This window comes from Corallococcus macrosporus, assembly GCF_017302985.1.
GTDB classification, from domain to species: Bacteria; Myxococcota; Myxococcia; order Myxococcales; family Myxococcaceae; genus Corallococcus; species Corallococcus macrosporus_A.
In genome coordinates, this window is record NZ_JAFIMU010000007.1 from 1,252,792 (window position 1) to 1,310,462 (window position 57,671).

Consider the following 57,671-nt stretch of genomic DNA (forward strand, 5'->3'; position numbering starts at 1 on the left):
GGCTCGGTGCTGGATGAGCGGCAGATCTTCCGCATCGACCACTACCTGGGCAAGGAGACGGTGCAGAACATCCTGGTGTTCCGCTTCGCCAACGCCATCTTCGAGCCGCTGTGGAACCGCCAGCACATCGACCACGTGGAGATCACCGCGGCGGAGGCCATTGGCGTGGAGGGCCGCGGCGGCTTCTACGACGAGACGGGCGTCATCCGGGACATGGTGCAGAACCACCTGCTCCAGGTGCTGGCCCTGTGCGCCATGGAGCCGCCGGTGTCCTTCGCGGCGGAGGACATCCGCGACGAGAAGAACAAGGTCTTCCGCGCGCTGCGCCCCATTGAAGGCGGCGACGTGCCCCAGCACGTGGTGGTGGGCCAGTACGAGGGCTACCAGGACGAGAAGGGCGTGAAGAAGGGCTCGCGCACGCCCACCTACGTGGCCATGAAGATGAACATCGACTCGTGGCGCTGGCAGGGCGTGCCCTTCTACCTGCGCGCGGGCAAGAACCTGAAGAAGCGCCTGACGGAGGTGTCCATCCACTTCAAGTCGGTGCCCATCGGCCTGTTCAGCGGCGGCGGCGCCACCTGCCAGCGGCTGCAGCCCAACGTGCTCACGCTGCGCATCCAGCCGCACGAGGGCATCGCGCTGTCCTTCGAGTCCAAGATTCCCGGCGAGGACGTCAACATCGGCGGCGTCACCATGGACATGGACTACGCGGAGAGCTTCAAGAAGCCCGTGCCGGAGGCCTACGAGCGGCTGCTCCTGGACTGCATGCGCGGCAACGCCACCCTCTTCGCGCGCCAGGACAGCGTGGAGCAGGCCTGGGGCTACATCACGCCCATCCTGAAGGCGCTGGAGACGGAGGCCGGCGGCACCGTGCACACCTACGCCAAGGGCAGCAAGGGCCCCGACGCCGCGGACGCGGTGCCCTCGAAGAACGGCCGGCGGTGGTCCACGCTATGAGCCAGCCCCTCATCGTCCCTTCCGAGCGGCTGACCCGTGAGGCCGCGGACTGGATGGCGCGCGAGCTCACGAAGGCGCTCGCCACGAAGGCCCGCGTGAGCCTGGCGCTGTCGGGTGGCAACACGCCCAAGCCCGCGTACCGGATGCTCGCGGACCACAAGCTCCCCTGGGAGCGCGTGGACGTGTACTTCGTGGACGAGCGCTTCGTGCCTCCCGACCACAAGGACAGCAACTACCTGCTGGTGAAGGAGTCGCTGCTGACGCCGCTGAAGCTGCCGGACGCGCAGGTGTTCCGCATGCAGGGCGAGCGCACGGACCGCGACGCCGCCGCGCGCGACTACGAGAAGGTCCTGCCCGCGAAGCTGGACGTGGTGCTCATCGGCGTGGGCGAGGACGGCCACACCGCGAGCCTCATGCCCGGCCACCCGGCCCTCCAGGAGCGCACGCGGCGGGTGCTGGCGGTGGAGCAGAGCGCCAAGCCGCCGCCGTGGCGGATGACGCTGACGTTCCCCGTGCTCCAGGGCGCGGGGGCGGTGCTGGGGCTGGTGGCGGGCGAGGGCAAGCGGGACGCCATGCGGCGGGTGCTCGCGGGCGATATGTCCCTGCCCGCGGCGCACGTGACGAACACGCAGTGGATGCTGGACCCCTCCGCCCACGGGTGAGGCGGATCCTCTGGAGGGAACGATGAGCACACAGACGAAGCCGGCGCAGTTCGGCGTGGCGGGCATGGGCGTCATGGGCGCCAGCCTGGCCCTCAACATCGCGGACCACGGCTTCCGCGTCGCCGTATGGGACCGCCACCCGGAGGCCATCCAGAAGGTCCAGCAGGAGAACCCGAAGCAGGGCCTGATGGGTTTCCCGGAGCTGGAGCAGTTCGTCGCCGGCCTGGAGCGCCCGCGCCGCATCCTCCTGATGATCACCGCGGGCGCCCCCGTGGACGAGATGATGGCGCGGCTGTTCCCGCTCCTGTCGCCCGGGGACGTCATCATGGACGCGGGCAACTCCTGGTACCTGGACACGCGCCGCCGCGAGGCGCTGTGCAAGGAGAAGGGCTTCCACTTCCTGGGCATCGGCGTGTCCGGCGGCGAGGAGGGCGCGCGCCACGGTCCGTCCATCATGCCGGGCGGCCCCAAGGACGCGTACGCGCTGGTGCAGCCGGTGCTGGAGGCCATCGCCGCGCGCAGCGAAGAGGGCCTGTGCGTCACCCACGTGGGCCCGGAGGGCGCGGGCCACTTCGTGAAGATGGTGCACAACGGCATCGAGTACGCGGACATGCAGCTGCTCGCGGAGACGTACGACGTGCTCCACCGCGGCCTGGGCCTGGACACCGCGACGCTCGCCGACCTGTTCTCCAAGTGGAACGAGGGCATCGCTGAATCGTTCCTGCTGGAGACCACCATCAAGGTGCTGCGCAAGCGCGACCCGGAGACGGGCAAGCCGCTGGTGGACATGGTGCTGGACAAGGCCGGCCAGAAGGGCACGGGCAAGTGGACGGTGCAGGTGGCGCTGGACCTGGGCGTGCCGGTGCCCTCCATCGCGGCGGCGCTGGACGCGCGCAACCTGTCCTCGCGCAAGGATGAGCGCGTGGCCGCGAGCAAGAAGCTCCACGGCCCCGACATCTCCCTGTCCTCAGAGGAGAAGAAGGAGCTGGCCCAGTGGGCGCACGACGCGCTCTACGCGGCGCGCGTGGTGACGTACGCGCAGGGCATGCGGCTCATCCAGGCGGCGTCGGACGAGTACAAGTGGGGCGTGTCGCTGGCGGAGATGGCGCGCATCTGGCGGGGCGGCTGCATCATCCGCGCGAAGCTGCTCACCCCGCTGCGCGAGTCCTTCCAGCAGCAGCCCACGCTGCCCAACCTCATGGTGTCCGAGGCCTTCGCGCCGGTGCTGAACAAGCTGGCCCCCGCGTGGCGCAAGCTGGTGGGCGCCGCGACGGCGGCGGGCATCCCCGTGCCGGTGTTCAGCAGCAGCCTGGCGTACATGGACAGCTACCGCAGCCCGGAGCTGCCGCAGAACCTCACCCAGGCCCAGCGCGACGCGTTCGGCGCGCACACGTACCAGCGCCGGGACAAGCCCGACGCCGGCTTCGTGCACTCGGACTGGCTGAAGTAGTCCCCTGCCCCCACTGCGCGCCGCCTACTTCTTCTGGGTGGCGCGCAGCTCGGCGCGGCGGATCTTCCCGCTCACCGTCTTGGGCAGCTCCGTGACGAATTCAATCTCGCGCGGGTACTTGTAGGGCGCCGTGGTCTTCTTCACGAAGTCCTGCAGCTCCTGCGCGAGCTGCGGTGACGGCGAGTGGCCCGGCGTGAGCAGCACGTACGCCTTGATGCGCTGGCCCAGCTTGTCGTCCGGCACGCCGATGACGGCGGACTCCGCCACGGCCGGGTGTTCAATCAGCGCGGACTCCACCTCGAAGGGGCCCACGCGGTAGCCGGACGTCTTGATGACGTCGTCGGAGCGCCCCACGAACCACAGGTAGCCGTCCGCGTCGCGCACCGCGCGGTCGCCGGTGACGTACCAGTCCCCCCGGCTGCTGGCGGCGTTGGCCGCGTCGTCGTTGAGGTAGCCCGCGAACAGGCCCACCGGCCGCTCCGGCTTCACGCGCACGGCGATGTCACCCTCCTGCCCGTCGGCGACCTCCTTGCCGTGCTCGTCGATGACGCCCACGTGGAAGCCCGGGGACGGCTTGCCCATGGAGCCCACGCGCGGCTCCATCCCGGGGAAGATGCCCACGATGACCACCGTCTCCGTCTGGCCATAGCCCTCGCGGATGTGCAGCCCGGTGGCCTCCTTCCACGTCTGGATGACCTCCGGGTTGAGCGGCTCGCCCGCGCTCAGGGAGTGGCGCATCGCGGACAGGTCGACCGCCTTCAAATCCTGGAGCACCAGCGCGCGCCACGCGGTGGGCGGCGCGCAGAACGTGGTGACCTTCTCCCGCTCCAGCACCTTCAGAAAGGCCACCGGGTCGAACCGGCCGCGGAAGTCGTGGACGACGTTGCACGCGCCCACGCTCCACGGGCCGAAGAGCTTGCCCCACGCGCACTTCGCCCAGCCGGTGTCGCTGAGCGTGAGGTGCCGGTCCTCCGGCGTCAGGTCCAGCCAGTAGCGGCCGGTGATGAGGTGCCCCTGGCCGTAGCTGGACTGGGTGTGCAGCACCATCTTCGGCATGCCGGTGGTGCCGGACGTGAAGTAGATGAGCAGCGGATCATCCGCCTTCGTGGGCGGGAACGCAGTGGCCTGACCTTCCGCCAGGGCCTCCGACGTGTAGCGCGTCCACGGAGAAGGCGCGTCGCCGGTGGACACCCACGTCGTCACGCCGGGGGCCTGGCCTGGCACGCCCTCGAAGCGGTCCAGGCAACTGCCGTCGGTGAGGACCGCCTTCGCGCCGGACACCTCCAGCCGGTAGCGGATGTCCTTCGCGGTGAGCATGGGCGTGCCGGGCATGAAGACGATGCCCGCGCGGATGCAGCCCAGCACCAGGAACCACCACTCCGGCACGCGCGGCATCAGGATGAAGACCCGATCGCCGTGCTTCAGCCCCAGCCCGGTGAGGAAGCGCGCCGCGTGCAGCGAGCGCTCCTTCAGCTCCTGGAAGCTGAAGCGCTGCGAGCGTCCGGACTCGTCGGACCACTGGAGCGCGGGGGCCTGGGGCCGCTCGGCCGCGTGCCGGTCGATGACGTCCGTGGCGAAGTTGAAGTGCGCCGGCCGCTCCCACCGGAAGTCCCGGCGGGTGGTCGCGTAGTCGGCGGAAGCGCGGGACGGGGACTCGGGCATGGGCGGCTCCTGGGGTGTTGCGACAACCCCAGCAGCCTGTCACGTCATCCCGAGCGGTGAGGCAGGGCCCCCGCGCGGAGCGCCCGATGGTGGACGCTCGTGACGCGCGGGGAAGCCCGGGGACTTCAGTGGGCGGCTTCTTCGCGCAGGCCCTTCGCCAGGTCGCGCGCTTCGTCGCTCCAGCCGGCTTCCTTCAGCCCGGCCACCTGCTCGAACGCGTCCGCGGCGAGTTCCTTCTGGCCCAGGGCGCGCAGCGCGAGCCCGCGGTTCCACAGCGCCCGCGGGTTCTCTTTCAAGTCCGCGCGCTCCAGCAGCTTCAGCGCGTCCTGGTAGCGGCCTTCCTGCAGCGCCACCACCGACAGGTCGATGTTCCGCTCCGGGGACGCGGGCTCGCGGGCCAGCACCGCCTGTGCCTGCTGCCACTGGCCGTGCAGCACATAGGCCGCGACGATGCCGCGGAAGTCCTGGCGCTCCTCCATCTGCGCCAGCGGACGCAGGGGCAGCGTGACCGTCGCCGCCTCCGCGCCGTCCGCGCCACCGCGCATGGGGCTGTAGGGACGGTGCTTGTCCGCGCGCGGATCCGACAGGCGCGCCTCCAGCTCGCGGGTGGTCTGGTTGTCCAGGAAGACGACCGCCGGCACTTCCGCGGCGGGCATCATGCGCGGCACGAAGATGGCGCAGAGGCTGGCGGCCATGGCCAGCGGCGCCACGACGCGCGCGTTGCGGCGCACCCACGCGCCCAGCGCCACCACGTTGCCCTCCGGCTTCGCGGCCGGCTGCTCCACCACGCCCGTCCCCAGGGCGCGCGCGGCCAGCAGCTCCAGCTGCAGCAGGTCCCGCAGGCCGCCCTCGCAGGCGGCGCAGCGTGGCAGGTGGTTCCGGAACCCTTCGGCGTCGGACTCGGACAGCTCGCCGTCCATGAAGAGGTGCAGCCGGGTGCAATGCGCGTTCATGACTGGACTCCCCGCTCCCGGGCCACCGCGACGCTCGGAAGCAGCAGTTCCCTCAGGTCCCGGCGCGCCAGCGTCAGCCAGCTGCCCACGGTCCCCACGGGAACGTTGAAATGTTCAGCGATCGCCTGGTAGCGGCGACCCTCGGCGTGAAGCTTGTACGCGTCCCGCAGGTGCGGCTTGAGCTGCTCGATGGCCGCCTGGAACGCGTCGTTGCCCACCAGCTCCCAGTTCTCCCGGTCCCCGTCCCCCGTCACCGGCAGGTCCTGCACCAGCGCCAGGTGCGGCAGCCCCCGGCTCTCCGTGCGCTGCCGGCGGCAGTGGTCCAGGAACCGGTTGGTCATCGTCGTGCACAGCCACGCCGCGCACGCCGCTTCCGTCCGGTCCTTCAGGTGCCCGTACTCCGGCAACGCCCGCTCGAAGGCCTCCTGGACCAGGTCTTCCGGGTCCAGGACGCCGCGAGCGCACAACCGCCGCGCCACCGCCAGCAAGCTGGGCCGGTGTCGCTGGATGAACGCCTCGAAGTGGCGTCGTTCCCGGTTGAAGAGGTTGGCCATGACACAAGGCCCCGAAGTGACTGGTGGGCTTTCCTGACTAAAGACGCCGAGCGGTTCGTTTCTTGAGAGAAAAATGCCCGGAAGGGCAGACAGGCCTGCCGGGCCCGGCCGCTCAGCGAGCGGCTTGCGCCCCCTCCAGGAGGGGCGGCACCGACGGCGGCGGCAGCGGCCGGCGGCGGCGCGGCGCCCGGTTCTCGCAGTTGACGTAGGAGCCCTTCACGTGTGGGGCGCTGTGGTCAGGCTCGAAGGTGCCAGAGCGGGGAGAGGACAGGTCTCCGGGGGTCATGGATGGCTTCTCCTGGTACGACGGAAGTCCAGCGTAAGCATGGGATGGGTGGAAAAAGACGGACGGGGCTGTCCATACCACGCCCCGGCGCACCGGCAGGAGGGGCCCCCCTGGGCCAATCCTTCAAGGATTTCAAGGAGTTCTGAATGAACGAGGACAAGTCCCCGCTGCGTCCGGAGTGGCGCCAGTGGCTGGCGGAGAACCTGGCCCTGGGGGTGGGTGTGGAGGAGGTGGAGCAGGTGCTGGTGGGAGCGGGCGTGTCCCTGGAGGTCGCGCGAGCGGAGATCGCCGCGGCGGGGCAGCACCCGTACTTCCAGGCGTGCCGGCAGGTGGCCCGGCACTTCGGGTGGCTGGAGTCCCTGATGGAGACCTACAGCGCGCTCCGGGCCCAGGACGGGGGCCGCGAGCTGGAGGTGCGCGAGGGGCTCACCCCGGAGGAGTTCTTCCGCCGCTACTACTTCGGGCACCGGCCGGTGGTGCTCAAAGGGGCGATGAAGGACTGGCCCGCGCTCACGAAGTGGTCCGTGCCGTACTTCCGAGAGCACTTCGGGCGGGTGGAGGTGGAGGTGATGACGGGGCGCGACGCCAACCCGGAGCACGCGGCCCAGCAGGACCGGCACCGCTCGCGGATGCCCTTCGCGGACTTCCTGGCGATGGTGGAGTCCGGCCGCCAGACGAACGACTACTACATGGTTCCGCGCAACGACAATTGGAGCCGCGAGGGGCTGTCCGCGCTGCGGGAGGACCTGCGCGCCCCCAAGGGCATCATCGACCCGTCGCTGCTGGCGGATCAGATGACGCTGCTCCTGGGCCCGGCGGGCACCGTCACCCCGCTGCACCACGACAACATGAACATCCTGCTGGGCCAGGTGATGGGCAGGAAGCACGTGAAGCTGGTGCCGTCCTACGAGCGCCACCGGGTGTACCCGCACCGGGGCACCTTCAGCCACGTGGACGCGGGCGCGCCGGACCTGGTGGCGCACCCGCTGTTCGCGGAGGCCACGGTGCTGGAGACGGTGCTGGAGCCCGGGGACATGGTGTTCCTGCCCGTGGGCTGGTGGCACTGGGTGAAGGCGCTGGACGTGAGCGCCAGCGTCACCTTCCACCACTTCGTCGTCCCTGGTGGCAACACGCACCTGGATGCCCCCCCGTAACACGCGCCTCAGTCCGCCTTTTCCACCAGAAGCACCGAGCGTGTCCACCCGGCCCGGCCGTCGCGCGCGAGCCACGCCTGACGCTCGTCGCGCAGCGCGACGGCGGCGGGCGAGCCCGCGTGGATGCGCCGGCGCACGCCGTCGAAGAAGCGGCCCGCCGCGTCCGGGATGTCCACCGTGGAGGCCAGCACCGCGCGGGCCCCTGAATCGATGAAGGCCGCCGGCAGGCTGAAGGGCTCCGTGCTCTGCAGCGCCGTGGTGCGGCCCGCGCTGCACGCGGCCAGGAACACGGTGGGCTCGCCCTTGAGCTTCTGCTCGCGCACCACGTCCGCGGTGAGCGCGTAGCGGCCGTTCACCTCCGGGGACAGCACCACCAGCGACGCGCCGGAGATGCTGGGGTCGGTGATGCCGTGCGCGTGGATTTCAATCTCCGTGGCGTCCGTCATGCTCTCCAGCACGCGCGAGGGCGTGGCGTCCGAGCCGGACAGCACGTTGGGCGGCGCGCTCCCCGGCTCCGCGTCCGGCGTCCACGCGGGCAGCCGGGGCAGTTGCAGGAGCGACGGGGCCTCCACGCCGGCCACCACCAGCCGGCGCGACGCCTGGGCGCTGCCGGCCGGGCGCGGACCCTGGGCGCGGCCCAGGCGGAAGCTCCACGCGATGTCGGACGGCAGCAGGTCCGTGCGGCCGAAGACGGGCGCCCACGCGAGCACGTCCACGTGGTCGCAGCTGGCGAGCGTCTTGCGCAGGGTCTCCGGCACCAGCCGGGACGAGTCCGCGCGGGCGAAGGGCTCCTTGCGCGTGTCGTCGTAGTGCCCCTTCACCTCGCCCTGGGGGCCCAGCGCCACCAGCACGGTGCGCTCGGCGTGGACGCTGGCGGCCAGCGCGCAGCGCGTGGGCACGGGCGTCCCCAGCTGCGAGGCCATCAGCTCCACCACCTTGGGGAACTCACCGGCGCGGCCCGCGTCCACCGCGAGCGACGAATAGCTGAGCGCCCAGGACTCGCGCCCCAGCGCGTCGCCGCGCGGCAGGGCGTCCGCGGCCTTGATGGCGTTGCGCAGGTGGCCCTCGCCCTTCGCACGGTCGCGGTCCAGGAGGAAGCGGCCCTCCAGATAGTCCGCGTAGACGCGGTCGCCGCCCTGCACCACCGGGCCCGACAGCGTGTTGGAGGTGACGCGGGAGAGCCACTCCGCGTCGTTGGGGCCGGAGCTGGAGCGCGTCAGCTCCGCGAGCGTGGCGCCGAACACCGGCTCCATGGGGTTGTCCGCGCAGGCCGCGGCGATGTCCAGCTCACGCCGCGCGTCCTGGGGCCGCAGGTCCAGGTAGTGCAGGTGCGCCAGCTGCACGTGGGGCCAGGCGCAGCTGCGCGTGGGGCCGCGCGCCATCCACTCCTCCAGATAGGCGCGGGCGCTGCCCAGGTCGTTGCGCGAGCGCGCCACCTGGCTCAGCACTTCCAGCACGCTGAACTCCAGCTCCCACTCGCGCAGCTGCCGGGCGCCGGCCCAGAGCACGCGCGCATGCTGCTCGGACTCCGTCACGCGCTGCATGTCGTAATAGAAGATGGCCAGCCGCTTCTCCAGCTCCAGGCAGCGCACGGACAGCGCGCCCTCGCGGCAGCGCTGGAGCGCGCCGAAGAGCCGCTGCTCGGCCTTCCACCACGCGCCGTCGGAAATCTCCTTGAGGGCCTGGTCGCGGTCCGCGACGTAGGTGAACCAGGGGTCCTCCGTCCGCTTGATGCGCTCCAGCGTGTCCTTGAGGTGGTTGAGGGTCCCCTTGCGCGTGCGCATGAGGGCACCCAGGTAGATGTCCTCGTCGCCGGACACCCGCGCCCGGTCCAGCAGCGCCTCCGGGACGGCCTGGCCCGCGCGCAGCGTCTCCGCGTAATGCCGCGCCAGCTCCGCCCGGCGGGCGAAGTCGCGCTTCGCCACGCGCTGCACGTAGTCCGTGAGCACGCTGCCGCCCTGCACCCGGTCCAGCTCCTTCGCCAGGGGCAGCAGCGCCAGCACGCGCTCCTTCGACGGCGCGGCGCGCACGGCCTCATAGAAGACGCCGCGCACCGTGCCCGGGAGCTGCCGGGCCGCGTCCAGGGGTAGCGGCGCCTTCGGGTCCTCCACCAGGGCCAGCGTCGCCTCGCGCGCGGCCTTCCACTGCCGCTGGCGCTCCAGCGTGGCCTCCCGCAGGGCCAGCGCCTGGGCGTGGGCCTCGCGTCCCCAGCCCTGCTCGTTGCGCTTCGCCACCTGCTCGAACAGCTCCGACGCGCGCAGCGTCAGCCCCATCTCGCGGAACACCAATGCGCGGTTCCACAGGGCCTGTGACAGGCCGGGCTTCGCGGCCAGCGCGCCGTCCAGCAGCCGCAGCGCGCGCTCATGGTCACCCCGGGCGAGCGCCACCGCCGCCAGGTCGCTGTCGCGCTCCGGTGAGGCCGGCAGGCGCTCCAGGAAGGACGCCGCCTGGCTCCACTCACCCTCCAGGGCATACGCCGCCGCGATGCCGCCCCAGTCCTCCCTGGCCTCCATGCGGGCGAGCGGGCCCAGGGGCATCGGCTCGGCGGGCACCGGGCAGCCGCCCGCGGGGGCTCGTGAGCGGTAGCGGTCCGCTTCCGGGTGCGTGAGGCGGGCCTCGATGCGGGCCGCGGCCCGGCGATCCGCCCAGAAGGTGTCAGGAGCGGACGGCTGCTGCGCCCGGGGCTTCAGGGCCGCGACTCCCGCCGCCATGAGGGGGATGGCGACCGCCAGCGCCCAGAGACTCTTCTTCGCCGGCTTCAGCATGCGATCCCCTCGGGCGTCTCCCCCCTGCCGCCCTTCCGGGACGTTCTACACCAACCTCCGACGAACGCCGACCTGGCCTCGCGTCCTGCCTCCAGGCGTCCCATGACGCGGTGGGCAGCAAGCCGGTGGGAAAACAGGCGCATCGGATGTTTTGGGTGACACACGCCCCAATAGACGGCCTGCTCCGCCGATCTTGAAAAAAGGCCCCACTTCCCACGTTCGTCGCAAGAGGGGGACGGGACGCCGGGCCGTCAGGCTGTTGGGGGGATGACGCTCGGGGGCTCGGCTGCACGGCTGCTTCCAGCGGATGGTTTGAGCGCCCGCATCCACCTGGAATCACGCGCTTCGGCATGCCTGGGGAAGTGACGGGCGGCAGGGCCCTGCCTCCCTCTTGCCCCGGCAGGCGTCCCGCCAGGCGCGCGTGTGGCAGGGGGTTGGCAGGCGGGACGGGGCGGGAAGGCTTTTTCCGCGCCGCGTGTCCTCGTGGCCCAACCCGGACCGAAAGGACCCCTGTTTGAAGCGACTCCTTCAGCTCGTTGCCGCGGCCTCCCTGATGCCCGCCCTGTCTTTCGCTGGCGTCATCTGGAAGGGCGACTTCGAGACCGGCAACACGTCGCAGTGGACGCGACAGCAGGCCGTTGCCAACAGCCGCTTGCAGGTCGTGACCGATGTGGTGCGTGACGGCAAGTACGCGCTCAAGGCCACCGTGAAGCAGGGCGACAACCCCATCAACGCCAGCGGTAACCGCAACGAGCTGCTCTACCTGACCCACGAGACGCAGGGGAAGGAGTACTACTACAAGTGGAGCACGCTCTTCCCCACGAACTACCCCGTCCATGATTCGTGGCAGGTCATCACCCAGTGGCACCAGGAGGGCTGCTGTGGCTCTCCGCCGCTGGAGTTCTTCGTGCGCGGGGACAAGATCAACCTGCGCGTGGGCGGCAACACCACGCCCGTGCTGTGGCAGACGTCCATCGACAAGGGCAACTGGCACGACTTCGTGCTGCACGTGAAGTGGTCCTCGGACAAGAAGGCCGGCTTCGTGGAGCTGTGGCACAACGGCCAGCACGTGCTGCCGAAGACCTACGGCGCCAACCAGTTCGGCAAGGACCTGAACTACCTGAAGATGGGGCTGTACCGCGACGCCGCCATCAAGCCCGAAGGGACCATCTTCCACGACGGCTTCACCATGGGGACGACGCTCGAGGACGTGATGCCGCCCGCGCCCGCGCCGGTGGAGGAGCCCGTGCCCGCGCCCACGCCCGTGCCGGACGACACGAACATCCCGAACGACACGACGCCGGACACCACCACCACGCCCCCGGTGGCGGAGACCCCGACGACGGGCACGCCGAACGCGCCCACCACGCAGCTGCCCACCGTGGGCGGCCAGACGCCCACCGCCCCCGGCACCACGCCCGTGTCCAACAACCCCAACGGCCTGCCGGACTCGTCCGACGCCGTGGCGGGGGGCTGCAGCGCGTCCGGAACGTCCGGCACCCTGCCCTTCGCCGCCGCCCTGCTGATGCTGGGCGCCGCCGCGCTGCGCCGCCGCCGGGCCCCCGCCCGCGCGCTGGCCCGCCGCGCGAAGCGCTGACTTCCGCCCGTCTCCGAAGCAAGTCCCCCAGGCCCGGTGCGTCCTCGTGACGCACCGGGCCTTCTTGTTTCCGGGGACTTTGTTCGACCACGCAAATATGTCAGAGATTTTAAGTAATTCTTGAATTGTTTGACTGTCGCGGCTCAGTCGGGTTTCGCTCCGGGCTCCCCCGCAGCACGAAAGGCAGGACCCGATGAAGCGGACCCTCGGTCTGTTCTCCACCGCGACGGCGCTGTTCGCCGGCGCCACGTTGAGCGTCGTTCCCTCGCTGGCGCTGGCGGCACCTTCCCCCGCGGAAGCGGCGCGCGCGCACGACGTGTCTCCGGACCTCCTCTCCGCGATGCAGCGGGACCTGGGGCTGACGGCGGACGGGGCGAAGCGGCGGCTGGCGTCGGAGGCCGCGGCGGTGCGCGTGGAGGGGACGCTGCGCGCGGAGCTGGGCGAGCGCTTTGGCGGCGCGTGGATGAACGCGGACGGCAGCGCGCTGGTGGTGGGCGTGACGACGGACGCGGACGCGGACGTGGTCCGCCGCGCGGGGGCGGTGCCCCAGAAGGTGAAGTACACGCAGGCGGAGCTGGAGGCGGTGAAGGCCCAACTGGACCGCGACAGCCGGCTGGCGGGCCGCACCGTGCACGCCTGGTACGTGGACGTGATGACCAACAGCGTCGTCGTGCTGGCGCAGGACTCCGCGCTGACGGGCGGCACGGACTTCGTCGCGAAGGCGGGCGTGAAGCACGCGGCGGTGCGCACGGTGCCGTCGCGCGAGGAGTTCAAGCCGGTGTACGACCTGCGCGGCGGTGACGCGTACTACCCGGGCGGCTCGCGCTGCTCCATCGGCTTCCCGGTGGCGGGCGGCTTCGTGACGGCGGGCCACTGTGGCGGTCCGGGCACGGCCACCAGCGGCTTCAACGGCGTGGCGCAGGGCACGGTGGTGGCGGCCAACTGGCCCGGCAACGACTACGCCTGGGTGCGCACCAACGGCTCCTGGGGTTCGCAGCCGTGGGTGAACAACTACGCGGGCGGCAACGTGCTGGTGTACGGGTCGCAGGAGGCGGGCATCAACGCGTCCGTCTGTCGCTCGGGCTCCACCACCGGCTGGCGCTGCGGCGTCATCACGCAGAAGAACGTCACGGTGAACTACTCGGCGGGCCCGGTGTACGGCCTGACGGCGTCCAGCGCGTGCGCGGAGGGTGGTGACTCCGGCGGCTCGTGGCTGTCCGGCAACCAGGCGCAGGGCGTGACGTCCGGCGCGGGCGGCAACTGCACCTCCGGCGGCAACACCGTCTTCCAGCCGCTCAACCCCATCCTGGGCGCCTACGGCCTGTCGCTCACCACCACCGGCAGCGGCGGCTCCGGCGGACCCATCATCGGCCTGGCGAACAAGTGCATCGACGTGCCGAACTCCAACACGGCCGACGGCACGCGCCTGCAGCTGTGGGACTGCAACGGCACCAACGCGCAGAAGTGGACCTTCATGTCGGACGGCACCGTGCGCGCCTTCGGCAAGTGCATGGACGTGGCCTGGGGCTCCAGCGCCAACGGCACGGCCATCCAGCTCGTGAGCTGCAACGGCAACCCGGCGCAGCAGTTCATCCTCTCCGGCGCCGGTGACCTGGTGAACCCCCAGGCCAACAAGTGCGTGGACGTGACGAGCGGCAACTCCGCCAGCGGCACCCCGCTGCAGCTCTGGGAGTGCAACGGCACCGCCGCGCAGAAGTGGCGCCGGTAGTCGTCCCCGGGAGCGGCTGAAACGAAGAAGCGCGGGCCCCCAGGGTGGCAGGGGGCCCGCGCTTTGTCTTTCACGACGGCCCGCGCGTCAGTGCGCGCCTTCCACCTTCACCTTGGGGTCCGCCTTCTGGAGCATCGCCACCAGGACGAGGGCGCAGACGAACAGCGCGGCGAGGATGAGGAAGTTCGCGTTGAAGGCCCGCACCAGCGCCTGCGCGCTGATGCGCTGGCTGAGGAGGCCGTAGGCCGCGCCCGTGGGGTTGAGCACGCCCCTGGCGGCCATGGCGCCCGTCATGGAGGCGACCTGCTCCTGGGCCACCTGCCCGTAGACGTCCACGTGCGAGGTGATGGCGGTGACGTTGGCCTGGGTGGAGCGGCTGAGCGCGCTGCTCATCCACGCGGTGCCGATGGAGCCGCCCAGCTCGCGGGTGAGGTTGAAGAGGCCTGCGGCGTTGCCTCGCTGCTCCGGACGCAGGTTGCTGAGCGCCATCACCGACAGCGGCACGAAGATGAAGCCCAGCGAGCAGGCACGGATGAACACCGGCGTGATGAGGGTGATTTCATCCACGCGCGTGGTCAGGTGGCCGTTGGTCCACAGGGACAGGCTCACGCCCAGGACGCCGAAGGCGATGAGGTACCGGCCGTCCACCTTGCCGCCGAACCTGCCGATGAGCGGCATCAACAACACCTGGATGGCGCTGCCCTTGAGGAAGATGAGCCCGATGTCCAACGCCTCGTAGCGCATCACCGAGCCGCAGAAGAGGCTGAAGAGGAACGAGCCGGAGAACAGCGCCGTACCCACGAGGAAGTTCACCCCCGTGGCCGCGGAGTACGAGCGGTTGGTGAACACGCGCAGGTCCACCACGGGACTGGGGGTCTCCAGCTCGTGGACGACGAAGGTGATGAGCGCGATGCCCGCGATGACCGCCAGCAGGGTAATCAGCCGGCTGTCGAACCAGTCCTCGCGGTTGCCCTCCTCCAGCACGTACTGGAGGCACGCCATGCCCACGGCGAGCAGCGCGATGCCGTTGCGGTCCACCTTCTCCATGGACGCTTCGAAGTGGGGCTGTTCGATGGAGCGCCACGCCATGTACGCGGCGAAGAGGCCCACCGGCACGTTGATGAGGAAGATCCAGTGCCAGCTGGCCGCTTCGATGAGCAGACCGCCCACGGTGGGCCCCAAGAGCGGGCCCGTCACGGCGCCCAGGCCGAAGAGGGCGCCCGCCATGCCGTGCTCCTCGCGCGGGTAGCGGGCGAAGAGGATGGCCTGGGACGTGGGGATGATGGCGCCACCGCCCATGCCCTGGAGGATGCGGAAGGCCACCAGCGAGGGCAGGTTCCACGACAGGCCGCACAGCACGCTGGCCACCGTGAAGAGGAGGATGGAGAACGTGAAGTACTTCCGGTAGCCGAAGCGGCGCTGCAACCAGCCCGTCATCGGGATGACCACCACGTTGGCCATCATGTAGCCGGTGGACACCCAGGCGATCTGATCCAACGGCGTGCCGAAGCTCGCGCGGATGTCGCTCAGGGCCACGTTGACGATGGAGATGTCCAGCACGGACATCAGCGCCGCGGCCATGGCCGCGATGGTGATGCCCGCCTTGGAGCCGGTGATGACGTCTCTGCGTGCGTCCACGGTGGGCTACTCCGCCTTCCGGGTGTCCGCCGCCGCGGTCTTCTGCGGCTGCGGCTGCGCTTCCGCCTCCGTGTCCACGGTGACGTAGGCGCTCATGCCGGGCTTGATGGGCAGCGCCTTCAGGTCACCGTCGAAGCGGATCAGCACCGGGATGCGCTGCACGACCTTCACGAAGTTGCCGGACGCGTTGTCCGGAGGCAGCAGCGCGAAGCGCGCGCCGCTGGCGCCCGCGAGGCTGTCCACGTGGCCCTTGAACGCGTGGCCGCCGAAGGCGTCCACCTTCACGTCCACCGGCTGGCCCGCGCGCATCTCACCGACCTGGTCCTCCTTGAAGTTGGCGACGACCCAGATGTCGTTCTGCGGAACCACGGCCATCAGCGGGCGCTCCGGGCCCACCATCTGCCCCACCTCCACGGTGCGGCGGCTGACCACGCCGTCCACCGGGGCGCGCACCTGCGAGTAGGACACGCTGAGCTCCGCGAGCGTCAGCGCGGCGCGCGTCTGCTTCAGGCGCGCCTCCGCCAGCTTCAGCGCGGCCTGCGCGGCCTGCACCTGCACGGGGGCCGTCTCCGCGGCGGAGAGCTTGCCCTGCGCGGCCTCCAGGCCACCGGAGGAGCTCTGGATGCCGGCCTCCGTGGAGGTCAGCCGCGCGCGGGACTGCTCCAGCGAGGCCCTGGCGGTGTCATACGCGGCCTGGCGGGCGTCGAGGTCCGCCTGGGCCACGGCGCCCTGCTCGCGCAGCTGCTTGATGCGGCCCAGGTCCGTCTCCGCCAGCTTGAAGCGGGCCTCGGCCGCGGTCACGTCCGCGCGGGCCTGGTCCAGCGCGGCCTTGGAGGAGCTGATGCCGCTGGAGGCCTGGGTGACGCCGGCGCGGGCCTGGCGCAGGTTGGCGCCCGCGTTGGCCTCCGTGAGGGTGAGCTGGGCCTGGGCGTTGGACAGCTGGGCCTCGGCGCTCATCACGTCGGCGCGGGCGACCTCCAGGCGGGCGTCCAGGTCCGCGTGGTCCAGCTCCACCACCACGTCGCCGGCCTTCACCACCTGGTTGTCGTGCACCAGCACGCGGGCCACCTGCCCGGCCACGCGCGGCGACACGTTGGCGATGCGGCCTTCGACCTGGGCGTCGTCGGTGGACTCGTGGCCGTGGGTGAGCAGGAAGCGCGCGCCTCCGCCCAGCACCGCCACGCCCACGAGGATGGGCAGCACCTGCCTGGCGCGGGAGCGCTTCGCGGGCTTCGTGGCGGCGGGGGCTTCGGTGGCGGGGGCGGCTTCCAGGTTCGAGGCGGTACGGGTCGTCATTGTTGTTGCTCGGGACGGCTGTTGAAGATGGGGTGTGGGAGGTCTGCTCAGGGGTCCCGCAGGGCGGGAATGCCGGAGGACACCTTGGCGAGCAGGGCGCGAAGGGTGTCCCGCTCATCCAGGCTCAAGGGAGCCATGAGCGCGGCGATGCGGCGGTAGTGGTCGGGCATCATGTTCAGGATGAACTCGCGCCCCTTCGAGGTGAGGTGCACGGAGTACATGCGCCGGTCCTCGGGGTGATCCGTGCGGGAGATGAAGCCGTCCTTCTCCAGCGTGTCCAGCAGCCCCGTGATGGTCGCGCGGCTGCACCGCGACAGCTCCGCGAGGTCCGCGGGACGCAGCGTCTCCCCCGCGTCCTCCGCCGCGAAGAGCTGCACCAGCACGACGAAGCGTCCGTGCGACACGCCGTGCCGCGCGAAGTGCGCCTCGTAGGCCTCGGTCAGCTCATTGGAGAGACGCAGCATCGTCAGGCAGGTCTCGATGGCGCTCGGGTCGAGCGCGGGAAACCGTTGGGCCATCTGCTTCAGCCGCTCGTACCGGGGCACGAGCTTCATCGGCGTGGCGTTTTTTGGACGGGGAGGAGCCAAGACGCGACGTCTAATAAGGCCCCTAACGATTTTGCGCAAGGTGATTTCGTCGCCTGACTAAATCCTTGATTTCACGACCGGGAGATGGACCGTCTGGCTACTCGGCCGCCCTCGACTCCGCGTCCGTGGGAACGCGCTCCAGGAGGAGAACGACGCGCAGCTTGGGATGACGTTGCTGCATGGCGCGCACGGCGCGCAGGTCGAAGGACTGCACGTCGGCCCGCTCGGCGAGCCCTGCCTCCAGGATGTCCCGGGCGACCGCGTCGCCGTGCGCCGGGCCGACGGCTGTCGTCGCGGAAGTCTGTTTGAGCTCCACGTTGAAACGGACGCGCCGGGCGTTTCGCGCGCGGAGTGGGTCACGGGCTTCGTGCGCGGCATCCGCCTGATCCGCCGCGAAGGCGAACACCTGGCGCAGCGTGGGGACGGTGTAGGGATGCCGGAGTCCGGTGCGGGCGGCGAACGCGACGGCCTCGGGTGAGTCCACGGGGTGGTTCGTCTGGTACCGACGGTCCGGGAGGAGTTGGTCGCAGACGAAGTCGGCCTGGAGCCTCGCGACGGTGAGGGTCGCGATGGGAATGGCGGCCCTGAGCGGGCGTCCATCCGCGTGGCGGCACTTCACCGGGGACAGGTCCGGGTCGTGGGAGAGCACGGGGACGCCATCGGCGGTGAGGACGGTGTCCAGTTCCAGCGTGGTCATCCGGGAGTCGAGCGCGGCCTCGAAGGCAGGCAGCGTGTTCTCCGGCCGCAGGTTCCGCGCGCCCCGGTGGCCCTGCGCATCGAAGCGCTTCGGGTCGATGAGCCCGTCCGCGTCCAGCAGGTCCCCGGGGCTGCCGTCCCTGTTGGCGTCGAAGTCCCGCACCACTTGCGCGAGGAGGTCCGGCCGGTCGCTGATGATGCCGTCCACGCCGCGCTGGAGCAGGGCCTTCATCGTGTGCGGGTCGTTCACGGTCCAGACGATGACGGGGTGGCCCGCTTCGCGGAGGCGGTCCAGGTCGATGCCGCCTCCGGGCCGGAGCAGCCGTACGTCCGGAGCGCAGACGGGCGCCTTGTCCCGAGCGTGCGCACGCAAGGTGTCCATGAGGCGCACCGTGGGGTCGTCCGCTGGCATGCCGGAGGCGCGGCCGCTCCGCGTGCATGCGCAGGCAAGACACGCCACGAGCAGCCCGAGAGGCAACCACCGGGTGAACGATGTCGTGCGCATGGGCTGCCTTCCCTCCTGGGGTCGGTTAGGAAGCTGAAGCGATGGACGTGAAGGATGCCACCGTGCAGGCAGCGCTGCGTCAGGCGTGCGACGACGCGGGCCTGCCCCAGTCCCTGCGCGGCTGCGTGTATCCGCTGCTGCGGGATCCGGAGGGTGACTGGCCCCCGTGCTGCGGCGGAGGCTGCATGCCGTGCACGTCCACGCTGGCGGACGTGGCGCTGCGCACGCTGGAGCTGCTGGGCACACCGCGACGCTCGCCCCTGCCGCCGGGCTAGCTCAGCGGTTCGAGTGGTCCACCAGCACGTCCGTGCGCGGGAGCGACCAGTGCATCTGGACCATCCGCCACTCGGTGTCCCGGCGCTGGAAGGCGCAGGCCACGCGGATGCCTTCGAAGGTGACGGGCCCGCTGGCACCGACGAGCGAGACGTCCATCGCGGGCACCGTGAGGCACGCCATCGTGGAGGGCGCCGCGCCGCCGTGCCAGAGCTGCTCCGAGCGCAGCGTCACGCGGATGTCGCGCAGGCTCTGGAACTGGGTGCGGAAGGAGTGCGCCACCTGCTCCCAGCCGATGAAATGGAGGTTGGAGTGCGTGCCCACGACCACGATGTCGTCGTCGTGCCAGAAGAGCTTGGACAGCGCCTCCAGGCTCCCGCGCTCATAGGCATCCACGAACGCGGTGAAGCGCCCTGAGAGTTCCGTCTTCCATTCATCCCGCGTCGAGTTCATCGCGTCCCGCGTCCCTTCCCGCTGTCAGGTGCTCCCGGATGATCCGCGCCACCTCCGCCACGGAGGGCTCCTCCATCACGGTGAAGTGGTTGCCCTTCACGTCGTGGGCCTGGAACGGAGCGGTCGTCAGCGCCTTCCACCACGCCGTCGCATGCGAATCCAGCACCGCGTCCCGCTCCGAGGCCCGCAGGTACACGAGCGGCACCGCGTGACGCCCCGGCGTATACGCCGCGATGGCCTCGTTGGTCGCGAGCACCACGTCGCGCAGCCGCGCGTCGAGTTCCATCGCCGTCCGCAGCCCCTCCGCCGCGCGCGGGGAGATTTCCCGGAACGCATCGATGAGCCGGAGCACATCCCCCACGCTCCGGACGCCCAGCCTGCGCGAGTCATCCACCGTCACCGTGTCGATCTGGATGACGCCCGCCACGGAGTGGCCGCGCTCCAGCAGGATGGCCGCCATCTCGTACGCGATGACGCCTCCCGAGGAATGACCGCCCAGCCAGAAGGGGCCGTGGGGCTGGAACGTCAGCAGCTCGTCCACGTACGTGCGCGCCATCGCCGGCACGTCGCGGTAGAGCACCTCACCGGGCTCCAGCCCCGACGCGCGGAACGCGTGCACGGGCGTGTCCGCGCCCAGCCGCTTCGCCAGCGGCAGGTACGTGTAGACGGTGCCTCCAATGGGCTGCACCAGGAACAGCGCCGTCCGGCCGCGCTGTCCCGCCTGGAGCTCCATTCGCAGCGGCGCTTCCTTGAGGAGGGGCCTCCCCGTCCGCTCTAGCTCCTCCTGCACCGCCTGCACCCAGGCGCCCAGCGTCGGGTGCTCCAGCACCGCGTGCAGCGACAGGGTGACTGCTAGCCTCGACTTGAGCTCGCGGTTGAGCTGCACGACCAGGAGGGACGTGCCGCCCAGCTCGAAGAAGTGGCTGTCCGGCGTCAGCGTGTCCACGCCGAGCAGCTCCTTCCACAGGGCCTCCATGGAGGCACGCACCTCCTCGCGGCTCAGGGTCCGAGGCTCGGCCGAGACGGGAGGCCGTGGGGGCCGTGGCGCCTTCTCCGCCAGCGAGTACCGCTTGCGCTCGAAGGGATACGTCGGCAGCACGACGCGCCTGCGCGGTTCGCTTCCGCGCACCGTGCTCCAGTCCACGGGGGAGCCCACGGACCAGAGCTGTCCCACGGCCTGGAGCAGCGCCTGCTCATCGCTCTCCTTCGGGTGACGCCGTCCCGCGTGCGCGCCGAGCGTGTGCAGCACCAGCCGCTCCCGCCCCACCCGGGGGTTCAGCGCCGTCAGCGTGGAGAGCATCCGTCCCGGCCCCACCTCCACGAAGATCCGCTCCCGGTCCTCCAGCAGCAGCTCCAGCCCGGCGGAGAAACGGACCGTGTGTCGCAGGTGGCGGGCCCAATACGTGGGGTCGCGCGCGTCGTCCGCGGTCAGCCAGGTGCCCGTGACGTTGGAGACCAGCGGAATCGCCGGGGACTTCGGGCGCATCGTCCGGGCCAGGTCCGTGAGCGGCTGCATCGCCGGCTCCACGAGCGCGGAGTGGAACCCCTTCGTGCGCGGAAGCCACTTCGTCCGCACGCCCCGCCCCTGCAAGCGCGCCGCGAAGTCCTCCAGCGCCTCCAGTGTGCCGGCCACCACGCACTGGCCGGGCCCGTTGACCGCGGCCAGGGACAGCCCTTGTGGCAGCTCCTGCGTCAGCACGGCCTCCGACAGGGGCACGGCCAACATGCCGGAGGGTGGCAGCGCGTCGCAGAGCCGGCCGCGCAGCGCGACCAGCGAAGCGGCCTGCTCCAGCGAGAGGACGCCAGAGAGACAGGCGGCGGCGTATTCGCCCAGGCTGTGGCCCAGGAGGCTCGTCGGATGAAGCCCCCAGGCGCCCAGCAGCTTCGCCAGCGCGTACTCCGTCGTGAAGATGGCGGCCATGCCCAGCGAGGGCGCACGGAGCGCCTCCTCCGCGCGCGCCCCGCCGTCGTCCGTGAGCAGCACGGCGCGAAGGTCGCGCTCCACCTCCGGGCCGAAGTGCGCGGCGCATTCATCGAAGGCTTCGCGATACGCCGGAGCGCGCCGGTACCATGCCGCGCCCATGCCCACCTCCTGCGTGCCCGTCCCCGGGAACAGGAAGCACACCTCTGGAAGCGGAGAGGAGGCGAGCTGCGAGGAGCTGTCCCGCCGGAGCTTCGCGATGGCCTCCTCGCGTGACTCGCAGGCGATGGCGCGCCGGTACGCGAACGCCGTCCGGCCCTCCTGCAACGTGTACGCGACGTCCGCCAGTGACTGTCCGGGATGCCGCTCCAGATGATCCGCGAGCCGCCGCGAGGCCGCGCCCAGCGCCTCCCCGCTCCGCGCCGAGAGCGTCAGCACCTCCATCGACGGGCCCGCGGTGATGACCTTCGCGGGCGGGGCCTCCTCCACGACGACGTGCGCGTTCGTCCCGCCAATGCCAAACGCGCTGACCCCCGCGAGGCGCGGGAAGCCTTCGGGCACGGCCCACGGCCGCCCTTCCCGGCTCACGACGAAGGGCGAACGCTCCAGGCCTGACTCCGGATGCGCGCGCTCGAAGTGCACGGTTCCCGGAAGGAAGCGGTGCTCCAGGGCCAACGTCGTCTTGATCAACCCCGCCACACCCGCCGCCGAGTCCAGGTGCCCCACGTTGCTCTTGAGCGCGCCCAGCACCACCTCGGGCTCCGACGCCGCACGGTCGCCAAAGGCGAGCCGCAGCGCCTGGACCTCCAGCGGATCCCCCAGCGGCGTCGCCGTGCCGTGGGCCTCCACGTAGGTGATGTGACGCGGGGCCACGTCCGCGTCGGCATGGGCCCGCGTGATGACGTCGCGCTGGCCCTCCACGCCCGGAGCGGTGAAGCCGACCTTGGCGTTGCCGTCGTTGTTGATGGCCGAGCCTCGGATGACCGCTTGGATGGAGTCGCCGTCCCGCAGCGCGTCCTCCAGCCGCTTGAGCACCACGATGCCGACGCCGCTGGAGGGCACCGTGCCCTGCCCCTTCGCGTCGAAGGGACGGCAGTGGCCATCCGGAGACGTGATGCCGCCCTGTTCGTGCAGGTAACCGGAGGGACCGGACGCGAAGAGGGAGACGCCTCCCGCCAGGGCCACGTCGGACTCGCCCGAGCGCAGGCTCTGACAGGCCAGGTGCACGGCCACCAGCGACGTGGAGCAGGCGGTCTGCACCGTGAGCGCGGGCCCGCGAAGCCCCAGTTGATACGCCGTCGCCGTGGCGAGGAACTGCCACGGATTGCCCAGGATGGACCGGTATGCGTCCGACGCCACGGACAGCGAGCGGAAGCGCGGCAGCACCTGATCCAACCAGTAGCGCGGCACGCCCGAGCCCGCGAACAACCCCGCCTTGCCGGGCAGGCGCTTCGGGTCATAACCCGCCGTCTCGAGCGCCTCCCAGGCGCACTCCAGGAACACGCGGAGCTGCGGATCCATCAGCCGCGCGTCCAGGGGGCTGTAGCCGAAGAACGCGGCGTCGAAGGACTCCACGTCCTCCAGCAATCCCGAGGCACGGACATAGGCGGGGTCGTCCAGGAGCTGGGGATCCTCGCCGGCAGCGAGCAGCGCCTCCCGGCTGAAGCGGGAGAGCCCCTCGCGTCCCTCCACCAGCAGCGTCCACAGCGCATCGACGCTGGGCGCCCCCGGGAACCGCCCCGCGCTGCCGATGACGGCGATGTGCTCCGAACGCGCGGGACGCCGCTCGGGCTCTGGCGTCATTACCGGAGCCGGCTGCTCGCGCGAGTCCGCGTCCAGGTGCCGCGCGAGCGCTTCGAGGGTCGGGAACTGGAACAGCGTGGCCATGCTCACGCGGATGCCCAGCTCCGAGTCCAGCGCGGACTGGACCCGCGCGAGCAGCAGCGAGTTCCCGCCCGCGTCGAAGAAGCCCTCCTGCCGGCCCACGCGCTCCACGCCGAGAATCCGGCACCAGATGCGCTCCAGCGCCTGCTCGCGCTCCGAGGAGGGAGTGGCATCGGGAGCCGCCGGGGCCCTGACGGAGGGCAGCGGCAGCGCGTCGCGGTCCAGCTTCCCCGTGGGCCCCAGTGGGAAGGCATCCAGCAGCACCAGCTCGCGGGGAACCATGTGCGGGGGAAGCGTCTCACCCAGCGAGTCCCTGAACGCGAGCGTCCGCAGCCGTGACGCCGCGTCGGCATCCCGGGGGATGACGTAGCCCACGAGGTGCCGCTCTCCCGCGAGCAGCCGGGGTTCGACCACGGCGTCCCGGACGTCGGGCTGCTTGCGCAGCGCGGCCTCGATTTCGCCCAGCTCGATGCGGAAGCCGCGCAGCTTGAGCTGGCGATCCGACCGCCCGTGGAAGTCGATGCGGCCGTCCGGCCGGTGGCTGGCGACGTCACCGCTCTTGTAGAGGCGGGCGCCCGGCTCCGCGCTGAAGGGATGCGGGATGAACCGCTCCGCGTCCAACTCGGGCCGGTTCAGGTAGCCGTGCGCCAGCCCCTTGCCTCCGATGTAGAGCGCGCCGCGCACGCCCACGGGGACGGGCTCCAGGGCGTCGTCCAGCAGGTAGACCTCGTAGCCCGGGAGCGGCGTCCCGATGGCGTACGGCCCCTGACCCGCGATGCACTCCGTGCTCGTCGTGAAGACCGTGGCCTCGGTGGGCCCATAGACCTGGATGAACCGGCGGCCTGGAGCCCACGTGTCCACGAGCCGTGAGGGAAGCTCCTCACCGCCAATCGCGAGCGTCTTCAAGTCGGGAAGCGCCCGCCACGCCATGGAGCCCAGCGCCGACGGGGTGAACATCGCGGTGTGGATGCGCTGTCGCGCCAGGAAGTCCGCCAGCTCCTCACCGGCGGCCACGTCCTCCTGGGCCATCAGAAACAGCGTGGCGCCGGAGGAGAGCGTCGGGAAGATCTCCCCAACGGAGAAGTCGAAGCCGAACCGCGAGCACTGCGCCACACGTTGCCCGGGTGCGAAGCCGAAGCCGGAGACCACCGTCTCGGACAGGTGCACCGCGCTCCGGTGACCGATGCGCACGCCCTTCGGCTGTCCCGTCGAGCCGGAGGTGTAGATGACGTACGCGAGGTCATCCGCGGTGACGTGGACCCGTGGATTCTCCTCCGACCCACCACGCACCTGCTCCAGCGAGATCACCGGCACGCCCGCGCTGTCCATGAGCGCGCGTGTCGCCTCCTGCGCGAGGATGCACTTCAGCCCCGCGTCCCGCGCCGTGAACTCCAGCCGCGCCCGGGGATACGCGGGGTCCAGCGGCACGTAGGCCGCGCCCGTCTTCAGCGTCGCCAGCATGGCGGTGATCAACTCGAACGACCGCTGGAGGCACACCCCCACGAAGTCTCCAGGCCCGATGCCCTGTGACAGGAGGTGCTGCGCCAGCCGGTTCGCATCCGCGTTCAGCGCCCGGTAGCTCAGGGCCCTTCCCTGGAAGACGAGCGCCGGCGCATCCGGCGTGCGTTCCGCCTGCGCTTCGAACGGGTGATGCAGGCAGTCCGCGTTCGGCACGTCCTCCACGGCGCCCTGCGCCCATTCGAGCAGCCGCGTCTGCTCCGCTTCGGAGAGCAGCGGCAGCGCCGCCACCGGCCGCTCCGGGTCGCGCACGGCCTCGCGCAGCAGCGTCACGAAGTGGTCGCCGAGCTGGTGGATCATCCACGGCTCGAAGACGTCCAGCGCGTACTCCCACCGCACGGACATGCCGTCGGGCCGCTCATCCAGTTCGACGGAGAGGTCCAGCTTCGACGTCCCCGTGTCGATGTCGTGGGGCTCCACCCTCCAATCCGACCCGGGCACCGCGATGAGCGGCTCCAGCGTGCACGACACCTGGAACAGGGGATTGGCTCCGGGAACGCGCGGCGGGTTCACCGCCTCCACGATGCGCAGCAGCGGCGCGTCCTGATGTTCGAGCGCCTCCAGGCAGACGTGGCGCACCCGAGCCAGCAGACCCCGGACGCTCAGCCCTTCGGAGAACCGGAGCCGCAGTGGCAGCAGGTTCACGAAGTGCCCCGAGATGGCCTGCGACTCCTCGCGGCTCCGTCCGGAGAAGGCACCTCCGACGACGAAGTCCTCCGCTCCGGAGTAGCGGTGCAGCAGCGCCCCCAGTGCCGCCAGCATCGTCATGAAGAGCGTGGCGTCCTCACCGCGCCCCAGCACCTTCACCGACTCCAACAGGTCCCTGGGGATCCGCACGACGTGCTTCGCCCCCCGGAAGGTCGGGACCGGAGGCCGCGCATGCTGCGTGGGCAGCTCCAGGTGCGGCACTCCCGCGAGCGCCTGCGTCCACCAGGCGAGGTGCGGGGCGATGGCCTCCCGGTACTGAGCCCCCTGCTGCCAGACAGCGACGTCGCCGTACTGGAGCCGCGGGGGCGGCAACGACGGTGCCTCCGACAGGTAGAACCGGTGCAACTCCTGGAGGTACGCCGCCATCGAGAAGCCATCCACGATGAGGTGATGCATCACCAGGAACAGACGGCTCTCCGTCGCGCCCAGGTGGATCCACGTCGCGCGCAGCAGCGGTCCGTGCTCCAGGTCGAAGGGCGCCCGCGCGTCCTGGGTGGCCAACCGCGACGCCTTCGCGCTCCGCAGGTTCTCGGGAACAGCGCGCAGGTCCACGCGTCGCAGGTGGAACGGCACTTCTGTTTCCACCCGCTGGAAGGGGCCTTCCGGCGTGGAGCCAAAGGTCGTTCGCAGCACCTCATGCCGGGCGATGAGTGAATGAAACGCGCGCTCCAGCGCGTCGGGCTGGAGGTCACCGGGCAGGTACAGCGTGAAGGGTTCGTTGTAGACGGCGCTTCGGGGCGCCACCTGCTCCAGGAGCCACAGCTGTCGCTGGGCATCCGACAGCGGCAGGGGTTGCGCCCGTTCCACCGGGACGATGGACGGCAGGGCGAGGCGCCGACCGTCGTTCCGTGCCGGCTCCACCAGCCGCGCCAGCTCCGCGATGTTCGGGCTGTCGAAGAGCGTCCGCACGGGCAGGCGGACCGACACCGCCTGCTCCAGCCGCTCGATGAGGCGGATCGCGAGCAGCGAGTCCCCACCCGACTCCATGAAGCGGTCCTGCCTTCCCGCCTGCTGCGTGCCCAGGACCTCCGACCAGACGCGCGCGATCTCCTGTTCCAGCGGCGTGCTCGGCGCCTCGCCCTCCCCGCTCCCGAAGCGCGGCGCCGGGAGCTGCTGTCGCTCCACCTTGCCACTGGAGTTGAGCGGCAATCTGTCCAGCACCATGACCGCATGCGGGAGCATGAAGCCCGGCAGCTTCGAGCCCAGATACGCGCGCAGCTCCGCGTCCTCCAGCGTCGCGCCTTCCCGCCGTGAGACATACGCGACCAGCCGCTTGTCACCGGGAGACGCCTCGTGCACCCGGACCACGGCGTCACCGACCCGCGCGTGGGTGCGCAGGACGCTCTCGATCTCTCCCAGCTCGACCCGCGCGCCGCGAATCTTCACCTGGTGGTCCAGGCGCCCCAGGAACTCCAGGCTGCCATCCTCGAGCCACTGGGCCCGGTCCCCCGTCCGGTACATCCGCGCACCGGGCACGTCGCTGAACGGATCCGGGAGGAACCGCTCACCGGTCAGGGCCGGTCGGTTCAGGTAGCCCCGCGCGAGCCCTTCCCCGCCCAGGTACAGCTCCCCCGCCTCACCCACGGGCAGCGGCCTCCCCACGTCATCCAGGACGTGCAGCTGGAGATTCGCGAGCGGCCTGCCGATGGGAATGGACACCCCCGGGGCCGGAGGCGCGTGGAGTTCATGCGCCGTCGCGGAGGTGGTGCACTCGGTGGGGCCGTAGCTGTTGAGCAGCCGCTGGGGCCTTCCCTGCGCCATGACCCGCGCCACCCACTTGGGGTCCAGCACGTCACCGCCCACCATCAAGACGCGGAGCAGGCCGAACGCGTCCGGGATGGCCGCCGCCAGTTGATGGAACAGCGACGTGCTCAGCACCGCGGCGGAGATGGCATCGCGCCGGAGCTTCTCCGCGAGGAGCGGAGGCGACAGCAGGGTCTCCCGTGAAACCAGACACAGCGTCGCGCCATTCAAGAGCGCGCCCCAGACCTCCAGCGTCGACGCATCAAAGGCATACGACGCGCCCTGGAGCACACGGTCCTCGCGCCGGAAGCCCATGAAGCCCGCATCCAGCACCAGCCGCATCACCCCCCGGTGCGGAATGCACACGCCCTTGGGTGTGCCCGTGGAGCCCGACGTGTAGAGCACATAGGCCAAGGAGTCCGGCCCCGCCCCGCCCTTCACGTTCACGGCATCGAGTTCTTCCGGAGGCTCCTCCGGCGCGGGCGCTTCGACGACGTGCCCCTGGAAGCGCAGGTCCTGGACCGCCTCGCGCCGTCCCACGAGGACCCGCATGCCGGAGTCCTCCACCATCGCGGCGAGCCGCTCCGGAGGTTGGCTCGGATCCAACGGCAGATAGGCGCCACCTGCCTTCAGGATGCCCAGCAATCCCACCAGCGTCTCCGGTGTGCGGTCGACGCGGATGCCCACGGGCTGGTCGGGCCCGACCCCCAGGGCCTGGAGCCGCCGCGCCAGCCGGTTCGCGCGCCGGTTGAGCGCGTCGTAGCTGACGCCGCCCCCTTCGGAGTGCACCGCCACTGCGTCAGGTGTGTCTCGTGCGTGTGACTCAAACAGCGTGGCGATGTCCTGCCCCGGGCGCGCGGAGATGAAATTCATGACGAGTCATTGCCCCCCACCTTCTCAACGCACAGGGGCGGGAACCTTCGCCCGCCCCCCGGAATGACCTACGCTGGAGCGCACATGAGCCCCATCGTCCACGCCGAACTGTCCTGGCTCCTGGCGCAAGGCCTGCGCGAGCGGCGCGACCGCCTCCTGGTCACCTGCGCGGGACTGGCGCCGGACCTGGATGGTTTGTCATTGCTGGCGGGTGAAGAGTTCTATTCGCGGTATCACCACGTCATCTTCCATGGCTACGTGGGGGCGCTCGTCACGCTGGCGGTCTGCACGGCGCTGGCGCGGCAGCGAGCGGGCGTGGCCCTGCTGTCGGTGGCTGCATTCCACGGTCATCTGCTGTGCGACCTCGCCGGGAGCGGTCCCGGCTGGCCCATCCATTATCTGTGGCCGCAGAGCCTGGAGGCGTGGTCCTGGTCGGGCCAGTGGAACCTGGCCTCGTGGCAGAACTCGCTCATCGGATTGGCCGCGACACTGGCGTGCCTGGCATGCGCCCTGCCCTTCCAGCGGACCGTGCTGGAGCTGCTGTCACCGCGCTGGGACGCGGAGGTGGTCCGCACGGTGCGGCGGCGCTTCTCGCGACAGGGGGACGCCGGCTCGAGCTGAAGCGGTCGGGCCTACGGCGTGGCGGCGGGCCCCACCAGGGTGACTTCGAAGAGGTCGGGCCAGAGCTTGCCGGTGAGGAACATGCGGCCGGTGCCGGGCTCCAGCGCGATGCCGTTGAGCACCGCTTCATAGCTGCGCACGCGCCCGCGCACCGCCTGCGCCAGCGCGGACGCGTCGATGACCGCCAGCACGCGGCCCGTCGCGTAGTCGATCTTCAGGATGGTGTTGGAGTGCCAGACATTGGCGTAGACGCCGTCCTCCGCGCACTCCAGTTCGTTGAGCATCTCCTGCGGCACGCCTTGCAACGTCACCTGCACCTGGGACTTCACGTGGAAGTCCTTCGGGTCGTGGAAGCGCAGCGTGGACGTGCCGTCGCTGCGCACCAACTGGCCCTGCCAGTAGCACAGGCCCCAGCCCTCGCCCGGGTAGGACACCTGCTTCTCCTGCGCGGGCGGTGCGCCGTTCCACACGTAGAGCGTCTCGTCCTGCCAGGTGAGCTGGTACAGCCGCTCGCCGTCGCTCGCGAGTCCTTCCGGGAACACGTCCGGCAGGGACTGCTTCCACAAGGGCGCCGCCTGCTCCAGCGAGATGCGGCGCAGGTCGCCCTTCTCACCGGTGCTCTCGTAGAGCTGGCCCTGGTGGAACTGGAGCCCCTGCGTGAAGGCCGTGGGGTCGTGCGGATACGTGTGGACGATTCGCGCCGCCAGCCGCTGGGGCTTGACCTCCGGAGCGCCCGCGTCCGGCGTCTGGCGCTGCGTGGGCGCGCAGGCCATGCACAGGAGGGACAACGACAGGGACCAGGGGAGGCGGCGCATGGGCTTCCTTGCGACAGGCATTACCGCGCCACCTTAGCGCGCCATCACCGGGAGCGGCGTCACTCGCGCGTCACCGCGAGGGCCACCTCCACCGCGCCGCGCAGCTCGTCCATGTCGAACGGCTTGTTGAGCACGCAGGCGGCCCCCAGGCGCAGGGCCTCGCGGTGCAGCTGCACGTCGCCAAAGGCGGTGATGAGGATGACCGGCGTGTTCCACTGCTCGCGCCGCAGCCGGGCGAGCACCTCCAGGCCCGTGAAGCCAGGCATGCGCACATCGGTGATGATGAGGTCGGGGGCGCGCGACTCCTCCGCCGTCAGCCCTTCCACGAGGGCGCGCACCAGGCCCGGCCCGTCCGCCGCCTCCACCACCTCATAGCCGCGCCGCACGAGCATCTTGCGGATGAGCGTGCGCATCTCCAGCTGATCATCCGCGACCAGGATGCGCGGGGGCCGGGCGGGCTCGGAGCGGGGGTCATCCCAGGCCGCGCCGCGCGCGACTCCTTCCGTCTGCTCGTGCACCATGGCGTGGACTCCTGGAGGGTTGAGGGGATGTCCCACTCCATGAGCATCCGCCGTGCCATGACCGGGAGGCGCCGTGGCGGTGGGGCGTGGGGCACGACGCCCCCGGGCGAAATGCCCCGGGTGGGGCACTTTGCCCCGCGTCCGGAGGCCTTCCGGGGCGGGGCTCCCCTCTGAAAGGGGGGTGCGGAGGGGTTGGCCCACGGGCTGCAATGAAGTCCTGGCGTCGGACCGGATGCGGGGCTTCCTCAGAGCTCCCTTCAGGCAGCTGGGCCACCGGTGGCTCCCGGTGTCGCTGGTGGAACGGGACCGCTGCCTCCTTCCCAGGGTGCCCACCGCATCCGGTTCGACTCTTTCTTTCCCGCTCCGTCCGGAAGGCCCGCTTCCGGCCGCCACCAAGGAGAACGCACGATGGTCCGCACCCTTCCGTCCCGCCGCCGCCTTGCCCGCGCGCTCACGCTGCTGCCCCTGGTTGCCCTGGGGGCCTGCAAGCCGGCCGCAGACGTGGCTCCTCCCTCCCGCCCCACGCTGCCGCTCAAGGCGGCCTCCGCGCCGACGGCCACCACGCCCTCGGGCGCGAAGGTGGAGCCGGCGGTCTATTCGCCCACGCCGGGGTCGCCCGGCGCGCTCATGTCACTGGCGCCGCTCGTGGAGACGGTGAAGGGCGCGGTGGTGAACGTGGAGGTGCAGGCCCGCGCCCGGCCCGCGATGGGCGGCAGGATGCAGGGCCTTCCTCCCGGCTTCGCCGAGCGCTTCGGCATCCCGGGCGGGCAGAACCCCTTCGGCGAGGGCGGCGCACCCGCGAAGCAGGGGCTGGGCTCGGGCTTCGTCATCGACCCGTCCGGCCTGGTGCTCACGAACAACCACGTGGTGGAGGGCGCGGACGTCGTCCGGGTGAAGCTGGAGGACGGGCGCGCGTTCGACGCGGAGGTGCTGGGCCGCGACTCGCTCACGGACGTGGCGCTGATCCAGTTGAAGGGCGTGTCCGGGAACCTGCCGTTCGTGAAGCTGGGGGATTCGGATGGCCTGCGCGTGGGCGACCCCGTGATGGCCATTGGCAATCCGTTCGGGCTCGCGTCGAGCGTGAGCGCGGGCATCCTGTCCGCCCGGGCACGCGACATCCACGCGGGTCCGTATGACGACTTCCTGCAGACGGACGCGGCCATCAACCCGGGCAACTCCGGCGGCCCCCTCTTCAACATGAAGGGCGAGGTCGTGGGCATGAACACGGCCATCATCGGAGGGGCGACGGGCATCGGCTTCGCGGTGCCGGCGAACCTCATCCAGGCGCTCCTGCCGCAGCTCCAGGAGACGGGCGTGGTGCGCCGGGGCTGGGTGGGCCTGGCGGTGCAGGACCTCACGCCGGAGCTGGCGCGCGCGCTGCGCGTGGACGCGGCGAAGGGCGCGGTGGTGGCCGGCGTCAGCGCGGGCGGCCCCGGTGCGAAGGCGGGCCTGCGCGAGGAGGACGTCATCACGTCGGTGGGCGAGCGCGCGGTGGACTCCGCCGGATCGCTGACGCGGGCGGTGGCGCTGCTCAAGCCGGGCAGCGAGGTGAAGGTGAGCCTGGTGCGCGGCGGCAAGACGCTGGAGGTGCCGGTGAAGCTGGGCACCCGGCCCACGCAGCAGGGTGAAGAGGAAGTGACGCCGCGGGACACGACGCCCGCGCCCCTGTCGAAGCGCCTGGGCTTGCGGCTGTCGGAGGCGCAGGACGGCGGCGGCGGCGCGCAGGTGGTGGCGGTGGAGTCCGGCAGCGCCGCGGAGCGCGCGGGACTGGCGCCCGGGATGGTGCTCACGCAGGTGGGCGACCAGAAGGTGTCCGGTGTCGCGGAAGCGGCGCAGGCCCTGACGTCCGCGGAGCCCGGTTCCGCGCTGCTGTTGCGCGCGCGGGTGCCTGGACAGGACGGAGCGCTGCTGCGAGCGATTGAAGTGCCGCAGCGGTAGGCCGTGACGTGTGTGGGCGCGCTCCACCGGCCGGGGTGTGAGCGCGCCGTTGTTTTTTCAGCGCGGGGTGAGGAGCCCGGCCCGGGTGAGCAGCTCGCGCACGCGACGCGCCAGCGCCACGTGTTCGGGGTTCGCCACGGTGAAGCGTTCCGGAGTCAGGAGGATGAGGGTGCCCTTGTCCTCCACGGGTTCGATGCGCACGGGCGCGGGCAGCGGGGGCACGGTGCCTCGCTGCCTGGAGAAGTAGGTCACCCAGCCGACCCAGGGGCTTGCCTGCGCGTCATCCTCTATGTCCCGGTGGGATTGAGACATGGCCACGGCCCAGTCAGGGTCCATGGCCAGTGCCATGCTGCGTACAGCCTCCGTGAGCACAGGGGCGGAGATCACCCGCTCGGCATTCGGACTTCGTCCGAGCGTAGGCAGGCTCAGCACGCAGCTATTGGGAACGACTTTGGAGTAGCACCCACAAAGGATGCTCAGGTCTGCGCTGTCGTAAGCACCTCCGCCGTTACCAAAGGTGACATTGAAGCCCAGCTGCTCGATGACCGGCTTCCCCCTCTCGCGGTTGACGCCCCGCCGAAACATCTCGGTGAGCGTTGGCATGTCCGGTGGGGGCATCAGGGGGAACTTGCGCGCGTCCTTGAGAGACCGCGTGAGCTTGTACCAGCGAGCCAGAAACGGGTCGCACGGAGACAACAGTTCCAGGAGCCTCGCGGTTCGCCGCGCACAGTCTTCAGGCGTTTCCCTGCGCGCTCCCCAATAGGCCCCTGCGTAGTACGTCTCGAGATGCATCCAGGGCCTGTCCGTGGCGGTCACAGCACTCCCTCCTTAGCGTGCGGGAGTGTGCACGATTCGGATCCCTTGAATGCCCTTGTTTTTGAGGAGCCTCTGGATGGCATTCGCGGCCTTTGCCTCGGCGACATGCCACTCGATGCGAATCCCCAGACCTTGAACGGCCTCGGTCTGACGTTTCGCCTGATTGGCGAGTGCATCTGCCCCTGTGGATTTGAACCACGGTTTCGGGTCCAGTCCGTCGAGGAACTTGTTCGCATAACCCGGCCCCTTGGCCTCCAGGAGCACTCCGTCCCGGAACCCGTCGAACTTCACGTTGCCCACCCAGTACGCCTCGTCCGCTGAGTGCCCGGAGATCTGCTCCTGGTAACGCCGGGCCCGGTCGGACATGGACTCCTTCGTGGGGGCCCACTTCCCTGGCTCGTCCGGAGCTGGTTTCGCGTTGGCCTTCTGGAGGATGACGGCCGCGCCGGGTCCTCCGCTCAGCGCCGCCGTCGCGCGGCCCACGGGGACCGCGACACGCTCGACACTGAGCAGGCCCTCCGCGGACACCGCGAGCACGGGCACCGTGGCCTCCACGCTCGCCACGGCTCGCGTCGTCGCGGATGCCGTGCCCCACAGCATGAGGACGTTCGTGGTCAGCCGCGCGGCTTCGCGGATCTGCTCGCCCTCCGTCATGTAGCGGAAGCGCTCCCAGTACTCAGGCGATGACGTGATCAGCGTCGCAACACCCTCGGGGAGATGGCGGAGGTTCGCGATGCTGTCCGTGGGATGGGACAGGAGCTGTCCCAGGCCGTGGTACAGCTCCACGAACGCGTCCTCCGCGCCATCCAGCGAGCGGCCGATGACGTCCGCGTCGTCGTACACCTCCGCGAGCGGCCTCCAGTCCGATGCTCTCAACCGCGCATCGACGTGACGGAAGACACCGCCCCTGCCGCTGTAGAAGCGGCCCAGTTCGAAGTTGCCCGCGCGAAAGGCTCCATCGCGCCACTGCACGGGCCCCACCTTCTGCTGCGTGTGCCCATCCAGCGCCCAGGCCAGGTACCCGTCCGGCCGCAGCACCGCGACCTGCTCCCGGACGAATCGCTCCGTCCGTTGCACCAGCGCCTCACGCGACACCTCACCTCCCTCCAACACCTCGCGCAGCAGGAGGCCTGCCGCCATGCGCGGCGGATAGGTGCCTGGCGTCACCGGCTCCTCCATCAGCCGGTTCAGCACCTCGACCGCGTCCTCGGGGGTGAACGGATTGCGGCGGACTGGCAGGTCCTCCAGCCCGGCGCGCAGCAGCAACTGCTCGAACGCATCCACCTCCAGCAGGCCCAGCTCCATGGCCTGCCGCGTGCGCTCCTCCACGCTCCCGATGAGCACCGTCCCCGGAGGCAGCCGCGCGGGAACGTCATCCCCGACCGTGCCGCCTGCCCCCGCGAACGCATCCCCATGCAGCGGCGCGGGCGAAGCGCTGTGGTAGCGCGCATACCCCTGCAACCCCACCGGCAGGGAACGGGCACGCCCTCCCGCGCAGCCCACCAGTCCCGCGATGAGCACCAGGCCTGGCCATGCGCGCCGGACCCATTCCCCGCCACGCAGTGCCTGAATTCCTCTCATCCCCGTTCCTCCTGTTGAACAGGGCTAGCAGGGAGTCCTGACATCCTGGATGCGACGCGGTGCGAAATGACGCGGCGGGTGCACGGGCGACCCGCTGACCTGCTGTCTGCCCTGGATGTCCGGTGTCACGCGATTCGCCCGCAGGCTTTCCGGACATGGACGGACTTCTGACAGGTGCTTCACGCGTCCGTCGTTTGACCGCTCCCAGGGGTTCGGAAATCACAGGGGCGCTGGCGTAGAGTGCTGCCCGTGCCGCGCTGCCTCACATGCGGGCGGCGTTGGGAGGGCTCTCACGCGCCGTGCCCGCCCGGCGTCCTGCCTCCCACCGCTCCGCCGTCCGATGCCTCGCTCGTCGTGCCCGACGTTCCGGGCTACCGCTGCGAGAAGGTCATCGCTCGCGGAGGCTTTGGCGTGCTGCTGGCCGCCCACAAGCGCTCCGCCGACGGCACCGAGGGTGAGCGCATCGCGCTGAAGCTGGCGCGTCCTGGCATCGCGCTCGCGGAGGCGCAGCTCGCCCGCGAGGCGGAGGCCCTGCGCGTCATCGGGCCGCCCACCGTGCCCGCGCTCCACGAAACCGGCACGCTGCCCGGTGGCCAGCGCTTCGTCGCCATGGAGTACGTGCCGCTGCCCACGCTGGCGGACTGGCTGGCGCAGGTGTCCGGGCCCATGTCGCCGCAGGAGTTCTGGCCTCGCGCCAGCGCGCTCCTGGAGGCGGTGGCCGTCGTGCACACGCACGGACTGGTGCACTGCGACCTCAAGCCCGAGCACGTCTTCCTGGACGACGCCCACGGCCGCGCCCGCGTCTTCGACTTCGGCCTGGTGCAGCGTCCGGCGCCCGACACGCTCGCCGACGACGGCACGCCCGGCGACCCGTCCTCCTTCGCCGGCACCGCCGAGTACATGGCGCCCGAGCAGTGCGCCGGTCACGCGGCCCTGGATGCGCGCACGGACGTGTACGCGCTGGGCATCATCCTCTACGAGCTCATCACCGGCCGGCCGCCCTTCTTCGGCTCGCTCACGGAGGTGCTCCAGGCGCACCTGTCGCTGCGGCCGCCGCCTCCGTCGGAGTTCGCCCCGGTGGCGCCGCCGGTGGAGGAGGTCGTGCTGCGCTGTCTGGCCAAGGAGCCCGCGCGCCGTCCTCGCGACGCGGCCACCGTGGCCCAGGCGCTGCGCGCCGCGCTGGACCACGCGGGCCAGTCCGCGGTGCAGCCCGCGCCCCGGCTCACCCTGCTGCCCGAGGTGCGCCCCGCGCAGACGCGCCGCTCCGTGGCGGTGCTGTTCTTCACCTCGTCGCGCTCGAACCCCGTCGCCGTGCAGAAGGCCCTGGCCGCCTACGGAGGCCACATGGCCTTCACGGACGGCGAGCGCTTCGCGGGCGTCTTCGACCCCGACGTGGGAGAGAACCCGGTGCGCCGCGCGCTGCGCGCCGCCGAGGGCCTGGCCGAGCGGGGACTCGCCCCCGCCGCGCTCGTGGACGTGGCCACCGTCACCGTGCAGCGCCGCCGCGACGGCGCGCCCCGCTACCTGGGCGCCATCTTCGCGCGCGAGGACCGCTATCCCCACGTGGCGGAGCTGCGAGGCCCCCTGCTCTCTCCCGCCGCCGCGGAGGCCGTGCCGGAGGTGCCGTGCCTGCCGGTGCCCGGGCGCTCCGGGGTGATGCGCCCCGCGCCCTCCGGCGCCGCGCCCCGGCCGGACGTCACCGTGCTCCAGCTGGGCAGCGCGATGCTGGTGGGCCGCGACGCGGAGCTGGAGCAACTGCTGGACAGCGCCCGCTCCGCGGTGTCGGACGCGGCGCCCACCATCGTCACCGTGCGCGGCGACCGGGGGCACGGCAAGAGCCACCTGTCCTCCACGCTGAGCCTGCGCCTGCGGGCCGCGCTGCCGCACGCGCGCGTCTACTCCATGCGCTCGCGCGAGCCCGTGCAGGGCGATCCGGAAGGCACGCTGCGCACGCTCCTGCGCGTGGCGCTGCACGGCTTCGACCGCGACGACACCGACACGCAGGAGGACGGCCGCACCGCCATCCTCGACCGGCTGGGGACCCGGCTGGGCATGGAGCTGTGGCCGGGCGTGGCCGCGACGCTCGGGTGGTACGCGCCGGGCGGGCCGGAGCTGCACAGCTGGGCCGCGGCTCCGGGTGCGCTGCGCTCGCTGGCCCTGCGCGCCACGGGTGAATTGCTGGCGGCGAGCGCCCGCGAACGGCCGCTGTGCCTCATCGTGGACGACGCGCACTTCGCCGAGGAGACGGCGCTGGACGCGCTGGAGTACGCGGCGCTCGCGGAGACGAGCGTCCCCCTCTGGGTCTGCGTGCTGGTGCGTCCGGGCTTCGAGCTGAGCCGCCCTGCATGGGGCGCCCGCGCCGCGCGCCAGCTGGACCTGCCCCTGTCCGGCCTGTCTCCGGGCGACGCGCAGGCCCTGTGCCGCACGCTGCTCAAGCCGGTGGAGAACGTGCCCGCGCAGGCGGTGGAGCGCATCGTCGAGCGCGCGCAGCGCGTGCCCCTGTTCCTGGTGGAGCTGGTGCGCGGCCTCAAGCGTCAGGGGCTGGTGCGGCAGCGGTCGCCGGGCGGCAACTGGTACCTCGTCACGGACGAGCTGGACCGCGTGCCGGAGCTGCGGCTGGTGGAGTGGCTGGCGGACCGAGAACTGGGCGCGTTGCCTCCGGCGCTCGCCGCGCATGCCCGGCTGTGCGCGCTCCTGGGCGCGACCTTCACGGCCACCGCGGCGGACGGCGTGGTGCGGGAGCTGGAGCGCGACGGCGCCGCGGCGCAGTTCCCGCTGGACGTGGGCCATGCGACGCGGCGGCTGTTGGACTCGGGGCTCCTGGTGGAGCACCGGCTGGAGGGCCTGAGCTTCCGCAACGAGCTGGTGCGCGAGGCCGTGGTCGCGGGCCTCCCCGCCGAGGAGAAGGCGCGCATCCACCGCGCCGCGTACCGCCACTACCTGAGTCCCGCCGGCGCGCAGGAGCGTCAGCGGCTGGCCCGGCTGGCGCTGCACGCGGCGGCGGCGGGCCTGCGGGACGAGGCGGCGGCGCTGACCATCGACCTGGCGGAGTCCGCTCGCGGCCGTCACGCGTTCCTCGACGCGGAGGCCATGTACACGCGCGCCCTGGAGCTCATCGAGCCCGAGGACGAGCTGCGCGGGCTCACGGCGCTGCGGGGTCGCGGCCTGATGCGCTACCGCATCGGCCGGTACGAGGACTCGCTCACGGACTTCGCCATCGCGCGCGAGCGGGCGCGGGGCCTGGGGGATTCGCGCGCGGAGGTGGAGCTGCTGCTCGACGAGGCCATGGCGCTCGACTGGGTGAACGACTACGCGCGCAGCGAGGCGCGGGCCCAGGAGGCGCAGCAACTGGCGGAGACGGTGACGTCGCCCTACGTCCAGGCGCGGCTGCTGCTGGCGCTGGGCCGCGCGCAGTTCCGCAAGGGCGAGTGGCTGGACGCGCTGATGCCGCTGGAGGCCGCGGCGGAGCGGGCGCGCAAGCTGGGTGACGCGGGTTACGAGACGCTGGTGGTGGCGCTGCTCCTGATGGCCGTCATCCTGCCGAACCTGGGCGACATCGACGGCGCCGAGCGCGTGATGGACGAGGTCATCAGCGCGTGCACGGAGCGCGGAGACCGCTTCCACCTGGGCTCGGCCATCAACAACCGCCGCAACCTGTGGGTGGCTCGCCGCGATTTGACGCACGCGCTGAAGGACCAGGAGCGCTTCATGCAACTGGGGCGCGAGCTGGGCGTGGTGGGCTGGGAGTACTTCGCCGAGCACAACATGGGCGAGCTGTACTACCAGGCGGGCGACGTGGAGGCGGCGGCGCCGCACATCGCGCGGGCCATCGTGCTGGAGCGCCGGCATCCGGAGGTGGCGCACCGTCCGTGGGCGCTGCTGCTCCAGGCGCGGGCCATGGCGTGGACGGGCCGGCATGACCGGGCGCGCGACCTGCTGGAGCAGGTGCGGCAGACGATGGCGAACAACCGCCACGGCGTGAACCTGAGCCCGTCGGAAGAAGTGCTCTTCTCCATGGTGGAGCTGTCCGCGAGGGACGCGACCGCGGAGGAGTGGCACGCCCTGCGCGAGCGCTCCGCCCAGGCCTCCGTGGAGCAGGAGCCGCTGGAAGTGCTGGAGATGATGGGCCTCGCGGCGTGGCGCAGGGGCGACTTCGCGGAGGCGATGCTCGCGCTCGGTGAGGCGCTGGCCCGCGCGGCCCACGTGCCGAACCTGATGGAGGACCGCATCCGCCGCTCGCTGGAGCGCGTGCGGGACCTCACGCCCGCGGCGTAGCGCGCACGTCCTCCGTTGAGCCCTACGCCGACCGGGAGAGCGCCGTCGTCGCGGCGATGAGGAGCCCCATCAGGGACTCGCCCACCAGCGCTCCGGACTCCAGCGGCGGCACGTGCGCATCCGTGGCCTTGGGCGACCACTTGCGCGCGAGCGCCGTCAGCCCCGCGCCCAGGCACAGCGTCACCGCGAAGTAGGCCGGCGTGATGAAGCCGATGCCCATGGCCACCGGCGACGGCAGCCACCGTGCCGCCCGGCCCCTCGCGGCCAGCGTCAACAGCGCTCCCACCGCGCAGCCCACCAGCGCGCCCCAGCCCGCGTAGGGCGGCAGGCCCGCCAGTCCTCGCACGGACACCTCCGCCACCGCCCGGAACTGCGCGGCCGCGGGCACCGGCAACACCGCCGTTCCCACCCCGTACGCATCCACCAGCAGCAGGTAGGCCGGCACCGTCACCACCGCACCCACCACCACGCCCACCAGCTGCGCGGCGAGCTGCCTCGACGCCGACGCGCCCAGCAGGTGCCCCGCCTTCAGCGACCACAGGCTCACGCCCGTCTGCGCCGCCGCGCCCGCCACCACCGAGCCCGCCGCCACGTTGGCCGACAGCGTCCCGGGCCGCAGCGCGCCGAAGACGACCTGCGTGAGGTTCCCCATCTGCGTCACCGGCGACACGTCCGTCTGCCCCGCGCCGCGAGCACACACCGCGCACAGCGGCACCACCAGCGCGAGCGCCAGCAGCATCGACGGCACGCCCAGCCCGAACAGCACCCCGCCCAGCACCACCGCCAGCACGCACGCCACCGCCGCCACGCCCAGGCTCCACCGGGGCATCCCGCTGCGGCTCGCGCCCACCGAGCGCAGGTCCTTCGCCGCGCCCAGGAAGTCCCTCGCCTGCGCCAGCAGCGACACCACCGACGCGCCCACCATCAGGCCCACGCCGGGCCACATCAGCCAGGAGGACAGCGGCTCGTACGCGGCCGTCGCCACCCCACCCGTGTCCACGAGCCACGGCGCGAGCACGCCCCACGCCACCCCCGAGCCCAGCAACATGCTCAGCGCGAGCTGCAGGCCCGTCATCATCCCGACGGCCAGGAGCATGGGGCTCATCCCCACGCCCCACGTCAGCGACTCCAGCGGGACGCCGCCCACGCGGCCCGGCAGCGCCACCATCCCCGGCAGCCACCCGCGCGCATCGCGCATCCACGTGAGCACCATCGCCACCACGCCAGCGCCCAGCAGCGTCCGGCCCCGGCTCGCGGGCGTGCCCTGCGCCTCCGTGGGCGTGGCCGCGTGCAGCGTCGAAATCAGCTCCGCCGTGGCGATACCCGTGGGGAACGGCAGGGCCTCCTGCTCCAGCAGGCGCCGCCGCAACAGTCCCGCCACCAGCACGCCCACGACGCCCAGCACCAGGCCCCACGCCGCGATGCCCCAGCCCGGCACGCCCGTGCCCAGCAGGGCCAGCGCCGGCAGCGCGCCCAGCAGCCCCGCCGACGCGGGCATCGCGCCCACCGCGGACGCGGCCGTCTGCGTGAGGTTGTTCTCCAGCGGCGTGTACGGCACGCCCCGCCTGCGCCCATAGGCCGCCAGGCCGCTGAAGCCCAGCACCGTCGCGGTGATGGAACCCGAGTCCCACCAGCCCGTCTTCATCCCCATGTAGAGGTTGGTGACGGCCAAGAGCGCGCCGATGAGCAACCCCATCCCCAGCGACCGGGCCGTCCACTCCCGGCCCTGGGAGGCCGCCGGCCCCGCGAGCCCCAGCTCCGCCGCCGTCACGGGCACCGGCTCCACCGGTCCCACCGCGACCTCGGGAGGAGCCGCGGGGTGACCGGGGGAGGCGCTCATCGTGACGCCTCCGCCGAGCGTCCCACCAGCTCACGCAGCTGCGCCAGGTCCAGCGGCTTGCTCAGCTTGAGGTTCGGCACGTCCCGCAGGAACGACGTCGTGCGCGGCGTGAACGCGCCACCCGTCATGAACACCATGCGCCCCGCCTGTTCCGGCGCCGAGCGCCCCAGCTCGAAGTACAGGTCCATGCCCGTCATCCCCGGCATCATCACGTCGCAGAGGATGAGGTCGAAGCGGCCGCCCTCGTTCACCAGCCGCAGCGCCGCCTGCGCGCTGTTCGCCGTGGACACCTCGTGCTCCGTCGCCAGCGAGCGCTGCAGCGCCACCGTCACGTTCGGCTCGTCATCCACCACCAGAATGCGCGCCCGCGCCCCCGCCGGCGCCGTCGCCGACAGCCGGGGATAGGGGTCCACCTCGTGCGCCGCCGAGCGCAGCACCACGCGGAACGTGCTGCCCTGGCCCGGCGTGCTCTCCGCGTGGATGGAGCCGCCCATGGACTCCACGATGCCGTGGCAGATGGACAGTCCCAGCCCCGTGCCCACGCCCACCGCCTTCGTGGTGAAGAACGGGTCGAAGATGCGCCCCAGCACCTCCGGCGTCATGCCCACGCCGGTGTCGCGCACCTCCACCACCACCTTGCCCGGCTCGCCCGGACGGATGATGGCGCGAATCTCGTGCTCGGTGACGGAGGAAGGGTCCTCCGGGATGGCCTGCGCCGCGTTGAGCAGCAGGTTGAGGAACACCTGGCACAGCCGCGCCTCGCTCGCCTCCACCGCGGGCACCGGCTCGAACTCCGTCACCAGCCGCGCGCGGTGGCGGATGACGTTGTCCGCCATCTTGCACGCCAGCTCCACCGAGCGGCGCACGTCCACCGGCATGGGGCGCGACTCCTGCTCGCCCCGCGCGAAGACCTTCAGGTCCCGCACGATGGTCGCGATGCGCTCCGCGCCCTCGGTCGTCTCACGCACCAGTTGCTGGATGGAGGCCACCGGCTGCGACGGCGCTCCTTGAGCCTCCAGCTTCTCCAGCCCCTCGCGGATGAGGTGCAGGTTCACCAGCATGTACGCCAGCGGGTTGTTGATTTCGTGCGCCACGCCCGCGCCCAGCGTGCCCACGCTGGCCAGCCGGTCCGCCACCACCAGCCGCGCCTGGAGCTGCCGGCGCTCGCTCAGGTCGCGGTGCACCATGATGTTCGCGATGACGCGCCCTTCGGCGTCGCGCAGCGGCACCACCACGGACTCGCAGACGCACGCCATGCCGTCCGCGCGGCGGAACTCCAGCTCCCCGCTCCAGCGCCCGTGCACCTCCAGCGCGGTGAGGATGGCGCCCGTCAGCCGGTCCGGCTCACCCGGGTGCAGCACGCTGAAGAGCGTCTGCCCCATGGCCTCCTTGCGGCTTCGGCCGAACATCCGTTCCGCGCTGGTGTTCCAGTCAATCACGCCACCCGCCAGGTCCGTGATGACGACGCCGTCGGAGATGCTCTCGAAGATGAGCGCCTGGCGGTGCAGCTCCTGCTCCGCCTGCTTGCGCGCGGTGATGTCCATCACCGTGCCTGTCACCCGCGCGGGCTGCCCCGCCGCGTCCAGGAGCACGTCGCCCTTGCACGAAATCCAGCGGAAGCCGCTGCCCGGGGGCTCGATGCGGTACTCCACGTCCACCTGCGAGCGCTGCTGGAGCGCCGTGGCCAGGCCCGCGCGCAGCCGGGGCAGGTCCGCCGGGTGCACCACCTCCTCCAGGTCCATGGCGCGGCCGGACAGCTTGCCCACCGCCAGGCCCAGGAGCCGGTCCACGTGCTCGCTCCACGTCACCTGCCCGCTCTTCGCGTTCCAGTCCCAGATGCCCACGCGCGCGGCGGACAGCGCCTGGCGCAGCTGCTCCTCGCGCTGCTCCAGCACCTCGCGCCGGGAGAAGCGGAACACCGTCACCGTGCCCACCTGGAGCCGGTCGCCCTCCTGCAGCTCCGCGGTGGACACCGGCAGCCCGTTGAGGAACGTGCCGTTGGTGGACTCCAGGTCGGTGACGAGGCACGAGCCGTCCGGCTTGCGCAGGATGCGCGCGTGCTTGCGCGACACCCCGTGGTCGTCGATGCGCACCTCCGCCTCCGAGCCGCGCCCGATGACGTGCTCGCCCGGCTCCAGCTTGTACGCCTTGCCGATGGCCGCCGGCGTGGTGGTGCTGATGAGGATGAGGCACGCCCCGGTCGAGGACGGGGCCGTCATCGACTGGCCCGCGCAGGTCGTGAGCTCGTCCACCAACGTCATCATGTATGCCAGCCCCCTGGCGTTCCCCTGCGCTCGGGCCGGCCATGTCCTCGCCGCCTGTCGTGCATGACGCCGTGCTCCGTGCAGGCCCGAAGTCCTGGCCCGGACCGCAACCATACCCCAACGGCCTCCAATGAACGTCCCTACACCTCCAGGGCAGCCAGCATGACTCCTGGTGAACGGGCAGACAGGCAGGCAGGGGAGCCACCAGGCATGGGTACTCGCGACCCACCCCGTGGATGGTAGGGTGCGGGGCATTCATGGCGGCGGACTCCGAGAGCACCTTCCGCATCCAGGCGCGCGCGGCCGCGAACGCCCAGGACAAGGCGCACGACACACCCCTCCGTCCCGAGCGCGGGCCGGGCACGCTCGCGGGCGAGTACGTGCTCAAGGGCATGCTGGCCGCCGGCGGCCACGGCAGCGTCTATGAGGCGGAGCACCGCATCCTGGGGCGGCACGCGGCGGTGAAGGTGCTGCACTCGCACCTGGCGGACCAGGGGGAGATGCTCCAGCGCTTCGTGCGCGAGGCGCGCGTCGTCAATCAGATCCACCACCCGAACATCGTGGACGTCTACGACTTCGGGCTGATGCCGGACGGCAGCCCCTACTACGTGATGGAGCTGCTCTCCGGGCGCACCCTGAGCCAGGTGGTGCAGGAGCGCGGGCGGCTGTCCGCGTCCCGCGCGCTGGCGTACCTGGAGCCCATCTGCGGCGCGCTGGAGGCGGCGCACCGCGCGGGCGTCGTGCACCGCGACCTGAAGTCCTCCAACATCCTCGTCGTGGAGGAGGGGGAGAAGCCCCGGCTGAAGCTGCTCGACTTCGGCATCGCGAAGCTGATCCAGCAGGAGCCCGGCCAGGAGGGGCTCACCACCGCGGGCCAGCGCCTGGGCACCGCGCACGCGATGGCGCCCGAGCAGTTCCGGGGCGGACGCATCGGGCCGCCCACGGACGTGTACGCGCTGGGCGTGCTGCTCTACCAGTTGCTCACCGGCCGCTACCCGTTCCAGTCCGATGACCGGCTGGAGCTGGAGCGGATGCACCTGGAGGCCCCGCCGCCGCGCCCCAGCGTGCGCGCGCCGGTGTCCCCTGCCATGGACGCGGTGGTGCTGCGCTGCCTGGACAAGGACGCCACCCGCCGCTACCCCAGCGTGAACGCCTTCCTCACCGCCCTGCGCGAGGCCGCCGAGGAGCCCGGCCAGGTGGAGGGCCAGACGCGCGCCGTGATCGCGGTGAACGCGGAGGTGGTGCTGCCCTCCATGGACCAGGACGACGACACGCTGTACGCCGCGCTCGCGGGCGTGCTGGACACGCTGGAGCAGGGGCTGCGCGCGGAGGGCTTCCTCCTGGCGCTCCAGACGGGCACCACGCTCCTGGGCGTGCGGCCCCTGTCCGCTGACACCACGCCCGCCCAGACGCTTCAGGCCCTGCGCGACCTGCACGCGGAGGCCCAGCGGCTGGCGGAGTCCGCCCAGGCCCGCGTCCACCTCTGCATCCACCATGGCGAGGCGGAGACGCGCGGCGAGGCCGGGGAGGCCGAGGTGGTAGGCGGCCCGGTCACGCATGTGGCAACCTGGAACGTAAGGGACCCCGGTGGCTTCGCCATCACCCGTCCCGCCGCGCAGCTGCTCGAAGGTCCTCCCCCGCAGTGAGTCGTCCCCGCCGTCCCCCGTCCCCCTCCTCTCCCTCCGCCGCATCCGCTACAGGCCTGTGGTTCCATGCCCTTCATCGGCACACGTCTGGCTCCGTGAGAATTGGACCCACACAATAATTTTTTGACGAAGACGTATTTCTTTTCGATCCTGAATCCGTCACGATTCCCCTGTCTGACAGTTTCAGCACCTTTCTGGCTGAAAGCCTGGACTGCCTGACATTCTGGAAGTCGGACCTCCGACTTCCCCCCTCGAGCGGGAGCCCCCTACATGCGCCTCACCCCTGCTTTTCGGCCTGGAAGTGGATGCAGCGAGTGGTGGAACCGAGTTGCCTCACGCCAACCCCTGAAGGCGGCGTTGATGACGGGGGCGCTGCTGGCCCTCGTGGGTTGTGGCGGCGCGATGCCGGGGGACGCCCTGGAGGCGGACCTGGCCTCGGCGGATCAGGCGCAGCAGGTGGACAACGGTCTGTCCACCAACGGCCTGTCCACGAACGGGCTCTCCACCAACGGGCTCTCCACCAACGGCCTGTCCACGAACGGCCTGTCCACGAACGGCTTCAACGACTGGTTCAACCAGAACGCGGACACGGCGCCGACGCTGATGGCGTACATCGTGAAGTGCGCGGTGCCCGCGGGCCAGACGCGCACCTTCCAGTCGCCGACGACGGGGGCGAAGTACACGTGGCAGGGCAGCCTGGGCCTGGCGCCGGGCTGGGCGTCCGGCAGTCCCGCGACGGTGCTGGAGCAGCAGTCGGTGAGCGCGTGCCTGGCGGCGCACGCCAACAAGTACGGCCTGCACATCGCACTGTCCGTGCTGGGCCGCACGGCGCAGGGCGCGGCGGTCCCCTACTCCGCCGAGGAGCTGTCGCAGTTCAGCGCGAAGGAGGGCTGCTTCTTCGGCAACCTGTTCACCAGCGACGGCCTGTTCGCGGCGCGTGATCGCGACTTCAGCAGCGCGGAGAGCTCCACGCGTGCGTGCGGCCTCACGCTGAGCGCGGACACCTGCGCGCCCATCACCAACATCGGCAGCTGCTCGCAGTTCTGCACCAAGAGCGACCCGAGCCAGCCCTACTACACGCAGTGCACGTACAACGGGAAGACGTACCCGGCCATCACCACGCGCGTGCAGCCGACGGAGCTGTTCCGCTGCGGCGACGGCGTGTGCCAGTTCACCGAGCATGCGGGCTCGGGGACGACGGCGGACAGCTGCCGCGCGGACTGCGGTGCCTGAGACCCGCGGCACCTGTTGAACAGGTGGTGAAGTGCTGGACATGGACGGCCTCGGCCCCCACCGAGGGCCACGTGTCCAGAAGCATCCGGGCGTGCGGTGGGTTCCTCCGCGCGCCCGAATCCCCCAGTGGAAAATGACAGCCGGGACGTGAATCCGGGCGGTGTCCGCTCGAAGGCATCACGCACTCGCGCGCACCTTGCCGGGCAAGGGGCGGCGGTGTTGGATGGCCCTCCACAGCACAGGCCGGGCCCGGGGGTAGGGACCACCGCGACGAGGAGCGGTGACGGCCGCGGATGGAGTCGGGTGGAGCGGGCCGCGATGACGTTACGAGCGAAGGTCGGGCGGTTGGCGGCGATGACGCGGCGGCGGGGCATGCTCCGTCAGGCCTTCGAGCGCCTGGGTCCCAAGAGCCGGTGCGCCGTGGAGACGCCCTGCGCGGACAACCGGCTGCTGGAGGAGACGGTGCGCGAGCGCACCGCGGCGCTGGAGGCCGCCAACGCGAAGCTGTCCAGCAGCCTGGAGCAGCTGCACGCGACACAGACCCAGCTGCTCTTCGCGGACCGGCTCATCGCGCTGGGGCGCATCGCGGCGGGCGTGGGACATGAAATCAACAACCCGCTGGCCTTCATCCTCAGCAACCTGGAGTACATCCACCAGGAGCTGCAGCAGAAGGAGCGCCTGTCGGAGCAGGACCGGCAGGAGATATTGGAAGCGCTGGCGGAGACGCGCGACGGCGCGGAGCGCATCCGGCTCATCGTGCGCGACCTGCAGACGCTGTCGCGCGCGGAGGACGTGGGCAGCGGGCCCGCGGAATTGGCCGCGGTGGTGCGCACGGCGGCGAAGATGGCCATGCACGAGCTGCGGCACCGCGCGCGGCTGGTGGTGGAGTGCGACGGCGTGCCGCCGGTGCAGGGCAACGGCTCGCGGCTGGGCCAGGTGTTCCTCAACCTGCTGCTCAACGCGGCGCAGTCCATCTCGCCGGGCAACGCGGAGGGAAACGAGGTGCGCGTGGTGGCGCGCCCCGGGGAGCCAGGCCACGTGCTGGTGGAGGTGCGCGACACCGGCTGCGGCATCGCGCCGGAGCACCGCGAGCGCATCTTCGACCCCTTCTTCACCACCAAGCCGCTGGGCGTGGGCACCGGGCTGGGGCTCGCGGTGTGCCATGGCATCGTCACCTCGCTGGGCGGCACGCTGACCATGGAGAGCACGCCCGGCCGGGGCAGCGTCTTCCGCGTGTCGCTGCCGGTGGCGGGCGCCTTCGTGCAGTCGCCGCGCTCGCAGGCCGACTGGACCTGAAACGGCGCCCCCCCTTTCAGCCTCCGCCGGGCGGCTTCACGCCAAGCGCCCCCTGGAGCATCCCGCCCAGCACGTCGCGGAAGAGCGCGTCCGACGCCGCGTCCACGGGGCGGCCCAGCACGGGCAGCAGCACCTCCCGCCCGAGCATGAACCACTGCGACGCGCACAGCGCCACGACCAGCGTCATGTCCACCGCGTCGCGCGACGGCGCGGTCGTGCCCTGCGCTTCCGCCACGCGGCCCGCCTGGAACTCCAGCGCGTCCGCCAGCAGCCGCAGGCCCTGCGCGCTCGCCAGCGGCATGTGCTCGGTGCGCCCGGTGAGCAGCGCCCAGGCCATCAGCCGGCTGTGCTGCCCCTGCTGCACGATGGTGAAGAAGCGCTCCAGCAGCGCTCCAGCGCTGGGCGGCGTGTCCAGCGTGAGCAACTGCTCCCGGAAGGACGCCGCCAGCAGCTCGTTGCGGCGCAGGAGCACCTCGCGCACCAGGGCCTCGTAGGTGCCGAAGTAGTGCGTGACGAGCGCATGGCTCACCCCCGCCGCCTTCGCCACCGCCTGGAGCCCCACCCGGTCCGGCCCCTGCTCCACGAGCAGCGGCTCGGCGGCCTGGAGGATGGCCTCGCGTGCCTCTTCTGGCGTGCGCCGCTTGCGGGGTGCTGCGGGCTTCGCGGGACGCCGGGGTGCCATCGCGGCCCATCCTAGCCACCGCACCCCGCCCATCAACGCGCATGTCACTATTGTCAGATTTGACAATAGCCCCGGGTCGTCACTATCAATGGGGTGTACGGCTGGCCTTCGCGAGGTTCGTGATGCTGATGCTGCTGCCCGAGAATCCGTCCCTGCCCCTGCTGTTCCTGCTGGTGCTGCTCATCAGCGGGACCCTCAAGCTGCTGACGGTGGTGGGCGGGTGGCTGGTGTGGCGCACGCGGCTGGCGGAGCGCTTCCGGGTGTTCCGGCGGGAGCTGTCCAAGGGGCAGCTGCGCAGCGAACTGCTCGCGGCGGGGGTCGTGGTGCTGACGGACGCGGTGCTCCTCGCGACCTTCCGGGCCTTCACCGGGCCGCTGATGGCGCCGTTCAGCCTGTCCACGGCGCTCTGGTCCTACGCGTGGATGTTCGTGGGCTTCGAGGTGTGGTTCTACGTGACGCACCGGCTGCTGCACCTGCCGCGCTTCTACCGCTTCCACGCCCAGCATCACGTGGCGCAGGTGACGGATCCGCTCACCGCGCTGTCGTTCTCCGCGGCGGAGCGGGTGGTGCTGCTGGGCGGCGGGCTGAGCCTGCACTTCGCGGCCATGCACCTGATGCCGGGCTCGCAGTTGGGCGTCCTGGCCTACATGCTGACCAACTACGTCCTCAACGCCTTCGGGCACGGCAACACGGAGTGGCTGCCGAAGCGCTTCGTGACGTCCTGGGTGGGCCGCGTCCTCTTCACCCCCACGTTCCACGCGCTGCACCATGCGCGCTACCAGGGGCACTACGGGCTCTTCACCGTGGTGCTGGACCGGTGGCTGGGCACCGCGTTTCCGGACTATCCGCTCGTGCACGCGCGCGCTCGCGATGGCGAGGGGCTCACGCGCATCGGGGAGCGGCTGGCGGTTCCTCCCCCCGCCCCTTCCCTGCCCGCGGTGCCCCAGGTGCCGGACGCCCACCAGGCGCTCTGAGGTCCGGCACGCCCCGCCGTCCCACGGTGGGCCCCGAGGCTCGGGAGCAGCCAGGAGCCGTGGGCCGACGGACAGTCCGCGCGGAGGACTGCCCCCGGGAGGGATGGCATCCGGGGGGCCCGGCCCTAGAATCGAGCGGTGAACTCCCGGCAGGACGTCATCATCATCGGCGCGGGCGCCAGCGGAACGCTGCTCGCGGCCTGTCTCTTGCGGGGCGCCCGTTCGCCCCTGCGCGTGGCCCTCGTGGAGCGGGGAGAGCGCCTGGGGCGGGGGGTCGCGTACTCGACGGCCAGCGCGCGTCACCTGCTCAACGTGCCGGCCGGCCGCATGAGCGCCTGGGTCGAGGATCCGGAGCACTTCCTGCGCTGGCTGCGCGTGGAGTCACCGGACACGCCGCCCTCCGCGTTCGCCGAGCGCCGCCGCTATGGCCAGTATCTTGAGTCCGTGCTGAAGGAGTCCGCCGCGCGGGCCGCGCCGGGCGTCCAGTTGGAGACGCCGCGCGACGAGGTGACGGCGGTGGTGGACACCGCGGACGGCGTGAAGGTGTCGCTCGCGAGCGGCGCGACCCTGGAGGCGCGCACGGTGGTGCTGGCGCTGGGCAACGCGCTGCCCGCGGACCTGCGCGTGCCGGACGGCGGGCTGTACGCGAGCCCCCGCTATCACCGCTCGCCGTGGGTGCCCGGGGCGCTGGAGGGCATTGGCGCCGGGGAGTCGGTGCTGCTCATCGGCACGGCGCTCACCATGGTGGACACGGTGCTGTCGCTGGGCGAGCGCGGCCACCAGGGCACGGTGCACGCGCTGTCCCGGCACGGCCTGCTGCCGCACCCGCACCGCGCGCACGGCGCGAAGACGCCCGCCGCGGCGGAGCCCCTGCGCATCCGCGAGCTGTTGCGCTCGGTGCGCCGGGAGATGGACCGCTGTCGCGACGCGGAGACCGCGTCCCCTTCCGCGGCGGGCGTGGTGCCGTTCAGCACGCTGCGCATCCGCGACGTGCTGCACGCGATGCGACAGGAGGTCGACGCCCAGACGGCCGCGGGCGCGGACTGGCGCGCGGCGGTGGACGCGCTGCGGCCGGTGACGACGCCCCTGTGGCAGCGGCTGTCGGAGACGGAGCGGCGGCGCTTCCTTCGCCACCTGCGGGCGTACTGGGAGGTGCACCGCCACCGCATGGCGCCGGAGATAAACGACGCACTGGATGCGTGGCGGCGCGACGGGCGGCTGGCGCTCCACGCGGCCCGGGTGCTCGGCTTCGAGCTGGAGCCGGACGCGGTGGCGGTCCGCCTGCGGCGCCGGGGCGAGCGCGAGCCCCAGGTGCTGCGCGTGCAGCACGTCATCAACTGCACCGGCCCCGAGGCGAGCCCGGCCTCGCGCAGCCAGCCCGTCCTGCGCGGGCTGCTGGAGGCGGGACAGGCGCGCGCGGACGCGCTGGGCATCGGGTTGGCGACGGCACCCGATGGCGAGGTGCTGGACGCGCGCGGCCAGCCGTCCGCCCACCTCTTCACGCTGGGCCCGCCGCGCCGGGGCGACCTCTGGGAGACCACCGCCGTGCCGGAGATCCGCTCCCAGGCCCGCGACCTGTCAGACCACCTGCTGCGCCTGCTGGGCGTGTCCCGCACCGCGACGTCCGAGCCGGTTCCCGCCGCGTCGCCCTGAGCGCGCGCACCTTCCGCGAGCCCGGCGCCGTCCGTGGGTCTCGCGGCTCGCACAGGACACGTTCGCCCACCGGGCCGCCGGACGTGTGCCCTCGGGGGTAGTCGCCTGGTAGAGGACCTGACAGGCCCGATGACCGGAGTGGGGTGATTCGCTCGCCGGACAACGGCTCCCCTCCGAGGGAGGCTGTGGGGCTCCGGCGTTTCGTGCGACATTCCGGGTCCCCCTCCTGGAGTCCCATCCTGATGGCCCTGAAGCGCCCCCTCGCCGCCCTCATGGGAGGCGTGTCCCTGTCCGTCCTCGTGAGCGCTGGGGCGCTGGCGTACCAGCACCTGCGCACCGACGCGCTGGAGCAACGGCTGCTGCGTGAGGTGGACACGCTGACGCACGCGGAGCACCCGCGTCCGGCGCATGTCACCGCCACGCGGCCCGGCGCCTTCGGGGAGGCCGTGGTGTCCCTGCTGCCCGCGCTCCTCCAGCAGGCCCGGGAAGCGCCGGTCCCCAGCGCGGCGGAGGCGGTGACGCTCGAGGCGGTGATTGAGGGGCGCACTCCGGTGACGGACCTCCCCGCGTCCTTGCGCGAGGCCCTGGAGCAGGGCCGTCCGCTGATGCGTCGGGTGCTCGCCGCCACCCATGCGGAGTCCGGTGGCCTGCCGGAGGACCTGCGCCCGCTGTCCGGGCCGGAGACGTCGCGGCGGGACGCGCTGCTTCAGGCCCTGCGCCACGTGTTGGACGTGGCGGCGCTGGAGACGCGGCTGCTCGTCGCGCGGGGGGAAGCCGATGCGGCGGTGGACACGTGCGTGGACACGCTCGCGCTCAGCCGGGAGCTGGCCCTGGGCGGTGGGCTCGTGGGACTGCGCCTGTCCGCGGACGGCTTCGCCCGCGCGTGGCGGGCCTGCGCGGACGCGCTCGACGCGGCCTCGCTGATCCGCAAGCGCCAGGCCCTCTCGCAGCTCACCCGGCTGCACGAGGGCTTCCCGCCGGTGTCCCTGACGCTGCACGAAGAGGCCGTCGCCGCACAGCTCCACGCCTTCCGCGACCTGCTCTCCGACGAAGCCCGCGCCGCACTTCCGGCCGCATGGTTCGACGCGCCCCCGCTGCCCGGCCCCCTGTCGCGCCGGATCCAGTGGCGGCAGTGGGTGGAGGACGCGGACCGGCTGCTCGCCGTGGTGGATCAACCGGCCGACGACCGCCGACGCTCGCTGGCGGCGCTGGAGGCGCGCAAGGGCGGGGAACTCTTCCGTCAGGCGGAGGCCCCGTCGGTGCGCCTGTCGCCCGAGGACGTGGAGGCGCTGGACCTGCGCGCGCTGCGCACGGAGGCGCTCATCGCCCTGACGGAGGCCGACGTGGCCCACGCGCAGACAGGCCAGTGGCCGCGCGTGCTCCCCACCCGGACGACGTCGCTGGTGCTCAAGCCCGTGGACGAGACCCGGGCCCACATCCGCTCGTGCGTGCAGGGGCTGATGCCCGACCCCCTGGTCGTGAAGGCGGACGGGCCGCCCGCGCTCCAGCAGGTCCACGACGTGCCCTGACCGCCTCCCTGGTGGGTCGCCCGTGCCCGCTTCACGTCCGGCCTCCCACGTCGGAGCGGCGAGGTAGGATGCGGCCTTTCCGTGGACGTCGTGGGAGGGAGCCGTCATGTCGTGGAAGCTGGCGCTGCTGGACGAAGTGTCGAAGGTGCTGCCGGATGCACCCCTCAAGGGTTCGGACATCCGCGTGGAATTGCCGACCGCCAGCTACGCGCTGCCCGCGGGAGAGAAGCTGGGGCCCCTGACGTTCGCGTTCGACGTGTCCGCGCGCGGCTTCATCGAAGGCTATGACGCCCCGGCGGACGTGGACGCGGCGGGCGTGGTGGGCGAGGCCCCCGGCGACGCGAAGGAGCAGTTGGGCCCGGCGCTCGTCTACGGCGGCGACAACGCGTGGCTGAAGTACGGGGTGGAGGCGCGCGTGAAGGCGGAGGTCGGCTTCCCGCTGCCCTACGTGGCGCTCGCGGCCAACGGCGACGTGCGCGTGCTCCTGGCGGACTACCACCGGCACCCGCAGGACATGAAGGCGCGCGACGCGCTGAAGGAGGACGCGCCCGAGCTGCGGCTGCCCCTGCTCACGTCGTCGCTGGACAAGCTGGGCGTGGGGGACGCCATCGCCTTCCAGGCGCGCGGCGAGCTGTCCGTCACCGCGACGCTGGACTGGACGGACGTCTACACCTCCAACCTCCAGACGCTGACGAAGCTCTTGTCCGCCAGCACCCTGCTCGCCTTCGAGGCCAAGGCGGGCGCCACCGTGTCCGCCAGGGTGAAGGTGGTGGACGACTACGCCGTCGTCTTCTCCCGCCCCGCCGCGGGCCAGGTGCGCGTGCAGGTGAAGAAGGTCGTGGCGCGCGAGGCCGGCGTCACGGCCAGCCTCCACGTGGAGGCCAGCCTCACCGACCCGGCCGCGCTCGTCACCCAGGTGGAGCAGGTCCTCGAAGGGCTCTTGTCCGTGCCGCTGGCGGAGTTCGAGTCCCTGATGACGAAGCTGGAGGCGCACAAGCTGTCGGAGATCGAGGCGAAGGCGCTGCGCCTCGTCCTCGACCGGCTGGGCTTCGGGGAGCTGGAGGCCAACACCACCGCGCTGCGCACGCAGTGGGACAAGCTGCGCACGGACGTGCGCACGCGCGTCCAGGCCCTGGCCGAGTCCAAGTTCGAGCTGGGCTTCCGCTACGAATACCTGCGCCTGCGCGAGCAGACGACGCTGCTGTCCACCGTGTGCACCGACGCCCAGGCGCGCGCGCTGCACCCGCTGCTGGTGTCGGGCCGGATGGACGGCGCCATGCAGCGCATGCAGTCCGAGGGCATGGTGCTGGAGCAGTGCCTGCTGAAGGAGGTCAACAAGGAGTCCAAGGCCTGGGGCTTCTCCCTGAAGCTGGGCAAGTGGGCGCTGGGCGGCAACGACACGCGCGAGCTCACCCAGGTGGTGCAGCGCAACAGCCTGGAGAAGGAGGCGCCCCAGCGCATCTCGTTCCTGGGCGTGCGCGGCTACAGCGGCGCGCTGCTCACGCCGTACATGCGCTGGACCGCGGACTTCAAGGCGGACATGGCGGAGTTCCGCAAGTCGCCCACCGTGGCGGACTTCGACCTGGGACTCTACCTGCTGCTGGCCCGTGACGCGCGCAAGCTGTCCGGCGACGAGCTGCGCCAGGCCGTGGACGAGGCCATCATCTGGGGCGCGCTGGACGACGCCGAGGAGGAGCAGGTCCTCCAGCGCATCCGCGACGCGGCCGGCGGCAAGGAGGTGGAGACGCGCGTGGAGCTGAAGCTGGACAACCGGACGCTGCGCGACGTCATCGACCACGCGGCGGACCCGGACGCGCACTCCGCCTTCGCCCGCGCGCTCGCCCGCGCCCTGCCCTGGTACGGCGTGCCGTGCCGCGACCGCCCCGCCGTGCGCGAGTCCGTCTACGCCCCCCTGTGGAAGGCGTACCTGGAGCAGAACTGGTCCGCCGCCGACGCCGCCCGGACGGCCGCCGCGAACCTGAAGAACAACCCGCTCGTCGGACAGTTCGCGTACATCGAAGGGCAACTGGGCAACGGAATGCTGACGTTCGCGGAGATCATCCAGAAGAACCCCGGCACCGTGTCCAAGTGGCGCGACCTGCGCGCGGGGCTCCTGGACCTGCGCAACAGCGAGCAGCGCTCGTCGTCCGTCTTCAAGGACGCGTTCAAGGCGCTGTCCCAGTCCTGGGCGCAGTCCTTCCACCTGAAGGCCACGGGCGCGTTCTTCCTGGAGCTGGCGGCGCGCAGCGGCAACGGCCTGGCCACCGTGGAGCGCACCTTCACCGTGACGGTGCCGGGGACGGGCGCCAGCATCGTCTTCAGCAAGTCGCGGGCCTGAAAGCCCCGGCGTCCATCCGTCCGGTTCCGCACGCTCACCCGGCGTGCGGAAGAGGTTCCGGCCGGACGGTGGACGTGAAGGTAACGCGCTGCATTGCCCCGGCGCGGGGGCATCACTACATCCGGCTTCTCACGCAGCACGCGCGACGCGAGCGAGGCCCCCGCAGATGATCGTCGGTCGGATGCTGTCCTGGCGGATCATCCTCCGCTACACGGGGCGCCCCGTCGTCGTGCACATCGTCATCGCGCTGGCCATCTCCCTGGGCTACGAGGTGCTGGACGCCAGGTGGCTGTCGGTGCCGGCGCTGCCGGTGACGCTGCTGGCCGCGGCCCTGGGCGTGCTGCTCGGCTTCCGCAACAACTCCGCCTACGAGCGCTGGTGGGAGGCGCGCACCATCTGGGGCGGGCTGGTGAACGCGTCGCGGACGCTCGCCCGGCAGGTGCTCACCTTCCTGCCCGCGCCCCGGGCGCAGCGCAGCGACGGGACGCCGGAGACGCCCTCCGCCGCGTCCCGCCTGGTGCAGGTGGCCGTGCAGCCGGAGGGTCCCGCGCTGGCGCCCGCCTGGTCCCAGGTGGGTGACGGCGCGGTGCGCGACCAACTGGGCCACGCGCGCGACCTGCGCGGGAACGTCCCGCGCGCGAACCTGGCCACGTTCATCCACCCGGCCGTGGAGTCCCCCCGGGGCATCACCGGCATGTTCGGGGGCATCACCGAGGACGCGCGCGAGCTGGTCTACGCGCAGGTGGGCTTCGTGAACGCGCTCCGCTGCCACCTGCGGCGGCAGGACCCCTTCCCGGAAATCACGCCGTTCTTCCGGCCGTCCGTGCTGGAGGCCCTGCGCGACGAGCAGAACGTGCCCGCCGCCATCGTCCTGTGGATGGGCGTGCGCATGCGCCGCGTCTACAGCGACATCGAGCATCCGGAGAAGGTCTACATGCGCGTGTCGATGGACGAGACGCTCACCGAGCTGACCAACTTCCTGGGCGCGTGCGAGCGCATCAAGAACACGCCCCTGCCCCGCCAGTACGACATCCTCCCGCACGCCATGGTGCGCGCCTACCTCACCATGCTGCCCCTGGGCGTCGTCGCGGACCTGGGCGTGCTCACGCCGCTGGTCACCGCCATCATCGCGTTCCTCTTCATCGCCCTGGACGCGGTGGGCCGCGACGTGGAGAACCCCTTCGAGGACGGCGTCAGCGACACGCCCATGACGGCGCTCTGCCGCACCATCGAGATCAACCTGCGGCAGATGCTGGGCGAGTCCGGGCTGCCGCCGCCCGTCCAGCCGAAGGACGGCCTGCTGTACTGAGAACTAGTCCGCCGCCGTGACCTCCACCGTGCCCAGCCCGTCCACGGTGAGCCGCACGTGGTCACCGGGCTTCATCAGGTAGGCCGCGGTGGCCGCGCCCGACAGCACCAGGCTCCCCGCGGGCAGCACCTGGCCGCGCTCCGCGAGCAGCGCGCACAACTGGATGAGGGACACCACCGGGTCACCGGAGATGGCGTCCGAGCGCGCCTCGCCCTCCACCTTGCCGTTCACCTCCATGCGCATCTGGAGCTTCGTCAGGTCCAGCTCGCGCGGGGCGCGCTCCAGCGTGCCCGGCACGAACAGCGACGAGGACGCGTTGTCCGCCACCACGTCCGGCAGGCTGAAGTACTTGAAGCCCACGAAGCGCGAGTCCAGCACCTCCATCGCCGCGAAGACGGCCTCGCACGCGTCCAGCACCTGGTCGCGCGTCACGGTGCCCTTGAGCTCCTTCGACGTGCGGAAGGCGATTTCGGGCTCGATGCGCGGGTGGATGCCCGCGCCCACGCGGATGACGCCGCCCGGCTGCACGCGCATCCGGTCCGTGAGCACGCCGAAGATGGGCGAGCCCAGGTTCATCTGCTTGCGCTTGGCCTCCGACGTGAAGCCCATCTTCAGGCCCACCACCCGCTCGCCCTGGGCCTCGCGCAGCCGGATGCCCTCCGCCTGCACCGCGTAGCCGTCCGGCACGCTCAGCTGCGGGTGCGCGTGTGTCAGGGGCGGCACCTCACGGCGCTCGCGCCGCGCCGCGTCCAGGATTCCTGCCAGGGCCGCCACGTCCACAGTCGAGGTCATGCGCGAATCTTTTCCATGCCCGGCCCGCAATTCCACCAAGGATTCACCGGTGGAGCGGGTCCCGGAGACGCCGGGCGCCGGACGGCCGCGCAAGCGAGCGCCATCCGACGTCCGCCGTTCGGAATCCTGGAGGCGCTGGACGGCCGCGACATACATTGCCGCGTCTCCCTCAGGAGGGCGCTGCCTTGGAGAAGGTCCTCAACTACATCGGTGGCGAGCTGGTGCCCGCGGCGGGCGGCCAGTGGCTGGACAAGCCGGAGCCCGCAACGGGCCAGCTCTACGCGCACGTGCCGGACTCGCGCGAGGAGGACGTGCAATCCGCCGTGGAGGCCGCGGGCCGCGCCTTCCCCGCATGGTCCGCCCTGCCGGCCAACGAGCGCTCGCGCTACCTGCGCCGCATCGCCGGGCTCATCCACGAGCGCCTGGACGCCTTCGCGCGGGCGGAGTCCATCGACACGGGCAAGCCGCTGGCGGTGGCCCGCACGGTGGACATCCCGCGCAGCGTGCTCAACTTCGAGTTCTTCGCGGACGCGGCGACGCAGTTCTCCAGCGAAGCGCACCCCATGGACGGCGTGGCGCTCAACTACACGCTGCGCTCGCCGCTGGGCGTGGTGGGCTGCATCTCGCCGTGGAACCTGCCGCTGTACCTGCTCACGTGGAAGATCGCCCCCGCGCTGGCGGCCGGCAACTGCGTGGTGGCCAAGCCGTCGGAAGTCACGCCGATGACGGCCTACCTCCTGTCCCAGGTGTGCCGCGACGCGGGCCTGCCGCCGGGCGTGCTCAACCTGGTGCACGGCCTGGGTCCGCACGTCGGCGGGCCGCTCACGCGCCACCCGGAAGTGAGCGCCATCTCCTTCACCGGCAGCACGCGCACCGGCGCGGAGATCGCCCGCGTGGCCGCGCCCGCGTTCAAGAAGCTGTCGCTGGAGATGGGCGGCAAGAACCCCAACGTCATCTTCGCGGACTGCGACTTCGACGAGGCGCTGGCCACCACGCTGCGCTCGTCCTTCGCCAACCAGGGGCAGATCTGCCTGTGCGGCCCGCGCATCTTCGTGCAGCGCTCGCTGTACCCGCGCTTCAAGGAAGCGCTCGTCGCTCGCACGAAGGCCCTCAAGGTGGGCGACCCGCTGGTGGAGGGCACGGACCAGGGCGCGCTCGTGTCGCGCGAGCACTTCGAGAAGGTGATGGGCTACATCGCGCTCGCGAAGCAGGAGGGCGGCCACATCCTCACCGGCGGCCAGCGCGCGAGCGTGCCCGGCCGCTGCGCGAACGGCTGGTTCATCGAGCCCACGCTGGTGGAGGGCCTGGCGCCCACGTGCCGCACGAACCAGGAGGAGATCTTCGGCCCGGTGGCCACGCTGATGCCCTTCGATGACGAGGAGGAGGTGCTGTCGTGGGCCAACTCCACGCGCTACGGGCTGGCGGGCAGCGTGTGGACGAAGGACCTGACGCGCGCGCACCGCTTCGCGTCCCGGCTGCACAGCGGCATCGTCTGGGTGAACACCTGGATGCTGCGCGACCTGCGCACGCCGTTCGGAGGGGTGAAGGAGTCCGGCGTGGGCCGCGAGGGCGGCTGGGACGCGCTGCGCTTCTTCACCGAGCCCAAGAACGTCTGCATCAAGCTCTGAAACCCCCAAGGAGTGACCTCCACGTGAGCGCTGGCGAGCGGATCGACTCGAAGAAG

The 57,671-nt window shown here is 71.5% G+C and carries 39 protein-coding genes (2 of these 39 only partly in view); 20 read left to right on the forward strand and 19 right to left on the reverse strand.

The window, feature by feature from the left end; translation table 11 throughout:
• The 3 genes in view from zwf to gndA are tightly spaced (at most 22 nt apart) and all read left to right on the forward strand, a layout consistent with a single transcriptional unit that may run on beyond the window.
• Positions 1-957, forward strand: the 3' portion of a protein-coding gene (zwf, locus tag JYK02_RS17380) for a glucose-6-phosphate dehydrogenase (protein WP_207052436.1). The gene continues 585 nt to the left of window position 1, outside the view; the window shows 957 of its 1,542 coding nt (coding positions 586-1,542); its start codon lies beyond the left edge, outside the window; its stop codon occupies positions 955-957.
• Positions 954-1,619: a 6-phosphogluconolactonase gene (gene pgl, locus JYK02_RS17385; RefSeq protein ID WP_207052437.1), complete on the forward strand. Its 666-nt coding sequence runs from the start codon at positions 954-956 to the stop codon at positions 1,617-1,619. The genes zwf and pgl overlap by 4 nt, the downstream gene beginning before the upstream one ends.
• A 22-nt stretch (positions 1,620-1,641) precedes the next feature.
• A complete protein-coding gene (gene gndA, locus JYK02_RS17390; RefSeq protein ID WP_207052438.1) occupies positions 1,642-3,069 on the forward strand; it encodes an NADP-dependent phosphogluconate dehydrogenase in 1,428 nt (475 codons plus the stop codon).
• A 24-nt stretch (positions 3,070-3,093) separates the two neighbouring features.
• Here the strand turns inward: gndA and JYK02_RS17395 are convergent, their stop codons facing one another.
• From JYK02_RS17395 to JYK02_RS17410, 4 genes are all read right to left on the reverse strand, one after another.
• Positions 3,094-4,731: an acyl-CoA synthetase gene (locus JYK02_RS17395; protein ID WP_207052439.1), complete on the reverse strand. Its 1,638-nt coding sequence runs from the start codon at positions 4,729-4,731 to the stop codon at positions 3,094-3,096.
• A gap of 125 nt (positions 4,732-4,856) precedes the next feature.
• Positions 4,857-5,684 (reverse strand): zf-HC2 domain-containing protein, encoded by an 828-nt coding sequence (locus JYK02_RS17400; RefSeq protein ID WP_207052440.1) that lies wholly within the window; start codon positions 5,682-5,684, stop codon positions 4,857-4,859.
• Positions 5,681-6,238, reverse strand: coding sequence for an RNA polymerase sigma factor (locus JYK02_RS17405; protein WP_207052441.1), 558 nt, complete (start codon positions 6,236-6,238; stop codon positions 5,681-5,683). The genes JYK02_RS17400 and JYK02_RS17405 overlap by 4 nt, the downstream gene beginning before the upstream one ends.
• 112 nt (positions 6,239-6,350) lie before the next feature.
• Entirely contained in the window at positions 6,351-6,524 is a 174-nt protein-coding gene (locus JYK02_RS17410) for a hypothetical protein (RefSeq protein WP_207055365.1), read from the reverse strand.
• A 146-nt stretch (positions 6,525-6,670) separates the two neighbouring features.
• On the opposite strand from JYK02_RS17410, the gene JYK02_RS17415 reads away from it, so the two are divergent.
• On the forward strand, positions 6,671-7,678 hold the full coding sequence (locus JYK02_RS17415; protein WP_207052442.1) for a cupin-like domain-containing protein: 1,008 nt from the start codon (positions 6,671-6,673) through the stop codon (positions 7,676-7,678).
• 8 nt (positions 7,679-7,686) lie between these two features.
• Here JYK02_RS17415 and JYK02_RS17420 read toward each other — a convergent pair whose 3' ends face one another.
• The gene (locus tag JYK02_RS17420) at positions 7,687-10,443 is read right to left on the reverse strand and encodes a CHAT domain-containing protein (RefSeq protein ID WP_207052444.1); all 2,757 of its coding nucleotides are present in this window, start codon (positions 10,441-10,443) and stop codon (positions 7,687-7,689) included.
• Between the two features lie 514 nt (positions 10,444-10,957).
• Between JYK02_RS17420 and JYK02_RS17425 the strand changes: the two genes are divergently transcribed.
• Both JYK02_RS17425 and JYK02_RS17430 read left to right on the forward strand, forming a co-directional pair.
• Positions 10,958-12,040, forward strand: a complete 1,083-nt coding sequence (locus JYK02_RS17425; protein ID WP_242588782.1) for a polysaccharide lyase — start codon at positions 10,958-10,960, stop codon at positions 12,038-12,040.
• A gap of 193 nt (positions 12,041-12,233) precedes the next feature.
• Positions 12,234-13,769, forward strand: coding sequence for a S1 family peptidase (locus JYK02_RS17430; RefSeq protein ID WP_207052446.1), 1,536 nt, complete (start codon positions 12,234-12,236; stop codon positions 13,767-13,769).
• 87 nt (positions 13,770-13,856) lie between these two features.
• Here JYK02_RS17430 and JYK02_RS17435 read toward each other — a convergent pair whose 3' ends face one another.
• From JYK02_RS17435 to JYK02_RS17450, 4 genes are all read right to left on the reverse strand, one after another.
• On the reverse strand, positions 13,857-15,407 hold the full coding sequence (locus JYK02_RS17435; protein ID WP_347402513.1) for a DHA2 family efflux MFS transporter permease subunit: 1,551 nt from the start codon (positions 15,405-15,407) through the stop codon (positions 13,857-13,859).
• Between the two features lie 6 nt (positions 15,408-15,413).
• Positions 15,414-16,703, reverse strand: a complete 1,290-nt coding sequence (locus JYK02_RS17440; RefSeq protein ID WP_207052449.1) for an HlyD family secretion protein — start codon at positions 16,701-16,703, stop codon at positions 15,414-15,416.
• Between the two features lie 47 nt (positions 16,704-16,750).
• On the reverse strand, positions 16,751-17,257 hold the full coding sequence (locus JYK02_RS17445) for a MarR family winged helix-turn-helix transcriptional regulator (protein WP_207052451.1): 507 nt from the start codon (positions 17,255-17,257) through the stop codon (positions 16,751-16,753).
• 130 nt (positions 17,258-17,387) lie between these two features.
• Complete coding sequence (locus tag JYK02_RS17450; RefSeq protein ID WP_207052453.1) at positions 17,388-18,491, reverse strand: glycerophosphodiester phosphodiesterase family protein; 1,104 nt, start codon at positions 18,489-18,491, stop codon at positions 17,388-17,390.
• Between the two features lie 41 nt (positions 18,492-18,532).
• Between JYK02_RS17450 and JYK02_RS17455 the strand changes: the two genes are divergently transcribed.
• Positions 18,533-18,766, forward strand: a complete 234-nt coding sequence (locus JYK02_RS17455) for a hypothetical protein (protein WP_120525056.1) — start codon at positions 18,533-18,535, stop codon at positions 18,764-18,766.
• A 1-nt stretch (position 18,767) separates the two neighbouring features.
• On the opposite strand, the gene JYK02_RS17460 is transcribed toward JYK02_RS17455, so the two are convergent.
• Together JYK02_RS17460 and JYK02_RS17465 are read right to left on the reverse strand one after the other, a co-directional pair.
• Positions 18,768-19,217, reverse strand: coding sequence for a nuclear transport factor 2 family protein (locus tag JYK02_RS17460; RefSeq protein WP_207052454.1), 450 nt, complete (start codon positions 19,215-19,217; stop codon positions 18,768-18,770).
• Positions 19,198-27,864 (reverse strand): non-ribosomal peptide synthetase/type I polyketide synthase, encoded by an 8,667-nt coding sequence (locus JYK02_RS17465; RefSeq protein ID WP_207052456.1) that lies wholly within the window; start codon positions 27,862-27,864, stop codon positions 19,198-19,200. The genes JYK02_RS17460 and JYK02_RS17465 overlap by 20 nt, the downstream gene beginning before the upstream one ends.
• An 84-nt stretch (positions 27,865-27,948) precedes the next feature.
• Between JYK02_RS17465 and JYK02_RS17470 the strand changes: the two genes are divergently transcribed.
• Positions 27,949-28,485 carry a metal-dependent hydrolase gene (locus JYK02_RS17470; protein WP_207052458.1) on the forward strand — a complete coding sequence of 179 codons (537 nt, stop codon included), beginning with the start codon at positions 27,949-27,951 and terminating at the stop codon, positions 28,483-28,485.
• Positions 28,486-28,496: 11 nt separating this feature from the next.
• Here JYK02_RS17470 and JYK02_RS17475 read toward each other — a convergent pair whose 3' ends face one another.
• Together JYK02_RS17475 and JYK02_RS17480 are read right to left on the reverse strand one after the other, a co-directional pair.
• Positions 28,497-29,300 carry a glutaminyl-peptide cyclotransferase gene (locus JYK02_RS17475; protein WP_207052460.1) on the reverse strand — a complete coding sequence of 268 codons (804 nt, stop codon included), beginning with the start codon at positions 29,298-29,300 and terminating at the stop codon, positions 28,497-28,499.
• Between the two features lie 59 nt (positions 29,301-29,359).
• Positions 29,360-29,821: a response regulator gene (locus JYK02_RS17480; RefSeq protein ID WP_207052462.1), complete on the reverse strand. Its 462-nt coding sequence runs from the start codon at positions 29,819-29,821 to the stop codon at positions 29,360-29,362.
• A gap of 408 nt (positions 29,822-30,229) precedes the next feature.
• Between JYK02_RS17480 and JYK02_RS17485 the strand changes: the two genes are divergently transcribed.
• The gene (locus JYK02_RS17485) at positions 30,230-31,759 is read left to right on the forward strand and encodes a Do family serine endopeptidase (protein ID WP_207052464.1); all 1,530 of its coding nucleotides are present in this window, start codon (positions 30,230-30,232) and stop codon (positions 31,757-31,759) included.
• Positions 31,760-31,816: 57 nt separating this feature from the next.
• Here the strand turns inward: JYK02_RS17485 and JYK02_RS40425 are convergent, their stop codons facing one another.
• Positions 31,817-32,551, reverse strand: coding sequence for an immunity 52 family protein (locus tag JYK02_RS40425; RefSeq protein WP_347402514.1), 735 nt, complete (start codon positions 32,549-32,551; stop codon positions 31,817-31,819).
• 36 nt (positions 32,552-32,587) lie between these two features.
• Positions 32,588-34,156, reverse strand: a complete 1,569-nt coding sequence (locus tag JYK02_RS17495; RefSeq protein WP_242588784.1) for a Tox-REase-5 domain-containing protein — start codon at positions 34,154-34,156, stop codon at positions 32,588-32,590.
• A 354-nt stretch (positions 34,157-34,510) separates the two neighbouring features.
• Between JYK02_RS17495 and JYK02_RS17500 the strand changes: the two genes are divergently transcribed.
• Positions 34,511-38,431: a protein kinase domain-containing protein gene (locus tag JYK02_RS17500; protein ID WP_207052468.1), complete on the forward strand. Its 3,921-nt coding sequence runs from the start codon at positions 34,511-34,513 to the stop codon at positions 38,429-38,431.
• A gap of 22 nt (positions 38,432-38,453) precedes the next feature.
• On the opposite strand, the gene JYK02_RS17505 is transcribed toward JYK02_RS17500, so the two are convergent.
• The gene (locus JYK02_RS17505) at positions 38,454-40,271 is read right to left on the reverse strand and encodes an OPT/YSL family transporter (protein ID WP_207052470.1); all 1,818 of its coding nucleotides are present in this window, start codon (positions 40,269-40,271) and stop codon (positions 38,454-38,456) included.
• Positions 40,268-42,532 (reverse strand): PAS domain S-box protein, encoded by a 2,265-nt coding sequence (locus JYK02_RS17510; RefSeq protein WP_207055167.1) that lies wholly within the window; start codon positions 42,530-42,532, stop codon positions 40,268-40,270. The genes JYK02_RS17505 and JYK02_RS17510 overlap by 4 nt, the downstream gene beginning before the upstream one ends.
• 260 nt (positions 42,533-42,792) lie before the next feature.
• Here JYK02_RS17510 and JYK02_RS17515 point away from each other — a divergent pair, with 260 nt between their 5' ends.
• The 3 genes from JYK02_RS17515 to JYK02_RS17525 all read left to right on the forward strand — a co-directional run bounded on the left by JYK02_RS17515 (position 42,793) and on the right by JYK02_RS17525 (position 46,710).
• On the forward strand, positions 42,793-44,181 hold the full coding sequence (locus JYK02_RS17515) for a serine/threonine-protein kinase (protein ID WP_207052472.1): 1,389 nt from the start codon (positions 42,793-42,795) through the stop codon (positions 44,179-44,181).
• 360 nt (positions 44,182-44,541) lie between these two features.
• Complete coding sequence (locus tag JYK02_RS17520) at positions 44,542-45,414, forward strand: hypothetical protein (RefSeq protein ID WP_207052474.1); 873 nt, start codon at positions 44,542-44,544, stop codon at positions 45,412-45,414.
• A 318-nt stretch (positions 45,415-45,732) separates the two neighbouring features.
• Positions 45,733-46,710: a sensor histidine kinase gene (locus JYK02_RS17525; RefSeq protein WP_207052476.1), complete on the forward strand. Its 978-nt coding sequence runs from the start codon at positions 45,733-45,735 to the stop codon at positions 46,708-46,710.
• 16 nt (positions 46,711-46,726) lie between these two features.
• Here JYK02_RS17525 and JYK02_RS17530 read toward each other — a convergent pair whose 3' ends face one another.
• Positions 46,727-47,392 carry a TetR/AcrR family transcriptional regulator gene (locus JYK02_RS17530; protein ID WP_207052478.1) on the reverse strand — a complete coding sequence of 222 codons (666 nt, stop codon included), beginning with the start codon at positions 47,390-47,392 and terminating at the stop codon, positions 46,727-46,729.
• Positions 47,393-47,514: 122 nt separating this feature from the next.
• Between JYK02_RS17530 and JYK02_RS17535 the strand changes: the two genes are divergently transcribed.
• The 5 genes from JYK02_RS17535 to JYK02_RS17555 all read left to right on the forward strand — a co-directional run bounded on the left by JYK02_RS17535 (position 47,515) and on the right by JYK02_RS17555 (position 55,195).
• Positions 47,515-48,366, forward strand: coding sequence for a sterol desaturase family protein (locus JYK02_RS17535; RefSeq protein WP_207052479.1), 852 nt, complete (start codon positions 47,515-47,517; stop codon positions 48,364-48,366).
• Positions 48,367-48,504: 138 nt separating this feature from the next.
• Complete coding sequence (locus JYK02_RS17540) at positions 48,505-50,019, forward strand: FAD/NAD(P)-binding protein (protein WP_207052481.1); 1,515 nt, start codon at positions 48,505-48,507, stop codon at positions 50,017-50,019.
• Between the two features lie 242 nt (positions 50,020-50,261).
• On the forward strand, positions 50,262-51,548 hold the full coding sequence (locus tag JYK02_RS17545) for a hypothetical protein (RefSeq protein ID WP_207052483.1): 1,287 nt from the start codon (positions 50,262-50,264) through the stop codon (positions 51,546-51,548).
• A gap of 106 nt (positions 51,549-51,654) precedes the next feature.
• Complete coding sequence (locus JYK02_RS17550; RefSeq protein WP_207052485.1) at positions 51,655-53,886, forward strand: hypothetical protein; 2,232 nt, start codon at positions 51,655-51,657, stop codon at positions 53,884-53,886.
• Between the two features lie 166 nt (positions 53,887-54,052).
• Positions 54,053-55,195 carry a bestrophin family protein gene (locus JYK02_RS17555; protein WP_207052487.1) on the forward strand — a complete coding sequence of 381 codons (1,143 nt, stop codon included), beginning with the start codon at positions 54,053-54,055 and terminating at the stop codon, positions 55,193-55,195.
• 3 nt (positions 55,196-55,198) lie between these two features.
• Here the strand turns inward: JYK02_RS17555 and JYK02_RS17560 are convergent, their stop codons facing one another.
• Complete coding sequence (locus JYK02_RS17560) at positions 55,199-55,987, reverse strand: 2-keto-4-pentenoate hydratase (RefSeq protein ID WP_207052494.1); 789 nt, start codon at positions 55,985-55,987, stop codon at positions 55,199-55,201.
• A 185-nt stretch (positions 55,988-56,172) separates the two neighbouring features.
• Here JYK02_RS17560 and JYK02_RS17565 point away from each other — a divergent pair, with 185 nt between their 5' ends.
• Together JYK02_RS17565 and JYK02_RS17570 are read left to right on the forward strand one after the other, a co-directional pair.
• Positions 56,173-57,615 (forward strand): aldehyde dehydrogenase, encoded by a 1,443-nt coding sequence (locus tag JYK02_RS17565; protein WP_207052495.1) that lies wholly within the window; start codon positions 56,173-56,175, stop codon positions 57,613-57,615.
• 23 nt (positions 57,616-57,638) lie between these two features.
• A protein-coding gene (locus JYK02_RS17570) for a RidA family protein (RefSeq protein ID WP_014393721.1) crosses the window boundary here: on the forward strand, positions 57,639-57,671 show its beginning. The gene runs 396 nt beyond the window's last position; only the first 33 of its 429 coding nucleotides appear in the window; its start codon is at positions 57,639-57,641; its stop codon lies off the right edge, out of view.

Coding starts and splice junctions, on each gene's coding strand:
- gndA (WP_207052438.1), top strand. CDS start 1,642: ATGAGCACACAGACGAAGCCGGCGCAGTTCGGCGTGGCGGGCATGGGC.
- JYK02_RS17475 (WP_207052460.1), bottom strand. CDS start 29,300: ATGCGCCGCCTCCCCTGGTCCCTGTCGTTGTCCCTCCTGTGCATGGCC.
- JYK02_RS17450 (WP_207052453.1), bottom strand. CDS start 18,491: ATGCGCACGACATCGTTCACCCGGTGGTTGCCTCTCGGGCTGCTCGTG.
- JYK02_RS17445 (WP_207052451.1), bottom strand. CDS start 17,257: ATGAAGCTCGTGCCCCGGTACGAGCGGCTGAAGCAGATGGCCCAACGG.
- JYK02_RS17460 (WP_207052454.1), bottom strand. CDS start 19,217: ATGAACTCGACGCGGGATGAATGGAAGACGGAACTCTCAGGGCGCTTC.
- JYK02_RS17465 (WP_207052456.1), bottom strand. CDS start 27,864: ATGAATTTCATCTCCGCGCGCCCGGGGCAGGACATCGCCACGCTGTTT.
- JYK02_RS17430 (WP_207052446.1), top strand. CDS start 12,234: ATGAAGCGGACCCTCGGTCTGTTCTCCACCGCGACGGCGCTGTTCGCC.
- JYK02_RS17470 (WP_207052458.1), top strand. CDS start 27,949: ATGAGCCCCATCGTCCACGCCGAACTGTCCTGGCTCCTGGCGCAAGGC.
- JYK02_RS17545 (WP_207052483.1), top strand. CDS start 50,262: ATGGCCCTGAAGCGCCCCCTCGCCGCCCTCATGGGAGGCGTGTCCCTG.
- JYK02_RS17560 (WP_207052494.1), bottom strand. CDS start 55,987: ATGACCTCGACTGTGGACGTGGCGGCCCTGGCAGGAATCCTGGACGCG.
- JYK02_RS17550 (WP_207052485.1), top strand. CDS start 51,655: ATGTCGTGGAAGCTGGCGCTGCTGGACGAAGTGTCGAAGGTGCTGCCG.
- JYK02_RS17420 (WP_207052444.1), bottom strand. CDS start 10,443: ATGCTGAAGCCGGCGAAGAAGAGTCTCTGGGCGCTGGCGGTCGCCATC.
- JYK02_RS17485 (WP_207052464.1), top strand. CDS start 30,230: ATGGTCCGCACCCTTCCGTCCCGCCGCCGCCTTGCCCGCGCGCTCACG.
- JYK02_RS17505 (WP_207052470.1), bottom strand. CDS start 40,271: ATGAGCGCCTCCCCCGGTCACCCCGCGGCTCCTCCCGAGGTCGCGGTG.
- JYK02_RS17440 (WP_207052449.1), bottom strand. CDS start 16,703: ATGACGACCCGTACCGCCTCGAACCTGGAAGCCGCCCCCGCCACCGAA.
- JYK02_RS17515 (WP_207052472.1), top strand. CDS start 42,793: ATGGCGGCGGACTCCGAGAGCACCTTCCGCATCCAGGCGCGCGCGGCC.
- JYK02_RS17555 (WP_207052487.1), top strand. CDS start 54,053: ATGATCGTCGGTCGGATGCTGTCCTGGCGGATCATCCTCCGCTACACG.
- JYK02_RS17520 (WP_207052474.1), top strand. CDS start 44,542: ATGACGGGGGCGCTGCTGGCCCTCGTGGGTTGTGGCGGCGCGATGCCG.
- JYK02_RS17525 (WP_207052476.1), top strand. CDS start 45,733: ATGACGTTACGAGCGAAGGTCGGGCGGTTGGCGGCGATGACGCGGCGG.
- JYK02_RS17400 (WP_207052440.1), bottom strand. CDS start 5,684: ATGAACGCGCATTGCACCCGGCTGCACCTCTTCATGGACGGCGAGCTG.
- pgl (WP_207052437.1), top strand. CDS start 954: ATGAGCCAGCCCCTCATCGTCCCTTCCGAGCGGCTGACCCGTGAGGCC.
- JYK02_RS40425 (WP_347402514.1), bottom strand. CDS start 32,551: ATGCATCTCGAGACGTACTACGCAGGGGCCTATTGGGGAGCGCGCAGG.
- JYK02_RS17510 (WP_207055167.1), bottom strand. CDS start 42,532: ATGACGTTGGTGGACGAGCTCACGACCTGCGCGGGCCAGTCGATGACG.
- JYK02_RS17415 (WP_207052442.1), top strand. CDS start 6,671: ATGAACGAGGACAAGTCCCCGCTGCGTCCGGAGTGGCGCCAGTGGCTG.
- JYK02_RS17535 (WP_207052479.1), top strand. CDS start 47,515: ATGCTGATGCTGCTGCCCGAGAATCCGTCCCTGCCCCTGCTGTTCCTG.
- JYK02_RS17405 (WP_207052441.1), bottom strand. CDS start 6,238: ATGGCCAACCTCTTCAACCGGGAACGACGCCACTTCGAGGCGTTCATC.
- JYK02_RS17455 (WP_120525056.1), top strand. CDS start 18,533: ATGGACGTGAAGGATGCCACCGTGCAGGCAGCGCTGCGTCAGGCGTGC.
- JYK02_RS17410 (WP_207055365.1), bottom strand. CDS start 6,524: ATGACCCCCGGAGACCTGTCCTCTCCCCGCTCTGGCACCTTCGAGCCT.
- JYK02_RS17395 (WP_207052439.1), bottom strand. CDS start 4,731: ATGCCCGAGTCCCCGTCCCGCGCTTCCGCCGACTACGCGACCACCCGC.
- JYK02_RS17530 (WP_207052478.1), bottom strand. CDS start 47,392: ATGGCACCCCGGCGTCCCGCGAAGCCCGCAGCACCCCGCAAGCGGCGC.
- JYK02_RS17480 (WP_207052462.1), bottom strand. CDS start 29,821: ATGGTGCACGAGCAGACGGAAGGAGTCGCGCGCGGCGCGGCCTGGGAT.
- JYK02_RS17495 (WP_242588784.1), bottom strand. CDS start 34,156: ATGAGAGGAATTCAGGCACTGCGTGGCGGGGAATGGGTCCGGCGCGCA.